Raw genomic sequence first — 57,671 nt, 5'->3', positions numbered from 1 at the left:
TGGCGCTGCCCACGTACGCCTTCGACCACCAGCGGTACTGGGTCGAGCCTCCGGTCCACCGGGCGCAGGACGTCAGCTCCGCCGGCCTCCAGGACGCCGGGCACCCGCTGCTCAGCGCCACGCTGACCTTCCCCGACAGCGAGCGGATGGTCTTCACCGGGCGACTGTCGGTGCGTACCCACCCGTGGCTCGGCGAGCACCGGGTGATGGACAACATCCTGCTGCCCGGCACCGCCTTCGTGGAGCTGGCCACGTACGCCGGCGAGCAGGCCGGCTGCCCGACGGTGGAGGAGCTGACCCTGCTCGCCCCGCTCGTCCTGCCCGAACTCGGCGCGCTCCAGGTGCAGCTGATGGTCGGCGACCGCGACGACGACGGGCGGCGCACCGTCCAGCTCTACTCCCGGCCCTACCGGGACGGCTCCGACGAGATCCTGGCCGACGTGGCCTGGACGTGCCACGCCACCGGTCTGCTCGGCCCGCAGCCGGCCGACGCCGCGCCCGCCTTCGACCTGGGGGTGTGGCCGCCGCCCGGCGCGACGCGCGTCGAGGCCGACGACTTCTACTCCGGCATCGAGGCGACCGTCTTCGGGTACGGCCCGGCGTTCCGTGGCCTGCGCGCCGCGTGGACCCGCGACGACGAGGTCTTCGCCGAGGTCGAACTGCCCGCCGACCACCACGCCGAGGCCGGCCGCTTCGGCGTGCACCCGGCGCTGCTGGACGGCGCGTTGCAGGCCATGTCGATCGGCGGCTTCCTCGGCCGGATGGGCGACGGCGCCGACGCCAGCGTGCCCCGCCTCCCGTTCGCCTGGACCGGGGTCTCCCTGCTCGCCGCCGGGGCCACCGCCCTGCGCGTGCGCGTCGCCGCGGCCGGCGAGGTCGGCGTCTCCTTCCAGGTGGCCGACGCCACCGGCGCTCCGGTGCTGCACGTCGACTCGCTGATCATGCGCCGGGTCTCCGGCGACTCGCTCGGCGCGGCCCGCTCCGGCCGGCACGAGTCGCTGTTCCAGGTGGACTGGCCGGTGCTGCCGGTGCCCACCGGCCCCGTGCCGGCGGCGACCCGCTGGGTGGCGCTCGGCGACGACCTGTCCCTCAGCGCCGCCTGCGAGGCGGCCGGCGCCCGGGTGCGTACCGACGTCGACCTCGACTCGCTCGGCGACCTGCTCGCCGGGGGTGAGCCGACCCCCGAGGCGGTGATCGTCCCGATCGGCGACGCCGGGGACCCGACGGACCCGGCGCTGGCCGGGCAGGCGCGGGCCACGACGCACCGTACCCTCGCCGCGTTGCGGACCTGGCTCGCCGACGACCGGTTCGCCGAGTCCCGGCTCGTGCTGGTCACCCGGAACGCGGTCGCGGCAGGGGAGCAGCAGGTGGTCGACCTGCGCCAGGCCCCGGTCTGGGGCCTGCTGCGCACCGCCCAGCTCGAACACCCGGGCCGGTGCCAGCTCGTCGACCTCGACGACACCCCGGACAGCGCCGCCGCGCTGGCCGCCGCGATCGCCTCCGGCGAGCCGCAGCTCGCCGTGCGGGCCGGGCAGGTCCGCACGCCACGGCTCGGGCGGGTCCCGGCCGGGGTGGAGCCGCTGCCCGGCGGGATCGACCCGGACGGCACCGTGCTGATCACCGGCGGGACGGGCGTGCTGGGCCGCATCCTGGCCCGCCACCTCGCCACCACCCACGGTGTGCGGCACCTGCTGCTGGCCGGGCGACGCGGCGCGGCGGCCGAGGGGATCGGCGACCTGGTCACCGAACTCGCCGGCACCGGTACGGAGGTGACCGTCGCCGCCTGCGACGCCGCCGACCCCGACGCCCTGGCGGCGCTGCTGGCCGGGGTGCCCGCCGAGCACCCGCTCACCGCCGTGGTGCACGCCGCCGGCGTCCTCGACGACGGCGTGCTGGAGTCGATGACCCCCGACCGGGTGGACGCGGTCGCCGTGCCGAAGGTCGACGCGGCGTGGCACCTGCACCGTCTCACGGCCGACGCGGACCTCGCGGCCTTCGTCCTCTTCTCGTCGGCGGCGGCCACCCTGGGCAGCGCCGGCCAGTCCAACTACGCGGCGGCGAACGCCTTCCTCGACGCCCTCGCGGCGCACCGCCGGGCACGCGGACTCGCCGGCATCTCGCTCGCGTGGGGCCTCTGGGACCAGGCCAGCGGCATGACCGGCCACCTCGGCGACGACGACGTGCGACGGATGGCCGAGCAGGGCGCCGCCGGGCTCGCCACCGAGCAGGCGCTGAACCTCTTCGACGCCGCGTGGCGGCTCGACGCGGCGGCCGTCGTGCCGATGCGCCTGGACGTCGGGACGCTGCGGGGCCAGGCGGAGGCCGGCACCCTCGCGCCGATGCTCCGGGCCCTGGTCCGGGTGCCGCTGCGGCGCTCGGTCGACGCCACGGGCGCCCGCTCCGGCGGGGTACAGCTCGGCCAGCGGCTCGCCGGCCTGGCCGGTCCGGAACGGCTCAAGGTGGTGCTCGACGTGGTACGGGCGAACATCGCCGCCGTCCTGGGCCACGCCGGCGCCGACGCCGTCGACCCGAACCGGCTCTTCACCGACCTGGGCTTCGACTCGCTCACCGCGGTCGACCTGCGCAACCGGCTCAACGGCCTGTCCGGGCTGCGGCTGCCGGCGACGTTGGTCTTCGACTACCCGACGCCGACCGCGCTTGCCGAGAAGCTGACCAGCGAGATCGCCGCCGACGCGGCGCCCTCCACGCAACCGCTGTTCCAGGGCATCGACACGGTGGAGAGCCTGCTCAACGCCATCCCGCTCGACCCGGCGGCCCGGGCCCGGTTCACCGCCCGGATGCAGGACCTGCTCGCCAAGGCGTCCGACCTGGCGGCCGGGCCCGCCGCCGAGCCGGACCGGCCCGACCTCGACTCGGCCAGCGACGACGAGATCTTCGACTTCATCAGCAAAGAGTTTGGAATCTCCTGAGATGACCAACCTTCGGATCGAGGCAGGGGCCACCCGATGAGCGACGACAAGCTGCGGTACTTCCTCAAGCGGGTGACCGCCGATCTGCACGACACCAAGCGCAAGCTGCAGACCGTCGAGGCACGCGACCAGGAGCCGCTGGCCATCGTCTCGATGAGCTGCCGCTTCCCCGGTGGCGTCCGGTCGCCGGAGGACCTGTGGGAGCTTGTCGCCGACGGCCGGGACGCCCTCACCGAGTTCCCCGACGACCGGGGTTGGGACCTGGAGGCGCTCTACGACCCCGACCCCAACAAGCCGGGCAAGAGCTACACCCGCATCGGCGGGTTCCTCGACGGCGCCGGTGACTTCGACCCGTCCCTGTTCGGGATCTCCCCGCGTGAGGCCCTCGCGATGGACCCGCAGCAGCGGCTGCTGCTGGAGACGTCCTGGGAGGCCGTCGAGCGGGCCGGCATCGACCCGCTGTCGCTGCGCGGCAGCTCCACCGGCGTCTTCGTCGGGCTGAGCACCTCGAACTACGGCATGGGTCTGCCCAACGTGCCCGAGGGCGTCGACATGTACATCGGCACCGGGAACACCACCAGTGTCGCGTCCGGCCGGATCTCGTTCACCCTCGGCCTCAACGGCCCGGCCGTGACCGTGGACACCGCCTGCTCCTCCTCGCTGGTGGCCCTGCACCTCGCCGTGAACGCGCTGCGCCGCGGCGAGTGCGACCTCGCCATCGCCGGCGGCGTCACCGTGATGGTCACCCCCGGCGTCTTCGTCGTCTTCTCCCGGCAGCGCGGCATGTCCGTCGACGGCCGGTGCAGGGCCTTCGCGGCCGGCGCGGACGGCACCGGATGGGGCGAGGGCGGCGGCGTGCTCGTCGTGGAGCGGCTGGCCGACGCCGAGCGCAACGGCCACCCCGTCCTCGCCGTGATCCGGGGCAGCGCCCTCAACCAGGACGGCGCGTCCAACGGGCTCACCGCCCCGAACGGCCCCTCCCAGCAGCGGGTCATCCGGCAGGCCCTCGCGAACGCCCGGCTCGGCACCGCCGACGTCGACATGGTCGAGGCGCACGGCACCGGCACCACCCTCGGCGACCCCATCGAGGCGCAGGCGCTCATCGCCACGTACGGGCAGGACCGGCCCGCCGACCGGCCGCTCTGGCTGGGCTCGGTGAAGTCGAACATCGGCCACACCCAGAGCGCCGCCGGCGTCGCCGGGCTGGTCAAGATGGTGATGGCGCTGCGCAACGGCGTCATGCCGGAGACCCTGCACGTCGACGAGCCCTCCCCGCACGTGGACTGGACCGCCGGGGCGGTGTCCCTGCTCACCGAGTCCAAGCCGTGGCCGGAGCTGGACCGTCCCCGCCGCGGCGGCGTCTCGTCGTTCGGCGTGAGCGGCACCAACGCGCACGTGATCCTGGAGGAGTACCGGCCGCGCGTCGCCGACCCGGCGGCCGTCGACGGCGAGGAGGCCGTCGAGGTCACCGCCGTCGCGCCCGCGCGACGGCCCGGCCTGGTCGCCTCGGACGTGACCCTCTGGCCGGTGTCGGCCCGGTCGAAGGCCGCCCTCGCCGGCCAGGCCGCCCGGCTCGCGCAGCACGTGCGCGAGCACGGCGACCTCGCCCCGGCGGCGGTGGGCTGGTCCCTGGCGACCACCCGGTCGACGTTCGACCACCGCGCCGCCGTGGTCGGCCTCGGCGCCGAGGAACTGCTCGCCGGGCTGGACGCCCTCGCCGCCGGTCACCCGGCCGGCAACCTCGTCACCGGCACGGTCACCAGCTCCGGCGCGGGCCCCGTCTTCGTCTTCCCCGGTCAGGGTGCGCAGTCGGCGCGGATGGCCGCCGGTCTGGTCGGCCGGACGCCGGTGTTCGACGCGAAGCTGGCCGAGTGCCAGCGGGCCCTGGCCCCGTACCTCGACGTGGACCTGGTGTCGGTGCTGACGGGCGACGACGAGTCGTGGCTGGAGCGGGTCGAGGTCGTGCAGCCCGTCCTGTGGGCCGTCGGCATCGCCCTCGCGGCCGTGTGGCGCGCGGCGGGCGTCGTCCCGGACGCGGTCGTCGGTCACTCGCAGGGCGAGATCGGCGCGGCGTGCGTGGCCGGCATCCTGAGCCTGGAGGACGCCGCGCGGACCGTGGCGCTGCGCTCCCGCGCCCTGGCGGTGCTGCGCGGCACCGGGACGATGGCGTCGGTGGACCTCTCGGCCGACGCGGTCGCTGAGCGGCTGCCGGCCTTCCCGGGCGTCGGGGTGGCGGCGGTCAACGGCCCGTCCACGGTGGTGGTGTCCGGCCCGCCGCAGCCCGTCGCCGACCTGGTGGCGGCGTGCCAGGCCGAGGGCCTGCGCGCCCGGCTCATCCCGGTGGACTACGCCTCGCACTCCGAGGCCGTGCAGCAGGTCGCCGAGCAGCTCCGCGCGGACCTGGCCGACGTCACCCCGCAGGCCGGTCACACCCGCCTGGTCTCCACCCTCACCGGGGACTGGGTCGACCCCGCCTCGATGACCGCGGACTACTGGTACGACAACCTGCGCCGCACCGTGCGGTTCGACGCCGCCGTCCGGGCGGCGATCGCCGCCGGGCACACCACGTTCGTCGAGATCAGCCCCCACCCCGTGCTGACGATGCCGGTGACGGCCATCCTCGACGACAGCGGCGTCACCGGCCACACCCTCGGCAGCCTGCGCCGCGGCGACGACGACGCGACCCGGCTGCTGACCAACCTCGCCACCGCGCACGCCATCGGCCTGCCCGTCGACCTGGCGAACGTCCTCGCCGAGACCGAGGTGGCGCCGCTGCCCACGTACGCCTTCGACCACCAGCGGTTCTGGCTGGACGGCAGCGGCGGCCCCGACCTGGAGAGCCTGCTGGCGGGCGCGGGCGTGGGCGACCCGAGCGACGCGAGCTTCTGGGCCGCCGTGGAGCGCGGGGACGTCACCGCCCTCGCCGAGACCATCGCCACCGAGGACACCCCGGCGGACCAGGTCCTCGACGCGCTGCTCCCGGCCCTGCCGCTGCTCACCTCCTGGCGCCGGCAGCGGCGCCGGCAGTCCGACATCGACAGCTGGCGCTACCAGGACACCTGGAAGCCGCTGACCGGCGTCGCCAACCGCGGGATGACCGGCACCTGGGTCGTGGTCATGCCGACCGGCGACATCATCGAGCCCTGGCAGGACGCCTGCGTCGAGGCGTTCACGGCGGCCGGCGCGACCATCGTCCCGGTGCCCGTCTCCACCCCCGACGTCGACCGCGACCAGTTCGGCAAGCTGCTCCAGGAGGCGCTCGCCGCCGCACCGAGCGGCGTCGACGCCGCCGCCGAGGTGACCGGCGTGGTCTCGCTGCTCGCCTTCGACGAGCTGGCCCACCCGCTGCACCCTTCCGTGCCCGGCGGCTTCGCCGCCACCGTCGCGCTCTTCCAGGCCCTCGGCGACGTCGGCCTGCGCGCCCCGATGTGGAGCGTCACCTCCGGCGCCGCCTCCGTCGGCATGGCCGACCTGCTGCGCTCCCCGGTGCAGTCGCTGGTCTGGGGCTTCGGCCGGGTCGCCGCGCTGGAGCACCCGCAGCGCTGGGGCGGCCTCGTCGACCTGCCCGAGGCCGTCGACGAGCGCTGCGCCGACCTGCTGGTCGCGGCCCTCACCGCCGCCGGCGAGGAGGACCAGATCGCGGTACGCCCCGGCGGCCTGCTCGCCCGCCGGCTCACCCGGGTCCCGCTCGGCGACAGCCAGCCCGCCAACCCGTGGCAGCCGTACGGCACGGCGCTGGTCACCGGCGGCACCGGCGCGCTCGGTGGGCACGCCGCCCGCTGGCTGGCCCGCAGCGGGGTGGAGAACATCGTCGTCGTCAGCCGGCGGGGCATGGCCGCGCCGGGCGCGCAGCAGCTCGTCGACGACCTCACCGAGCTGGGCGCCCAGGCCACCGTGGTCGAGTGCGACGCCTCCGACCGCGACGCGCTGGCCGCCCTGATCGACGCGATCCCCGTCGAGTACCCGCTCACCACGGTCGTGCACGCCTCCGCCGTGCTCGACGACGCGATGATCAACGACATCCGGCCGGAGCAGATCGAGCGGGTGCTCCAGGCCAAGGTCGACGTCGCGTACAACCTGCACGAGCTGACCCTCGACCTCGACCTGTCGGCGTTCATCATGTTCTCGTCCTTCGCCGGCAGCGTGGCCAGCTCCGGCGTCGGCAACTACGCCCCGAGCAACGCGTTCCTCGACGCGCTCGCCCAGCACCGCCGTGGCCTCGGCCTGACCGCCACCTCCATCGCCTGGGGCGCGTGGGCCGGCGGCGGCATGGCGGACGGGCCGCTCGGCGAGCTGCTGCACCGCCACGGCGTACCCGAGATGACCCCCGACGCGGCCATCACCGCGCTGCACCAGGCCGTGGACCACGGCGAGGCGTTCCTCACCATCGCCGACATCGCCTGGGAACGGTTCTCCGTCGCCTTCACCGCCACCCGGCCCGGCCCGCTGATCAGCGACCTGCCGGACGTGCGGCGGCTCGCCACGGCCGAGAAGGTGGCCAGCGTGGAGGCCGGCGACGGCCCGGACTCGTTGCAGGACCGGCTCGCCGGGCTGCCCGCCGCCGACCGGCTCGCCGTGCTGCTCGGCCTGGTGCGCAGCCAGGTCGCCGCCGTGCTCAACTACCCGTCCGCCGAGTCGGTGGACGAGCACCGGGCGTTCCGGGAGCTGGGCTTCGACTCCGTCACCGCTGTCGAGCTGCGCAACCGGCTCGGCTCGGCCACCGGCGTGGCCCTTCCGGTCACCCTGGTCTTCGACTATCCGACCCCGACGACCCTGGCGGAGTACCTCTTCGCCGAGGTCGCCCACGACGACGTGGTCACCCCGACCGCCCTCCTCGACGATCTGGACCGGATCGCCGACAGCCTCGACGTGGTGGCGCGGGACGAGGCGGCCCGGGTGCGGGCCACCGTACGCCTGCAGGCGATGCTCTCCCGGCTCGCCCAGGACAGCGGTGGCGCCGACATCGGCCGGCACCTCGACGACGCCACCGACGACGAACTGTTCGCGATGGTCGACAAGGACCTCGGCATCTCCTGACCTTCCAGCTCCAGCTCTCTCCCGTCCCTTTCGAGGAAGCGGCACTCCGATGGCCAACGAAGACAAGCTCCGCGACTACCTCAAGCGGGTCATGGCTGATCTCCACGACACCCGCCGCCGGCTCAGTGAGGCACAGTCCCAGGAACTGGAGCCGGTGGCGATCGTGGCGATGAGCTGCCGGTTGCCCGGCGGGGTGCGCAACCCCGACGACCTGTGGGAGCTGTTGCGGGACGGCCGGGACGCCGTTGCCCCCTTCCCCGACGACCGGGGCTGGGACCTGGAGCGCCTCTACCACCCCGACCCCGACCACCCGGGCACCTCGTACGCCCGGGAGGGCGGGTTCGTCGACGGGGCCGGGGACTTCGACTCCGCCTTCTTCGGCATCTCGCCCCGCGAGGCGCTGACCATGGACCCCCAGCAGCGGTTGCTGCTGGAGACGTCCTGGGAGGCCGTCGAGTCGGCCGGCATCGACCCCGCCTCGCTGCGCGGCAGCCGGACCGGGGTGTTCGTCGGCACCAACGGGCAGGACTACGGCACCCTGCTGATGGTGTCGCCGGACGGCGACGAGGGGCACTCGATGACCGGGGGCGCGGCGGCCGTCGCGTCGGGCCGGGTGTCGTACGCCCTCGGGCTGGAGGGGCCCGCCGTCTCCATCGACACGGCCTGCTCGTCGTCGCTGGTGGCGCTGCACCTCGCGGTGCAGGCGCTGCGGGCCGGGGAGTGCGACCTGGCGCTGGCCGGCGGGGTGACCGTGATGGCCACCCCGGGCCTCTACATCGGCTCCAGCCGGCAGCGCGCCCTCTCCCCGGACGGGCGGTGCAGGTCGTTCGCCGCCGCCGCCGACGGCGCCGGGTTCTCCGAGGGCGTCGGCTGGCTGCTGGTCGAGCGGCTGTCGGATGCCCGCCGCAACGGCCACCGCGTCCTCGCGGTGGTGCGCGGCTCCGCCGTCAACCAGGACGGCGCGTCGAACGGGCTGACCGCCCCGAACGGGCCGGCGCAGCAGCGGGTGATCAGCCAGGCCCTCGCCTCCGCCAGGCTGTCCACCGCGGACGTCGACGTCGTGGAGGCGCACGGCACCGGCACCAAGCTGGGCGACCCGATCGAGGCGCAGGCGCTCATCGCCACGTACGGGCAGGACCGGGGGGAGGCCCCGCCGTTGCTGCTCGGCTCGGTGAAGTCGAACATCGGCCACGCCCAGGCCGCCGCAGGGGTGGCCGGCGTGATCAAGTTGGTGCTCGCCATCCGGCACGGCGTCGTCCCGGCGACGCTGCACGTCGACGCGCCGTCGCCGCACATCGACTGGACGGCCGGCGCGGTGGAACTGGCCACCGAGGCGCGGCCGTGGCCCGAGACTGGCCGGGTGCGGCGGGGAGCCGTCTCCTCGTTCGGCATCTCCGGCACCAACGCTCACGTGATCATCGAGCAGCCGGACGAGCCGGCCGAGGGCCGCCCGTCCGACTCCGCCCCCGGCCTGGTCGCCGCCGACGCGTTCCTCTGGCCGGTGTCGGCCCGGTCGAAGGCCGCCCTGGCCGGGCAGGCCGCCCGACTCGCGGCGTACCTGCGCAAGCGGGAGGGGACGGACCCGGCGGCGGTGGGCTGGTCCCTGGCGGCCACCCGGTCGACGTTCGACCACCGCGCCGCCGTGGTCGCCTCGACCGCCGAGGAGCTGCTGGCCGGGCTGGACGCGGTCGCCGCCGGCCTGCCGGCCGCGAACGTGGTCACCGGTGTGTCGTCGAGCCCCGGCGCGGGCCCCGTCTTCGTCTTCCCGGGGCAGGGCGCCCAGTCGGCGCGGATGGCCGCCGGTCTGGTCGGCCGGACGCCGGTGTTCGACGCGCGGCTGGCCGAGTGCCAGCGGGCCCTGGCCCCGTACCTGGACGTGGACCTCGTCTCGGTGCTGACGGGCGACGACGAGTCGTGGCTGGAGCGGGTCGAGGTCGTGCAGCCCGTCCTGTGGGCCGTCGGCATCGCCCTCGCAGCGGTGTGGCAGCACGCGGGGGTGACCCCGCAGGCGGTCATCGGCCACTCGCAGGGCGAGATCGGCGCGGCGTGCGTCGCCGGCATCCTGACCTTGGAGGACGCCGCGCGGACCGTGGCGCTGCGCTCCCGCGCCCTGGCGGTGCTGCGCGGCACCGGGACGATGGCGTCGGTGGACCTCTCGGCCGACGCGGTCGCCGAGCGGCTGCCGGCCTTCCCGGGCGTGGGGGTGGCGGCGGTCAACGGCCCGGCCACCGTCGTGGTGTCCGGCCCGCCGCAGCACGTCGCCGACCTGGTGCAGGCGTGCCAGGCCGAGGGGGTCCGGGCGCGGCTGATCCCCGTCGACTACGCGTCGCACTCGCCGGCGGTGCAGGAGGTCGCCGAGCAGCTGCGGGCCGACCTGGCCGACGTGACGCCGCAGGTCGGTCACACCCGCCTGGTCTCCACCCTGACCGGGGACTGGGTCGACCCGATCGCCATGGGCGCGGACTACTGGTACGACAACCTGCGCCGCACGGTGCTCTTCGACGCGGCCGTGCGGGTGGCCGTCGCCGCCGGGCACACCACGTTCGTCGAGATCAGCCCCCACCCCGTGCTGACGATGCCGGTGACGGCCATCCTCGACGACAGCGGCGTCACCGGCCACACCCTCGGCAGCCTGCGCCGCGACGACGACGACGCGACCCGGCTGCTGACCAACCTCGCCACCGCGCACGCCATCGGCCTGCCCGTCGACCTGAGGAAGGTCCTCCCCACCGCGGCCGCCGTCGACCTGCCCACGTACGCCTTCGACCACCACCGGTACTGGCCCGCGCCGCCGGTCTTCCTCGCCGCCCCCGACGGCGCGCCGGACATCGACCGGTGGCGCTACCGGGTCACCTGGCGGGCGGTGCCCGACCTGCCGCTGACCTGGCTCGCCGGCAGCTGGCTCGTCCCGGTGCCCGCGGCGCTGGGCGACGACCCCCTGGTCGCCGACGTGCTGGCGGCGCTCGGCAACTTCGGCGCGGACGTCGTACCCGTGGCGCTGGACGCCACCGACGACCCGGCGGCGCTGGCCGACGCGCTGCGCGCCGCGCTCCCCGGCCCGGACGGACCCGTCGCCGTGCTCTCGCTGCTGGGCCTGGACGAGCGGGCGCACCCGGAGCACCCGGCGACCTCGCTGGCCGTCTCCGGCACGGCCCTGCTGGTGCAGGCGCTCGGGACGCTCGGCGTCGAGGCGCCGCTGTGGTGCGCAACCCGGGGAGCCGTCGCGGCCTGCGCCGACGACCCGGCGCCGAGCCCCGTCGCCGCCTCCGTCTGGGGGCTCGGCCGCGCGGTCGCCCTCGAACACCCCGCCCGCTGGGGCGGCCTGCTCGACCTGCCGGAGACCCTCGACGCGCAGGCCGGCGCCCTGCTCTGCGCGGCGCTCGGCGCCGCCGGCGGCGAGGACCAGTTCGGCGACGGCGACGGTGAGGACCAGTTCGGCGACGGCGAGGACCAGCTCGCCGTGCGCGCGTCGGGGGTCTTCGTCCGCCGACTCGCCCGGATCACCGAACCCGAGCCGGCCACGTCCGACGACACCTGGCGGATGCGCGGCACCGTGCTGATCACCGGCGGCACCGGCGGGCTGGGCGGGCACCTGGCCCGGTGGGCGGCCCGCTCCGGCGCCGCGCACGTCCTGCTGGCCAGCCGCCGCGGCCCGGACGCCCCGGGCGCCGCCGAACTGGAGGCGGAGCTGACCGGCCTCGGCGTACGCGTCACCGTGGCCCGCTGCGACGCCGCCGACCGGGCGCAGGTGGCCGACCTGCTCGCCGCCGTCCCCGCCGACGCCCCGGTGACCGCCGTGCTGCACACCGCCGCCGTCCTCGACGACGGGATCGTGGACACCGCCACCCCGCAGCGCCTGCACACCGTCGCCGCGCCCAAGTGCGCCGCCGCCGCCCACCTGGACGAGCTGACCCGGGACCTCGATCTGGACGCCTTCGTGCTGTTCTCCTCGGTCGCCGGCACCACCGGCAACGCCGGGCAGGGCGCGTACGGGGCGGCGAACGCGTTCCTCGACGCCCTCGCCGAGCGACGCCGGGCCGAGGGCCGGCCCGCCCTCTCGGTGGCCTGGGGCGCGTGGAGCGGGGCAGGCCTGCCCGCCGACAACGAACGCGCCCAGCAGCGGCTGCGCCGGGGCGGCATGGTCGGCATGGACCCGGACCTGGCCGTCGAGGCGCTCACCCGGGCGCTGCGGCGCGGCGAGCCCACGACCCTGATCGCCGACATCGACTGGGCCCGCTTCGCCCCCGCGTTCACCCTGGTCCGGCCCAGCCCGCTGATCGACGACCTCGCCGAGGTGCGCGAGGCGACGCGGCCGGCCCCGCAGGAGGCCGCCGAGGAGGAGCCGGACGTACCGTCGGCCCTGGCACGGCAGCTCGCCGGGCTCGCTGCGGCGGAGCGCGCCGCGACGCTGCTGGAGCTGGTCCGCCAGTGCGCGGCGACAGCGCTCGGCTACGGCGCGGCCGACGACATCCCGGCCACGCTGCCCTTCCGCGACCTCGGCCTGGACTCGCTGACCGCCGTGGACATGCGCAACTTCCTGGCCACCGCCACCGACCTGCGGCTGCCCGCGACGCTCGCCTTCGACTACCCGAACCCGACGGTGCTCGCCGCGCACCTCGACGAACTGCTCACCGGGGCCGCCCCGGACGTGGCCACCCCCGCCCCGGCCGCGCCGGCCGACGACGACGAGCCGATCGCCATCGTGGCGATGAGCTGCCGCCTCCCCGGCGGGGCGGACACCCCGGAGCAGCTGTGGCAGCTGCTCGCCGCCGGCGGCGACGCGATCGGCGAGTTCCCCACCGACCGGGGCTGGGACCTCGACCGGCTCTTCGACTCCGACCCGGAGAAGGAGGGCACCAGCTACGCCCGCGAGGGCGGCTTCGTCGCCGGGGCCGCCGACTTCGACGCCGGCTTCTTCGGCATCAGCCCCCGCGAGGCCCTCGCGATGGACCCGCAGCAGCGGCTCCTGCTGGAGGCGTCCTGGGAGGCGATCGAGCGGGCCGGGATCGACCCGCACGCGTTGCGCGGCAGCCCCACCGGCGTCTTCGTCGGCACCAACTACCAGGACTACCGGAACCTGATGTTCAGCGCCGAGGGCGCCGAGGGGCACCTGATGACCGGCAACGCCGGCAGCGTGCTCTCCGGCCGGGTGTCCTACACCCTCGGGCTTGAGGGGCCCGCCGTCTCGGTGGACACCGCCTGCTCGTCGTCGCTGGTCGCGCTGCACTGGGCCTGCCAGGCGCTGCGCCGCTCGGAGTGCTCCCTCGCCCTCGTCGGCGGCGTCACCGTCATGTCCACCCCCGGGGTGTTCGTCGGCTTCAGCCGGCAGCGGGGCCTCGCCCCGGACAGCCGGGTCAAGGCGTTCGCCTCGGCCGCCGACGGCACCAGCTGGGGCGAGGGCCTCGGTCTGCTGCTCGTCGAGCGGCTCTCCGACGCCCGCCGCAACGGCCACCCCGTGCTCGCGGTGATCCGGGGCAGCGCCGTCAACCAGGACGGCGCCTCCAACGGCCTCACCGCGCCGAACGGGCCGTCGCAGCAGCGGGTGATCCGGCAGGCGCTCGCCAACGCCGGCCTCACCCCGGCGGACGTGGACGCCGTCGAGGCGCACGGCACCGGCACCAAGCTCGGCGACCCCATCGAGGCGCAGGCGCTGCTCGCCACGTACGGCCGGGAGCGGCCCGCCGACCAGCCGCTCTGGCTCGGCTCGATCAAGTCCAACATCGGGCACACCCAGGCCGCCGCCGGGGTCGCCGGGATCATCAAGATGGTGCTGGCGCTGCGGCACGGCTACCTGCCGCAGACCCTGCACGTCGACGAGCCCACCGACCAGGTCGACTGGAGCGTCGGCGCGGTCGAGCTGCTCGGCGAGGGCCGCCCGTGGCCGGTCACCGGCCACCCGCGCCGGGCCGCCGTCTCCTCGTTCGGCATCAGCGGCACCAACGCGCACACCATCCTGGAGCAGGCCCCGGAGCCGTCCGTCGCCGAGCCGCCGACGGGGGACCCGGCCCGGCTGCCGGTGGTGCCGGTGCTGCTGTCGGGACGGACCGCGGTCGCGCTGGCCGCCCAGGCGGACCGCTGGGCCGAGCAGCTCACCGGGCTGGAGGCCCCGCGGACGGTCGACGTCGGCTGGTCGTCGGCGACCTCCCGGGCCACCCTGGAGCACCGGGCCGTCGTCCTCGCCGCCGACCGGGTCGCGCTGGGCGCCGGGCTGCGCGCCCTCGGCGCCGGCGAGGACTCGCCGCTGGTGGTCACCGGCGTGGCCGCGTCCCGGCCGAAGGTGGCGTACCTCTTCTCCGGGCAGGGGGCCCAGCGGGCCGGTATGGGTCGCGAGCTGGCCGAGGCGTTCCCGGTCTTCGCCGCCGCGCTGGACGAGGCCTGCGCCGCCCTCGACGCGCACCTGCCCCGCCCGCTGAAGCCGCTGCTCTTCGCCGAGCCCGACACCGCCGAGGCCGAGGCGCTGGACCGGACCGAGTTCACCCAGCCGGCGCTCTTCGCCGTGGAGGTGGCGCTGTTCCGGCTGCTCGAGGCGTGGGGCGTCCGCCCCGACGCGGTCGCCGGGCACTCCATCGGCGAGTTCGCCGCCGCCCACGCCGCCGGGGTGCTCTCCCTGGCCGACGCCGCCGAGCTGGTCGCCGCCCGGGGCCGGCTGATGCAGGCGCTGCCGGCCGGCGGGGCGATGCTCGCCATCGCCGCCACCGAGGCCGAGGTGACCGCCGCGCTCGGCGAGCGCGCCGACCGGGTCTCCGTCGCCGCCGTCAACGGTCCCGCCGCCGTCGTGGTGTCCGGGGCCGGCGACGCCGTCGAGGAGCTGGCCGCCGAGTGGTCCGCCCGCGGCGTCCGGATCCGGCGGCTGGCGGTCAGCCACGCGTTCCACAGCCCGCTGATGGACCCGGTGCTCGACGACCTCGCCGCCGTCGCCGGACGGCTGCGGTACAAGGCCCCGACCATCCCGATGATCTCCACCGTCACCGGCACGCCCGTCGACGCGACGGAGCTCGGCACGCCGGAGTACTGGGTGCGGCACGCCCGCGACGCCGTGCGCTTCGCCGACGCCGTCGCGGCGCTGCGGGAGCGCAACGTCACCGGCTACGTCGAGATCGGCCCGGACGGGGTGCTCACCGCCCTCGCCCAGGCCGTCCTGGCCGAGGACGCACCGGCCGGCGGCCGGGCCCCCCTGGTCGTGCCCGCCCTGCGTCGGGACCGTGCCGAGCCGACCACCCTGCTGCGGGCGGTCGCCGCGCTGCACGCCCACGGCGTCTCCCCGGACTGGTCCACCCTCTACGAGGGCACCGGCGCGCAGCGGGTCGACCTGCCCACCTACGCCTTCGACCGGCAGCGTTACTGGCCGGAGCCGCCGCCCTGGGCCACCCTGGCGGCCGAGGACGACCGCACCGAGGTCGAGCGCCGCTTCTGGGCGGCGGTCGAGGCCGAGGACCTCGAGTCGCTGACCCGCGATCTCGACGTGCACCGCGACCAGCCGTTCGGGACCGTGCTGCCCGCCCTGTCCGCGTGGCGGCGGCGCGGCCGGGAGCGGGCCCTGGTGGACGGCAGCCGGTACCGGGTCGTCTGGGAGCCCATCGCGCAGGCCCCGGAGGAGCAGGATCCCGGCCGCTGGCTGGTGCTGCTGCCCGCCGACCGCGCGGACGACCCCGACCTGCACTCCTGCACCTGGGCCCTGGGCACCGAGGTGACCATCGTGCCCGTGGACACCGCCGCCGACCCCGACGAGCTGTGCGGCGGGTTCGCCGACGTCCTCACCGAGGCGCTCGGCGTGGCCGACGGGCCACTGTCGATCCTCTCCTTCCTCGGCCTGGACGACACCCCGCACGGCGAGCACCCGGCCCTGCCCCGTGGCCTCGCCGCGACCGTGCACCTGCTCCAGCAGCTCGTCGACCTCGACGCCCCGGCCCGGCTCTGGTGCGTCACCCAGGGCGCCGTCGGCGTCGGCGACGGTGACGCCCCGGCCAACCCCCGGCAGGCGATGCTGTGGGGCCTGGGCCGGGTGGCCGCGCTGGAGCAGCCCGGCCGCTGGGCCGGGCTGGTCGACCTGCCCACCGACCTCGAACCCTGGACGGCGATGCGGCTCGGCGGCATCCTGACCGGCGGCGGCGTGGAGGACCAACTCGCCGTCCGCGAGTCCGGGGTGCTGGTGCGGCGGCTCGTCCCGGCCGTCACCGCCGGGGACCCCGCGCCGTGGCAGCCCCGGGGCACGGTGCTGATCACCGGCGGCACCGGCGCGCTCGGCGGGCACGTGGCCCGCTGGGTGGCCGGCGCCGGCGCGGAACGGGTGGTGCTGACCAGCCGGCGGGGCACCGACACCCCGGGCGCCACCGACCTGCTCGCCGAGCTGACCGGCCTCGGGGTGGACTGCCGGGTCGCCCGGTGCGACGCCGCCGACCGGAACGCGGTGGCCGAGCTCCTGGCCGACCTCGGGCGGGAGGGACCGCCGCTGCGCGCGGTGGTGCACGCCGCGGGGGTCAGCGAGGTGGTGCCGCTGGCCGACACCACCCTGGAGGACCTGGCGTACGTCATCGCCCCGAAGCTGTCCGGCGCCGAGCACCTCGACGAGCTGCTCGACGGCGTCGAACTGGACGCGTTCGTGCTCTTCTCGTCCATCTCGGCGGTGTGGGGCAGCGGCGGGCAGGGCGCGTACGCCGCCGGCAACGCCTACCTCGACGCGCTCGCCGAGCGGCGGCGCGGCCGGGGCCTGCCGGCCACGTCCGTGGCGTGGGGACCGTGGACCGAGTCGGGCATGTTCACCGAGGGCGCGGCGGAGCAGCTGCGCCGCCGTGGCCTGCGGGTGATGCCGCCGGGCGTGGCGATGGCCGGACTGCGGCACGCCCTGGCCGCCGGCGACACCTGCGTCACCGTCGCCGACGTCGACTGGGCGACCTTCGAGCCGCTGTTCACCTCGCTGCGGCCCAGCCCGCTGCTGGCCGACCTGCCGGCCGTACGCGCGCTGGCCGTCACCCCCGCCGACGCGTCGGACGCGCCCGCGTCCGTCGCCCGGGACCTGCTCGCCGGGTTGCGGGCACTGCCCGGTGAGGAGCGCCGGGCCGCGCTGCTGGAGATGGTGCGGGAGGACGCGGCGAAGGTGCTCGGCCACTCCTCCGGCGACGTGATCGAGACCGACCGGGGCTTCCTGGACCTCGGCTTCGACTCGCTCACCGCCGTGGAGCTGCGCAACCTGCTCAGCGCGGCGACCGGGCACGACCTGCCCACCACGGTCGTCTTCGACTACCCGACCCCGGCCGGCCTGGCCGACCACCTCTACGAGGAGCTCTTCGGAGACGGGGACGGGGACGCCGGTGACGGCGGCGACGAGGAGTCGGTCCGCCGGGCCCTCGCCGCGATCCCGCTGGACGAGCTGCGTCAGGCGGGCCTGCTCGACCAGCTGCTCCAGCTGGCCCGTACGAGCGCCGGCTCGCCGGCCGTGGCGCCCGTCGCCCCGGCCGCGCCGCCCGCGCCCGAGGACCAGATCCGCGAACTCGACGTCGCCGGCCTGGTCCGGATGGCCCTGGAAGGCTCCGACTCGTGACCCGGCCTGCCCTGAGGAGCCCCCGATGAGTGTTTCACTGGACGAGGTCGTCGGCGCGCTGCGCGCGTCCCTGCTCGACAACCAGAAGCTCAAGCAGCAGAACCAGCAGCTCACCGCCGCGCTCAGCGAGCCGGTGGCGATCATCGGAATGAGCTGCCGGTTCCCCGGCGGCGTGGGGTCGCCCGAGCAGTTGTGGGACCTGGTGGCCGCCGGCACGGACGCGATGTCGGCGTTCCCCGACGACCGGGGCTGGGACCTGGGCGCGCTCTACGACCCCGACCCCGCCCGCGAGAGCCGGGGCACGTCGTACGTGCGGGAGGGCGGGTTCCTCTACTCCGCCGGGGACTTCGACCCCGCCTTCTTCGGCATCAGTCCCCGCGAGGCCCTCGCCATGGACCCGCAGCAGCGGCTGCTGCTGGAGACCGCCTGGGAGGCGTTCGAGCGGGCCGGCATCGACCCGACCACGCTGCGCGGCGCACCCACCGGCGTGTACGCGGCGACCAGCAGCCAGGGCGACTACGCCGCGCTGCTCACCGGGGTCAGCGGCGGCGTCGAGGGCTACCTCGGCACCGGCAGCGCCGCCGCCGTGGCCAGCGGCCGGATCTCGTACGCCCTCGGGCTGGAGGGGCCGGCGGTCACCGTCGACACGGCCTGCAGCTCGTCCCTGGTCGCGCTGCACCTCGCCTGCCAGGCGCTGCGGCTGGGGGAGTGCACCATGGCGCTGGTCGGCGGGGTGTCGGTGATGGCCACCCCGACCGTCTTCGTGGAGTTCTCCCGGCAGCGTGGGCTGTCCACCGACGGCCGGTGCAAGTCGTTCGCCGCCGCCGCCGACGGCACCGGCTGGTCCGAGGGGGCCGGCATGCTGCTGGTCGAGCGGCTCTCCGACGCCCGCCGCAACGGCCACCCGATCCTCGCCGTGGTGCGCGGCAGCGCCGTCAACCAGGACGGGGCGAGCAGCGGGCTGACCGCCCCGAACGGCCCGTCCCAGCGCCGGGTGATCCGGCAGGCCCTGGCCAACGCGGGGCTGACCGCCGACCAGGTGGACGCCGTCGAGGCGCACGGCACGGGCACCACGCTCGGCGACCCGATCGAGGCGCAGGCGCTGCTGGCCACGTACGGCAAGGAGCGCCGGGCCGACCGGCCGTTGTGGCTGGGGTCGGTCAAGTCGAACATCGGGCACACCCAGGCGGCGGCGGGCGTCGCCGGCGTGATGAAGATGGTGCTCGCGATGCGGCACGGGGTGCTGCCGCCCACCCTGCACGTGGACGAGCCCACCCCGCACGTCGACTGGTCGGCCGGGGCGGTGTCCCTGCTGACCGGGGCGGAGCCCTGGCCGGAGACCGGGCAGCCGCGCCGGGCGGGGATCTCCGCGTTCGGGATCAGCGGCACCAACGCGCACGTGATCATCGAGCAGGCCGCCGAGGCGGACACCGCCGGCGCCCGGCCGGCCGGCACGCCCGCCCCGCCGGCCCCCTGGATCGTCTCCGCCCGGTCGGCGCCGGCCCTGGCCGGGCAGGCCCGGCGGCTGCTGGACCACCTGGCCGCCCACCCCGACCTGCCCCCGGCCGACGTCGCGTACTCGCTGGTCACCACCCGGGCGGCGCTGCCGCACCGGGCCGCGGTGATCGGCGACGACTCCGACGGGCTGCTGGCCGGCCTGCGCGCGGTCGCCGAGGACCGCAACGCCTCCGGCGTGGTACGCGGGGTGGCCCGCCCGGCCGGCAAGGTCGCGTTCCTCTTCACCGGCCAGGGCGCCCAGCGCCTCGGCATGGGCGCCGAGCTCTGCCGCCGGTTCCCGGTGTTCGCCGCCGCCTTCGACGAGGTGGCCGGGGAGCTGGACCGGCACCTGGGGCGACCGCTGCGGGAGGTGGTCTTCGCGGACCCCGACTCGCCCGAGGCGGCGCTGCTGGACCGGACCGAGTTCACCCAGCCGGCACTGTTCGCCTACGAGGTCGCCGCCTTCCGGCTGGTCACCGCGTGGGGGCTGCGCCCGCAGCACCTGCTCGGCCACTCGGTCGGCGAGCTGGCCGCGGCGCACGTCGCCGGTGTGCTGTCGCTGGCCGACGCGGCGAGCCTGGTGGCCGCCCGGGGCCGGCTGATGCAGCAACTGCCGGCCGGCGGGGCGATGCTGGCGGTGCGGGCGTCCGAAGCGGAGGTGATGCCGCTGCTCGACGAGCGGGTGTCGCTGGCCGCCGTGAACGGTCCCCGGTCGGTGGTGCTCTCCGGCGACGAGGAGGCCGTGCTCGCGGCCGGCGCACGGCTCGCCGCCCAGGGCCGGCGGTCCCGCCGGCTGCGCGTCAGCCACGCCTTCCACTCGGCCCGGATGGACGGCATGCTTGCCGACTTCCGGGTCGTCGCGGAGAAGGTCACCTGGCACCCGCCGACCCTGCTGGTCGTCTCCGACCGCACCGGCGAGCCGCTCACCGCCGCCCAGGCCACCGATCCGGGCTACTGGGTCGACCACGTCCGGGACACCGTCCGCTTCCACGACGGGATCGCCACCCTGGCCGCCGCCGGCGTGGCGACCTTCCTGGAGCTCGGCCCCGACGGCGCCCTGACCGCGCTGGCCCGCGAGTGCCTGCCCGACGTCGAGCCGGCGGCCTTCGCGTCGCTCGGCCGCCGGGACCAGCCGGAGCCGGCCACCCTGCTCGCCGCGCTCGCCGCCGTCGACCTGCGCGGAGCCGGGGTGGACTGGCCGGCTCTCTTCGCCGGCAGCGACGCCGCCCGGATCGAGCTGCCCACCTACGCGTTCCACCACGAGCGGTACTGGCCGGACCCGCCCGCCGTCGACCTCGGTCAGCCCGCCGCACCCGGCGACGACGAGGAGTTCTGGGCCGCCGTGGCGGAGGACCAGCCGGCCGCGCTGGCCGCCGCGCTCGGCCTCGGCGCGGACCGGCACGAGGCGCTCGCCGAACTGCTGCCCGCCCTGGCGTCCTACCGGGACCGGCGGCGTCGCGGCTCCGAGCTGGACGGCCTGCGGTACCGCGCCGAGTGGGTCCGCGTCGCCGCACCCTCCGCCGGCACCGCGCCGACCGGCGCATGCCTGGTGGTGGCCGGGGCGGCGACCGACGCCACGGCCGTGCTGGCCGCACTGCGCGCCGAGGGCCTGGCCCCGGTGCTCGTGGCGGTGACCGACGACCCGGACGAGATCGCCCGGGCCCTGCCCGCCGGCGGCGCCCCGTCCGTCGTGCTCTCGCTGCTGGCGGCGGGGGAGCCGGCCGGGGCGACCGGGACGGCCGCGCTGGCCGCGACCGCCGCGCTCGTGCGGGCCCTCGGCGCCGCCGGCAGCAGCGCGCCGGTGTGGACCGTGACCCGGGGCGCGGTGGCCGTCGGCGCGCACGACCCCGCGCCCGGCGTCGCCGGCGCGTACCTCTGGGGTCTGGGCCGGGTGCTGGCGCTGGAACAGCCGCGGCTCTGGGGCGGGCTGGTCGACCTGCCGGCGGAGCCGGACGACGCCGCGCTCGCCGCGCTCGCCCGGCTCGTCGCGGCCGGCGGCGACGAGGACCAACTGGCGGTGCGCTCCGGCGGGCTGTACGCGCGGCGGCTCTCCCGCGCCCCGGCCGGCGTCGCCGCCGACGCGGACTGGCGGCCCCGGGGCGCGGTCCTGGTGCACGGGGCCGCGGCGGTGCGCACCCCGCACCTGCTGCGGTGGCTCGCCGACCGCGGCGCGACCCACCTCGTCCTCGTCGGCCCCGTGGCGTCCGCCGGCGCGACAGGCCGGGACGTCGCCGTCACCGCCGTCGACGACCTCGACGCGCTGCCCGGGGCGCTGGACCGGCTGGCCGCCGCCGGCACCGGCGTCCGCACCGTGCTGCACGTCGCCGACTCCGACGGGGCCGGCGACCCGGTCGCGATGCTGGACCCGCGCGACCTGGCCCACGCCGTGGCCGCCCGCACCGCCGAGGTGGAACTGCTCGACCGGATCTGCGCCGACCGGCCGATCGACGAGTTCGTCGTCTTCACCTCCACCGCCGCCGTCTGGGGCAGCGGGGGAGCGGCGCTCGCCGCGGCCGCCGGTGCCGGGCTGGAGGCGCTGGCCGCCGGCCGGCGCGCCGCCGGACGTCCGGCCACCGTCGTCGCGTGGGTGCCCTGGGCGGACGAGGTCACCGACCCGGCGCAGCTGCGCCGCCGGGGGGTCCGTCCGCTCCCCACCGCACTGGCCGTGTCCGCGCTGCAGCAGGCCGTGGGGCGCGGCGACGACCAGCTCGCGGTCGCCGACCTCGACTGGCCCGCGTTCGTGCCGGCCTTCACCGCCGTACGGCCCAGTCCGCTGCTGCGCGGCGTGCCCGAGGCGGCGGCCGCCGCGGACCGCGACACCGGGCCCGGTGGCGAAGCGAGCGACCCGGCCCGGGTGCTGCGGGACCGGCTGGCCGGCGTCCCGGCCGGCGATCGGCACCGGATCCTGCTGGACCTGGTCCGGGCGCGCGTGGCCACGGTGCTCGGGCACGCCTCGCCCGGGGCGGTCGAGGAGGACCGGGACTTCCTGGAACTCGGCTTCGACTCGCTGACCGCGCTGGAGCTGCGGGACGCGCTGCGCCAGGAGACCGGGGCGGAGCTTTCGGCGACCCTGCTCTTCGACCACCCCACCCCTACGGCGCTGGCCCGCCACCTGCTCGGTCAGCTCGTCGGCGCGGACGAGGCCGGGGACACCCCGGACGCCGCCGGGGGACCCGCCCCGCAGAGTGCCGGTGGCGGCCTGCTCGGTGGGCTGTTCAACCAGCCGAAGGCGCGCGAGGACCCCGCCGGGTACGCCGAACTCCTGGTCAAGCTCGCCCAGTTCCGGCCCAGCTTCAGCGAACCGGCGCAGCTCACCCGCCCGGCCGGCATCCTCCGGTTGGCCGAGGGGGGCGCCGAGGCGCAGTTGGTGTGCTGCTGCACCATGTCCCTGCTCTCCGGGGCCCACGAGTACGCCCGGCTCGCCTCCGGCTTCCGGGGGCTGCGGAACGTCTGGGCCCTGCCCAACCCCGGCTTCGGCGTGGGCGAGGAGCTGCCCGCCGACCTCGACGCCCTGCTGGGGGTGCACGCCGACACGGTGCTGCGCGTCGTCGGCGCCGGCCCGTTCGTGCTGGCCGGCCACTCGGGCGGCGCGATGGTGGCCAACCTGCTCGCCGGCGAGCTGGAGCGTCAGGGCCGGACGCCGGACGCGGTGGTGCTGATGGACACCTACCCGGCGAACAGCGAGGTGCTCGGCGGGTGGGTGCCGCAGCTGCTCGACGGGATGATCGACCGGGACAGCGCGTACACGCCGATGGACGACTGGCGGACGACCGCGTGGGCCGGCTACCTGCCCCTGTTCCTGGACTGGCAGCCGGCCGAGATGGCGGCGCCGACCCTGCTGGTGCGCGCCAGTGAGCCGTTGGGGGAGTGGGACGGCGAGGAGGACGGCTGGCGGTCCCGCTGGCCGTACCCGCACGAGGTGGCGGACGCGGCCGGCGACCACTTCAGCATGGTCGCCGACCGGGGGCCGGAACTCGCCGGCACGGTGCAGCGGTGGCTGACCGCGCGGGGCCTGTGACGTTGCCGCCCCTGGTGTGCCCCTAGCGCCCCCTATCGGCACACGTACATCTATCGGACCGATGTTTCAGGACGGAGCATGACGACGTGGACGAGGCAGTGGTGGTCACGGAGCTGGTCAAGCGGTACCAGCCCAACATGCCACCGGCGGTGGACGGGCTGAGTTTCTCCGTCGCCGCCGGTGAGGTCTTCGGCCTGCTCGGGCCGAACGGCGCGGGCAAGACGACGACGATCGGGGTGCTGACCACACGGGTGCGGGCCACCTCGGGCCGCGCCCGGGTGTGCGGCGCGGACGTGATCGGCGCGCCCGCCGTCGCCCGGCAGTTGCTGGCGGTCGTACCGCAGCGGGTGAACCTGGACCGGGCGCTGACCGTCCGGCAGAACCTGCTGTTCCACGCGGCGTACCACCGGGTGCCCCGGGCGCAGCGCATCCGTCGCGCGGACGAGCTGCTGGACCAGATGGGGCTCAAGGACTTCGCGAACCACCGCACCGACTTCCTGTCGGGCGGCCTCGCCCAGCGCACGATGATCGCCCGCGCGCTGATGCACTCGCCCCGGGTGCTCTTCCTCGACGAGCCGTCCGCGGGCCTCGACCCGCAGTCCCGGCTCTTCGTGCACGACCGGATCGCCGAGCTGAAGCGGGCCGGGGTGACCGTGGTGGTCACCACGCACGACATGGACGAGGCGGAGAAGCTCTGCGACCGCGTCGGCATCGTCGACCACGGCAAGCTGCTGACCATGGACACTCCGTCCGCGCTGACCCGTACGCTGCCGGGCAGCAGCACCCTGACCCTCGTGGTGACCCCCGGCGCCCCCGCCGAGGAGGTGCGGGCCGCGCTCGACGCGATCCCGGACGTGGAGCAGGTGGAACACTTCAAGGTGACCGCCCCGGCGCCCGCCGCCGCGCCGGCGTTCCCCGGCATGCCGGCGATGCCGATGCCCGCGCCGGCCCCCGACGCGCCTGTCGATCCGGACGCCCCGCTCTCCTTCCGGGTCTACACCAGCGGCCAGCCGGCCAACGCCATCCCGATGGCGATGAAGATCCTCGCCGACCTGGGCTGCGAGGTCCGTGACCTGAACATCGGCCAGCCCAGCCTGGAAGATGTCTTCATCCACCTGACCGGAAGGGAACTTCGGTGAGCGTCGCCGCCCCCGCCACCCCGTCCGCGCCCTCGACGGCCGCGGCGCCGCCGCCGGTGCGCGCGCTGGACCAGTTCGCCACGTTCCGCGCGGTGCTCTCGCGGGATCTGTTCGTCACCGGCCGGGAGCTGGTCGGCTTCCTGCTCCAGGTCTTCATCCAGCCGCTGTTCATGCTGCTGATCTTCGGCAAGGTGCTCAGCGACCTGGGCTACGCCAGCAACGACTTCAGCAACGTGCTGCTGCCCGGCGTCATCGCGCTGAACGCCTTCCTGATCGGGCTGGAGAACACCGCGCTGCCGATGATGATGGACTTCTCCTTCACCCGGGAGATCGAGGACCGCCTCCTGTCGCCCATGGCGATCCCGCTGGTGGCCCTGGAGAAGATCGTCTTCGGCGGCATCCGCGGGACGATCGCCGGCGTGGTGCTGATCCCGGTCGGCATGCTCATGCTCGGTGTCACCTGGCCCTGGGCGGTCGTGCTCAAGGTGATCGGCGTGCTGGTGGTCGGCGCGCTGGTCGGTGCGGCGGTCGGCCTCGCCTTCGGCACGCTGGTGCCGACGCAGCACATCCAGATCATGTTCACCGTGGTGATGACCCCGCTGATGTTCACCGGCGCGACCCAGTTCCCGCTGCTCGGCCTGGACTCGCTGCGCTGGTACCAGGTGATCTGCTCGCTCAACCCGCTCACCTACATCAGCGAGGCGACCCGGTCGCTCGTCGGCCCGCCCGGGGTCGAGTCGCTGCCGCTCTGGCTGTGCATGTGCGTCCTCGCCGGGGTCTTCGTGGTGTTCTCGATGATCGGCATGCGTGGCTTCATGCGCCGCGCCATGGACTGACGGAACAGCAGCTGAACCCGACCAACTGAACAGACCTCGACACGCCGATGGCCCGAGCCGCTCCCGCGGCCCGGGCCATCGGCGTCGTCGTGCCGGGTGACCGATCCGTCCGCCCAGCGCTGGTTCCGCCGGCGGGTGGCGCCGACCGAGCCGGGCCCGTCCGGTGATGCCGGTGGTGGACAGTCGCGCCAGCTGGGCGATGGACGCCGCGCAGACCCGGCAGCCGCCCTTCGTGGTCGGCATCTCGCTGCCGCCGTCAACTTCCGCCAGGAGCAGTTGCCGTCGCTGTCCGTCGCGCGTGCCGACTCGCCGAACGTCGAGGACGTGCTCGCCAAGCTGGAGTGACTGCTGGGCGAGGAGACGTTCCGCGCGCGGGCGGAGCTGTGGAGCCGGCGGATGCGGCAGGCCGGCGGGGTCACCGCCGCCGACCTCGTGCTGCGGCAACGCGACGAGGCGGCGGCCCGTCGTACCGTCGGCTGATCTCGCGGCTGTCGTACGCGCGAAGGGGCGCGGTGGGCCTCACCCACCGCGCCCCTTCGGCGTTGCGTCAGGACGCGGCGCCCTGGGTCTCGTCGGCCAGCGCCTCCGCGTACGCGACGAGCCGTGACGGCAGGTCCGTGCGCCGCTTCACGTCCAGCTTGCGGTACACCCGGGTCAGGTGCTGCTCGACCGTGCTCACGGTGATGAAGAGCTTGCTGGAGATCTGTCGGTTGGTGTGCCCCTGGGCGGCCAGCGCGGCGACCCGGCGTTCGGCGTCGCTCAGCCCGTCGTCGGGCTCCTGCAACTCGGCGGCGGCCGGGTACGCCGGCAGCCCGCTGCCCGGCTCCCGGCGGATCAGCCGCTGGGCCAGCACCGACGCCCCGCAGTCCTGGGCGAGCTGGTAGGCCCGGCGGACGAGCAGTCGGGCGCGGGCCGAGTCCCCGGCACGTTGCAGCGTCTGACCGGTGTCGCCGAGGGCCCGGACGAGCTCCAGCCGGTCGCCGCTGGACTGGAGCAGGTTGACCGCCTCGGAGAGCAGCTTGCGCCGGTGGTCCTGGGCGGCGGTGGTGGCGAGCAGCCGGAGCGTCCGACCCCGGGTCCGGTCGTCGACCCCGTGCGGCACCCGCAGCTGCTCCTGGAGAAGCTGCGTGGCCTGAGCCTTGTTGCCGACGCTGAGCTGGACCCGGGCCAGCTCCAGCCGCCACGGCACCAGCCCGGCCGCGTCGATGCCCCAGGCGCGCATCAGCTCGCCGCACCGCCGCAGGTCGGTGGTGGCGGCGTGTGGCCGACGCACGGCCAGGTGGTGCCGGGCCCGGGCGGCCAGGTAGTGCAGGCCCAGCGGGGTGCGGAACATGCCGGGCGGGACCGGGTGGGCGAGCCACCGGTCGGCCTCGGAGAACCGGCCCGACTCGGTCGCGCAGGCGACCAGCGTGGCCAGCGGGCCGGCGACCGCCACTCCCCAGGCCGGGGCGGGCATGTCCTCCAGCGCCGCCCGGGCGTGGTGCTCGGCACCGGGCAGGTCGCCGACGCGCAACGCCGCCTCCGCCCGGACCGCCCGGATGACGGCCCGCCACACCGGGGCGTGCTGGGCCACCGGCCGGCCGAGCAGCACGTCCCCCCAGACCGCGACCCGGTCGGACCGACCGGCCCAGAGCAGCGCCAGCAGGGGAGCGGTCAGCAGACCCAGCGCGCCGTCGTCCGTGTGGTGGCGCTGGAGCAGTTGCTCGGCGGTGGCCACGGTGTCGTTGTCCGCGGCTGGCGTCAGCGCGGTGCCGAGCACCGTCACCGCCTGGAGCAGCGGGCTGATCGTGGTCGGCGCGTTCGCCGCCCGGCTCCAGGTGCTCGGGGTCTCCCGCACGGTGTTCAGGTGGTCCGGGTGGGAGAGGGAGACCAGCAGCTGCATCATCCGCAGGCGACCGGCCAGGCCGGCCGAGCCCTGCTCCTCGTCCGAGGAGAAGGCGCTGACCGCCTCGGTGGCCTCGTCCACCCGGCCCTGCCAGAGCAGGTAGGGCACGGCGGACAGGCCCGCTCCGGTGGACCACCCGGCGGCCCGCGCCTTCTCCACCAGCTCGGTCAGCTGCCCGTTCACGGTCAGCGGGTTGATCTGCCAGCGGGCATTCACCAGCATCTCGGTGGTGGTGGTCCGCTGCTGCTCGTCCACCGGCGCGCGGAAGACCAGGCGCAGGCACGCGGCGGCCACGTCGGGCCGGCCCGACGCCAACGCGTGCCCGGCGGCGTCCTGGAGCACCGGCACCATCCAGGGCGCGCTCGTCGAGCCGGCGGCCACCAGATGCTCGGCGACCACGCTCGGCTCGGCGCCGTGGTCGTGCAGCACCTCGGCGGCCCGCTGGTGCAGGCTCCGTCGTTCGTCGGCCGACATGTCGCCCAGGATCGAGCGCAGGATGCGCGGGTGGCGCAGCTGGTCGGCCTCCATCAGGCCCGAGGTGCGCAGCACCCGTACCGCCGGGGCCGTGGACTCGGGCACCACGTCGAGAAGGTGGCCGAGCAGCTCGGCCGGCGCGGGCCGGTTGAGTACCGCCAGTGCCTGCGCCACCCGGCGCACCCCCGGCTCGTGCCGGTAGAGGCAACCGAGCACGGCCTGGTCGAACGCGTCGCCGACGACCGGGCCGTAGTCGTCGCTCATCTCTCCGTCGGCCCGTTCCTCCAGCAGCGCCCGGGTGAGCAGCGGATTGCCGCCGGTCATGCGCACGCAGAGTTCGGCCGTCCTCCGGGCGTCGGCGTTGTCGGCTCCGCCGTCGACCAGCCGGGCGATGGCGTCGACGGTCAGCGGTGGCAGGCCGATCCGGGAGAAGTGCGGCTGGCTGAGCAGTTCGGCCCGGAACAGTGGGTGCGGCGGGCGCAGCGTCGACGCCTCGGCGAGCACGACCATGATCCGGGTGTGGCGCAGCCGGCGGGTCACGTAGAGAAGGCAGTGCAGCGAGGCCGGGTCCGCGTGGTGCACGTCGTCGACGGCGAGGACCAGGGGCCCGGCGTTGGTCAGGTCGAGCAGGGTGGCGAAGAGGCCGTGCAGCAGGGGTGCCCAGGCCCGGTCGCCGTCGGCCGCCTCACCGCCGGGCTCGGGCAGTGGTACGGCGAAGGTGGCGTCCCGCATCAGCTTCTCGACCCGCGCCGTCGCCTCCGGCGTGAGCCGTGCGCTGTGGAACAGTTGCCCGATCACTCCCAGGTGGAGTCCGCGTTCGGCCCGGGAGCCGGCGGCGCTCATCACCTGCCCGCCGGCGCCCGCCGCCCACTCGCTGAACGACTCCAGCAGGCTGGTCTTGCCGCTCCCCACGGCGCCGGTGACCAGCGCGACGTGTCCGCGCTGCTGGTCCTCGCACGCGCGAAACGCGCGCCGGAGACGGGTTGTCTGTTCCTCTTGCTGCACCAACACCAGCGTGTCAGCCCTTCTCGTACGCGGCGCGGGAACCGGGAACCCCGGTGTGACCGACGCCGCCTCCCCCTTGCCGGACAGCCGCCCCTCCACCCGCGTCTACCGGGTAGGGGTGGAGCGCACCGGGCCGCCGTGCCGGGTGGACCTGGAAAACTTCCGCCGGACCGGGGTTGTCGCCGTACGGTCCGCGTGTTGAGGCGAGTCTGGCACCGGCGCGGGTGTGCGACAACGGGCGTGAGACCCCATCGTTTCGCGCACAAAACCTGCGGCCCTGGACCGCATTTAGGGGTTGCGCGAATCGCGGTGAGGGGTATCGGGCTCGGCCTGGCGGGGGAGATGGCGACACGATGTGTGGCTGGTGTCGGGTGTGTGGCTCGATGGTGTCACATCGGGCTTCGCGGCGCATGCCCGCCGGCACGGAAAGTGGCCGCGAGCGGACTCCCGGCGACGGCCGGCGGAGGCGGCAGCCCGGCGGCGACCGGCCGGACACCGAGGGGCCCTGCGGCGGAGAGGCCGACGACGAACGGCGGACGCGGAGAGGTAGGACCGCGACGATCAGCGCAGGCGCAGGCGAGGTCCGCGTGGACGGCCGGCGGCGGTCGGCGGAGGCGGAGAGGGGGGTTGCGGTGAACGGTCGGCGGCGGTCAGCGCCGCCGGGGCCCGGGAGGCCAGCGGCCCGGGTCGCCGGGGCCTCGCGACGGCGGTTCCAGGACCGTCGCGCCGGGTCGGTTCAGGCGCAGCCGGGCGGCCAGTTCGCTGCGCGAGTTGACGTCGAGCTTGCGGTAGATCCGGGTCAACCGCTGCTCGATCGCACTGACGGTCAGGAAGAGCTTCTCGGCGATCTCGCGGTTGGTGTGCCCCTGGGCGGCGAGGGTGGCCACACTGCACTCCGCGTCGGTCAGCCCGTGGACCACGACCGTGGTGTCGGGGCGGCCCTCGGCGGCACCGTTCCTGGCGGTGGGGGCGCTGGGCCGCAGCATCGGGATGCCGCACTCCTCGGCGAGCAGCCGGGCCGACCGCGACGCGACGCGGGCCTGCCGCCGGTCGCCGACCTGCTGGTAGGCGTGCCCGAGGTCGGCCAGGTTGTGCGCCAGCTCCATCCGGTCGCCGCACTGCCGCAGCAGCCGGACGGCGCTGCGCAGGTGCGGGATCCGGTCCGGCCCGTCCTCCGTGGCGGCCAGGACCCGCAGGGCGGCGGCCCGGTACCGGACGTGGACGGGGCGCAGCCGGGCCAGCTCGTCGCGGACCAACCTGCCGGCCTGCTGGCGGCGGCCCATCCGGAGCAACGCCCGCGCCGACTCGGTCCGCCACGGGACGAGGCCCGAGAAGTCCAGCCGCCAGCGGCCCATCAGCTGTCCGCAGAGCTGGAAGTCGGCCAGTGCGGCCTCCGGGCTCCCGGCCGCGAGGGCGTGCATCCCACGGGCCTGGAGGTAGTGCAGCCCGATCGGGGTCTCGAACATCGCCGGGGGCACCGGCATCTGGATGCAGGTCGCCGCCGCGTCGAGCTGGTCCATGAAGGTGAGGGCCCGGATCCGGACGGAGAGCGGTATCCCGATCACCACCCCCCAGCCCTTCGGTGAGAGCTGACCCAGCGCCTCGTCCGCCAGCTTCTCGGCCCGGGGCAGGTCACCGAGCCGTCCGGCGACGCTCGCCCGGAGGGCCGTGAGCATCGCCGACGGGGTGGGGTAGCGCGGCGTCGCGGGGTCGCGGCCCAGCCGGTCGCACCAGTCGCCGGCCAGGTCCAACCGGTCGGCGTAGATCATGGCGATGAGGGCGCATACGGCGGTCCACATGTTCGGTTCGCCGTCCAGCCCGGTGGTCGACAGCGCCCGCTCGGCCTGCTCGACCGCGCTGGCGTCGCCGCGGTCGAGCACGGCGGACAGCAGGGTGGCACCCTCGATCCCGCGCTTGACCTTGGCCAGCGTGAGCGGGTCCCGGGCGGCCACGGTGGGCGCGGGCCGGTCGACCATCACCCCGGGGTAGAGGGTCGACATCCAGCTCGTGGTGACGAGCAGCTCGGCAGCGGACCTCGGATCGGCGCTGTCCGCCCGTTCGCTCAGGTGGCTGACGAGTTCGACGGCCTTGTCGATCTCACCGTGCCAGAGCAGGTACTGGATGGGACCGGCGGCCTGCTGGCTGCCGAGGTGCCCGGCGCGGATGGCGGTGACGACGCCGACCAGGTGGGGAATCGCGGCCTGCGGGTCGAGGCGCCACTCGGCGCGGACCAGCGCGGAACGGATCCGTGCCCGCAGGCCCTCGCCGGCGCAGCCCCGGTGCGCGCGGCGCAGGTATCGCAGCGCGGTCTCCACCTCGCCGTCGAGCAACGCCTGCTCCCCGGCGTCCAGCAGGGTCTGCGCCATCCAGGGCTCGGCGAGCTCGTCGATCCCGACCAGATGGGGCGCGATCCGGGCCGGGGCCGCTCCGTCGTCGTGCAGCAGGCAGGCCGCCTCCATGTGCAGCCGTGCGCGTTCCTCGGCGGTCGTTCCGTCGATCACGGCCTGGCGCACCGCCGGATGGCGCAGCCCCTGCGCGGTGATCAACCCCGCGCTGGTCGAGTCGTCGATCGCGCCCAGCGCGGCCCGGGACCGTACGTCGACGAGCTGGGGCAGCAGGTTGCCGTGCAGCGGCTCGCCGGTCACGGCCAGCACCCGGGCGGCATTGAGCACCAGGTGGTCGCAGCGGTACAGGCAGCTCAGCACCGCCTCCCGGAAGGACTCCCCGGCCACCGGGCGGGTGGCGGGCCGGGGCGCGTCGGCCTGGTCCTCGGCGAGCGCCTGCACCAGCAGCGGGTTGCCACCGCTGATCCGGTGGCTCTCCTCGGCGATGGTCCGGGCGACCGGAACACCGAGTCGCTGGGCGAGCAGTTGGAACGTCCCCTCGGCGGTGAGCAGTGGCAGCCGGATGCGCTGCAGCCTCGCCGGTTGCAGCAGTTCGGCGTGCACGTCGGGACGCCACGGCCGGGTGCGCGGCGCCTCCGTCAGGATGATCAGCACGGGCAGAGCGGAGATCCGTCGGGCCACGTAGTCGAGGCACCGCAGCGACGGCACGTCGGCGTGGTGGACGTCGTCGACCGCGATGACCAGTGGCCCCTGCGTGGTCATCTCCAGCAGCGCGCCACCGATCGCGGCGGTGGCCAGGGCCGTCTCCTCGCGGTCCGTGTCGTCGGCGTCGGTCCAGGTGAGGGCACCCGCGTCCAGTAGCCGCCCGAGGCGGGCCAGGGTGTCCGGACTGCCGGCTCCACTCAACGGCGCCGCCCGGACGATTTGCCGGATGACCTCGAGCGGGACGGTACGTTCGGCGCGGGAGGCACTCGCGCCGAGGACACGCGCTCCGGAGCCGCCGGCCCGCCGGGCGAAGGCCTGCAACAGCGTGGTCTTGCCGGAGCCGACCGGACCGGTCAGCACGGTCACCGTGCGGTCGGTCGGGGAGGCGTCGTTTCGCGACAGGTCCGCCAGCCGGCTTTCCAGCAGGCTGAGCTGGCACGACCGCTCGATCAGCTCCATCGGCGTGGCCCCTGAGGGAGGGTGCGGTGCGCGGTCACCCGACGAGCCGTCCGCCCTGCACGGCCCTGGAGCTCGACGAAATCGGAGACCGGCAATTCTTGACCCATTCCATTATTAGCAAATATAGACGACCATCGAACGTAGTCGGCGAAACATCGACCAACTTGATCAGCTGGCGACTCGGGGTCGCCCCCTGCCAGCGTCGGCGATAATTCCCCGCCCCTCCGGGTCGGTCTCCCCCTATCGACCACTGTGATGGTGGGAGTATGGCAGTCCGGCAATTGGGCGGCAAGCCGAGGTTTGTAAAGGATGGGCAAACATCCGGCCTGTGTCGCCGCCGGCTCTGCCGGGCCTTCGGTGCGTGTTTGACAGCGGAAGGTCGTCGGGCGATCTCGTAACGTGACAGGGTGCCTTTGCGGCCCATTGGTCCCGCCCCATTCTGGCCCGCTCGACGATTGGCGGGCGCGATCTTGCGTGGTAGGGGCCCGGTTCGCGTCTCCGCCCCCGCCCGCGACGGGGCTCCGGTCCGCCCGTCCGCCGGTGCCGGACCGTCCCCTGTCGCCGGTCCCACGGGCGTCCCGCCGGGCGTGGGACGAAAGTCCGGAGGCCGTTCGGGTAAGCGCTGCTCAACTCAGTGTCAACATGGCCGACCCGTGCCCGGAGGCCGCGTGTGCCGCCGCGGCTCGCGACCGGACCCCGCGCCCGGGGTCGACGGCGCGACCGGCCCGCCGGCCCGGGTTCCGGGGGCCGGTCCGCCCCCGGTGGGCGGCTCGACAATTAGAAGGATTCCCGATTGTTGCGGGGTGAGACATCGCGTGCCCGAAGTGCGACTGCGGGCCGCCGAAGCCGGGCGGGGATCGGGACTCGGCGCCCGTCGTCCGGCCCGCCACCGATTCGGACCTTTAGGAAATTAAACGATTATGTTGTTAAAAAAGAATTATGCGCCCAGGGCCTGGGGATAGCCGTTGGCGCCGTTGTGTGACCGGCGGAATTAGATTCTGGAAAAAGGTGGCCAGTGCCAATGTCCCTACGGTTCCTCCGTGCTGGTCGATAATTCGACCGGCAAAAGCCACCTCCAATGTCCGGCAGTCCCGCGGAGCAGTTGTCCATCCTGTGTGTCCGCCATGGGAAGGGCGGTCGGGCCTGCTGTCGCCGGAGGAGGACCGGAATCCTGTCCTACCTGGCCTGTCAGCGCAGGCAGGGGACCCGGCCCGGGCAGCTAGGGGTTGTGCCGGGCCGATAGCCCGGCCTAATTTCGGGGCACCCGTTTCCAACGTCGGGATAGCCGGATATTGGGCCATGCGGGCCCATGACCTGAAGGGTTCTGTGGCCGTCGTGATGTCCCAGCTGCCGCCGCGACTCGTCGACGCCCTGTGCAGGGGATAGCACAGATGACACTGCTGCCGGCGCTGCGGGGATTTGGCGCGGACCGGGCCGATGCGGTCAGGGTGGCCGGCGGCACGCTCTCCAGCGAGGCCCTGCTCGGCTGCGTCACCGCGGTCGCCGACCGGATCAGGGGCGCGGGCGTGGTCGCGGTCGACGGCACGCCGACCCTGGAGACGGTGGTCGGAATGCTCGGCGCGGTCCACGCGGGTGTCCCGCTCGTGCCACTGCCCCCCGACGCCGACGAGTGCGAACGCGGCCGCATCCTGCGGCAGTCCGGGGCGACGGTGCTCCTCGGCCGGAGCCCCTCCGGTACCCACCGGCTGCCCACCGTCCCGGTCGACCTGCGCCAGCGCTCCTCGACGCCGCACCCCGAGCCGGCGCCCGGCGCCGACGCGGTCATTCTCTACACGGGTGGCGCGGGCGGGCCGCCGCGCGGAGTACGCATCTCGCGGCGCGCCATCGCCGCCGACCTCGACCTGCTCGCCGACGCGTGGCGCTGGAGCGAGGAGGACGTCGTGGTCCAGGGCGCGCCGCTGTTCCGGGCGTACGGCCTGGTCGTCGGCCTGCTCGGCGCGTTGCGGGTCGGCAGCCGCTTCGTCCACCTCGACCGGAACGCCGCCGCCGGGCCGATCGGCACCATGTACCTGGCGTTGCCCGAACAGTGGTCCAGGATCGCGCTGAACGCCCGGTGGGCCCGGTCGCTGTCCGCGGCGCGGATGCTGGTCTCCGCGGACGCCCCACTGGCCCGCGCCGTGGCCGAACGTCTCCGGCTGCTCACCTCGCACTCACCGGTGCAGGCGTACGCCACCACCGAGACGCTCATCGCGCTGACCGGGCGGGCCGACGACCGCACGGTCGCCGGTGCCGTCGGCACCCCCCTGCCCGGCGTGGAGACCCGGGTGCTGGACCGCGAGGCCCGGCCGGTGCCGGCCGACGGCGAATCGGTCGGCGAGCTGAGCATCTGCGGGCCGACGCTGTTCAGCGGCTACGTCGGGGGCGGGCGAAGCTTCGCCGCCGGGCGTTGGCACGCCACCGGCGACCTGGCCACGGTCGCCGAGGACGGCTCGTATCGGATCATCGGGCGGCGCGGACTCGACGTGGTGCACAGCCGGGGACGGCGGATGCACGCCGGGCAGATCGAGGAGGCCCTGCTGAGTCACCCCGGCGTCCGGGACGCCGCCGTCGTCGGCACGCCGCACCACGCGCTCGGTGAGCAGGTCACCGCGTACGTCGTCGCCGAGGGGTTGACCGCGCAGGTGCTCATCGACCACGTGGGCCGGTACCTCTCGGCTGGTCAACGCCCCCGGCGGGTGCACTTCGTCGACGAGCTGCCGCGCAGCGCGCTCGGCCGGATCAGGAAGTCCCTGCTGGTCGCCGCCGGTTGAGCCGGCCCGCCCACCGACTCCTGCGCCGCGCGGTCAGCCTTCCACCCAGCCGTGCCGTCGGGCCAGGTCCAGCATCCGGGCGCGAACCGCCACGATCTGCGCCCCCGTCAGGTCCGACACGGAGGTCACCAGCGCCTCGGTGGTCTCCGCGCAGAAGGCCCGCTCGGAGAGCACGTCGCACAGGCCCTCGTCGTCCTCCGCGCCGCCCGTGGCCTGCCCGCCGTCCCGGCTGCGCCCGCCGGTGACCGTCGCACCGGCCCGGGCCGGCGCGACGGGGCCGGACGCCCCGTTCCGCTCCGCTCCGGCGGCAGCGCCGACCACCCGCACCAGCACGGCCTTGGGGCCGCGGTCGGTCTCCACCGCGTCGTACTCCACCGGGACACCGGGCGTCAACGCCCACTTGTCACCGTCCAGCATGTTCGCGTGCACGAACACGTCGTCGCTGCCGTCGTCCGGGGCGATGAACCCGTAGCCCCGCACCTCGTCGAACCGCACCACCTTGCCAGTGAGCATCCGCTTCCCGCATCCATCCGACCCAAGATCCGCGTGCCCCGCCCGTGGGATCGGGGCCCACCCCCAGACTGGCAGCCGTGCGCGTGGCCCGGCACCCGTAGCCGACCCCTATGGTGCACGGTACCGGCAGCCCCGGGGCGGCGAGGGTCGCCGCAGCGCCTAGCATCGGCGAACGTGATCGAGCAGATCCTGCCCTCCGCCGTTGCGGTGGCCGAGTCCTTCACCGACCCCACCGGCCTGACCCTGTTCCCCGAGGAAGAGGCGCTCGTGGCCCGGTCGGTGGAGAAGCGGCGCCGGGAGTTCACCACCGTGCGGCACTGTGCCCGCCTGGCCCTCGGCGAGCTGGGCCTCGCCCCGGCGCCGATCGTCTCCGGCGTGCGGGGCGCCCCGGTCTGGCCCGCCGGGGTGGTCGGCAGCATGACGCACTGCGAGGGTTACCGGGCGGCGGTCCTCGGCCGTACGACGGCGTTCGCCACCCTCGGGGTGGACGCCGAGCCGCACGCGCCGCTGCCCGACGGGGTGCTCGACGCGATCGCCCTGCCGGCGGAGCGGACGCGCACCGCCACGCTGAGCGCGGCCCGCCCCGCTGTCTGCTGGGACCGCCTGCTGTTCAGCGCGAAGGAGTCGGTGTACAAGGCGTGGTTCCCGCTCACCGGCCGGTGGCTGGACTTCTCCGAGGCCGACATCGTGATCGATCCGGCCGGCACGTTCGAGGCCCGGCTGCTGGTGCCCGGCCCGGTCCTCGGCGGGGCAAGGGTGACGGCCTTCGCCGGCAGGTTCCTGGTCGACCGGGGACTGGTGGCCACCGCGATCAGCATCCCGGCCGTCCAGCCCTAGTCCGCGGTCAGCCTGGTCTTCTGCACCTTGCCGAGGGCGTTGCGGGGCAGCGCGTCGACCAGGCGTACCTCGCGCGGCCGCTTGTGCGCCGACAGGTGCCGGGCCACGAAGTCGATCAGTTCGGCCCCGTCCACCCCGTCGCCCACCACGTACGCGGTGACCTGCTGGCCGAGGTCGGGGTGCGGGGTCCCCACCACGGCGGCCTCGCGCACCCCCGGGTGCGCCAGCAGGGCGTCCTCCACCTCCCCGGCGCCGATCCGGTAGCCGCCGCTCTTGATCAGGTCGGTGGAGGCCCGGCCGACGATGCGGTGCCAGCCGTCCGGGTCGACGGTGGCGACGTCCCCGGTGCGGAACCAGCCGTCCGGGGTGCGGCTCGCCGCGTCGGCGTCCGGACGGTTGAGGTACCCGTCGAACAGGGTGGGGCCGCTGACCTGGAGCTCGCCCATCGCCGCCCCGTCGGCGAGGAGTGTCGCGCCGTTCTCGTCGACCAGCCGCGTACGCACCCCGGGCAGTGGCAGCCCGACGGTGCCCGGCCGACGCGGGCCGTCCGCCCGGGCGCTCACCGTGATCAGGGTCTCGGTCATCCCGTACCGCTCGACGGCCCGGTGACCGGTGAGGGTGGCGAGGTCCGCGAAGACCGCCGCCGGCAGTGCCGCGCTGCCCGAGACGAGCAGCCGCGCCGGACGCAACGCCCGTGCCGCGTCCGGGTCGGCGGCGATCCGGGACCACACGGTCGGCACGCCGAAGTACATCGAGCCGTTCGCGGCCGCGTACCGCTCGGGACGCGGCCGGCCCACGTGGTGCAGCCGGCTGCCCAGCCGCAGCGGCCCGAGCACGCCGAGCACCAGCCCGTGCACGTGGAACAGCGGCAGGCCGTGCACCAGGAGGTCGTCCGGCGTCCACGCCCAGGCGTCGGCCAGCCCGTCCAGGCAGGCGGCGACCGCCCGGCGGGAGATCACGGCGCCCTTCGGGGCGCCGGTGGTGCCGCTGGTGTAGAGGATGACCGCGGTGCGGGCCGGGTCGGGCTCGGGGTGGACGGTGTCCGACCTCCGGGTCAGGTCGACGGGCACGACGGTCCGGCCCGCGCCGTCGGCGGTGCGGGCCGCGCCGGCCGGGGCCAGCAGCGCCGTCGCCCCCGAGTCGCGCAGGATGTGGTCGCGCTCCATCGGCCCGGCGTCCGGTGGGACCGGCACGACCGCCGCTCCGGCGGTCAGCGCGCCGACCACGCCGACCACCGTCTCCAGGGTCGCGTTGGCCTCGATCGCCACCCGGTCGACCCCGTGCAGCTCGTCGGCCACCGCCGCGGCCAGGCGACGCAGCTCCACCCAGGACACCGCCCGGTCGTCGACCCGGATCGCGTCCGGACGTTCGTCGGCGCCCTGCGAGAGCCAGCTCAGCAGCGGCATGGTGCGACCCCTCTCCAGCGGCTCGGACCCGGGCCGACCCGGCCGGGCGCGCCGGCACCGGGCGACGGGCACCCGGGCCGCCGGTATGGTCGGTGGGGCGCCGGCGGATCCCGGCGGGTGGGCGCGTTGCGCCGCGCCGGCGGGCCCGGGACGACGGTCCTGACCGTAGTCGGGGGGCCCCGGGGCCTGCCACCCCTACCGGCGGGCGTGGGCCGGGTCGGACGGGCGGGAGGTGGCCTCGGTGGACGCGGACGCGACGGCGTGGACGGCGGCACCCGACGGTGTCCGGGCGGTGGTGCTCGACCTGGACGGGGTGCTGGTCGACAGCCTTGCCGTGGCCAGGGAGGCGTTCGCCCTCGCGTACGCCGAGGTGGTCGGCGGCGGCCTGGCCCCGGTGGAGGAGTACTGCCGCCACCCGGGCCGGTACCTGCCGGAGGTGCTGGAGCTGATGGGCCTGCCGGCGGCGCTGGCCGGGCCGTTCGTCCGGGAGAGCAACCGCCTCGCGCACCGGGTCACCCCGGTCGACGGGGCGCCGGAGCTGCTCGGCACGCTGCGCCGGCGGGGGATCGGGCTGGCCGTCGCCACCGGCCGCAGCGGGGTCCGCGCCCGGGACCTGCTCGGCCGGCTCGACCTGCTGCCGCTCGTCGACCACGTGGTGGGCTCGGACGAGGTTCCCCGGCCGAAGCCCGCCCCCGACATCGTGCGGCGGGCGCTGCGCCTGCTCGGGGTCGGGCCGGGGGAGGCGCTGATGGTCGGCGACGCGCCCAGCGACCTGGCCAGCGCGCGGGCGGCCGGGGTGGTGGCGGTGGCCGCGCTGTGGGGCGAGTCCGACGAGGAGACCCTGCGCGCCGCCGGCCCGGACGTCGTCCTACGCCGGCTCGACGAACTGCTGTCGCTCTGCCCGGCCCGGCGGTGACCGTGCCCGGCCCGGCGGTGACCGTGCCGCGTCGACGGACACCTGCGGTGACCGGTCGGCACCCCTGCCCCTGAGCCGCGTTTCCGGCCGGCACCCCTGTCCCGGGTCGATTTCCGGTTCGATACCCCCGATTTGTCAGCTGATCAGTTGATCGGCGCATCGGTTGGCCGGATGATGTCGGGCGTCGGTCGGCCTGGCTCCGGCCGGCACCGGCCCGTTCCCGTAAGCCGACGCCGCGATCAGCCGAGGGGTCCCGCCCTTCTCGACGGCAACCCGCACGTGAAGGAGGACCATCCCCCATGCCGGTCATCGAAGTCGATCATCTGCAGAAACGGTACGGCGAGAAGATCGCGGTCGACGACGTCTCCTTCACGGTGGAACAGGGCGAGATCTTCGGCGTGCTCGGCCCGAACGGGGCCGGCAAGACGACCACCGTCGAGTGTGTGCAGGGGCTGCGCCGCGCCGACGGCGGCACGATCCGGGTGCTCGGGCTCGACCCGATCCGCGACCGCACCGAGGTGCGGCAGCGCGTCGGTGCCCAGCTCCAGGAGAGCCAGCTGCCGGACAAGGTGCGGGTGTGGGAGGCGCTGGACCTGTACCGGTCCTTCTACCGCAACCGCGCCGACATCGACGAGCTGCTGACCGACCTCGGCCTGGCCGAGCAGCGCAACACCTACTTCCAGAAGCTCTCCGGCGGGCAGAAGCAGCGGTTGTCGGTGGCCCTGGCGCTGGTCGGCAGGCCGGAGGTCGCCATCCTCGACGAGCTGACCACCGGCCTCGACCCGCAGGGTCGCCGGGACACCTGGGACCTGGTCGAGCGGATCCGCGACCGGGGCGTCACCGTCGTGCTGGTCACCCACTTCATGGAGGAGGCGCAACGCCTCTGCGACCGGCTCGCGATCATCGACAAGGGGCGGGTGGTGGCCATCGACAGCCCCGCCGGCCTGCTCACCCGGGTCGGCAGCGAGCACCGGGTGTACTTCCGTCCCGCCCAGCCGGTCGAGGACGCCCTGCTGCTCGCGGCGCCCGACGTGACGGGGGTGTCCCGCCACGGCGACGAGGTGACGGTGACCGGCACGAAGGACGTGCTCCAGTCGGTCATGTCCGTGCTCAACGGGCGCGGGATCGACTACACGGCGCTCCGCGTCGAGCAGCCCACCCTCGACGACGCGTTCGTCTCCCTCACCGGCCGTTCGGGCCGGACCGCCGCGCAGTCCCCGACCGACGGGAGGTCGTCGTGAGCGCCCTGTCCAAGCTCATCGCCGTCGAGACGAAGCTGTTCCTCCGGGAGCCGGTGTCGTTGTTCTTCGTCTTCGCCCTGCCGATCGGCCTGATGCTCGTCTTCGGGTTGCCGCAGCGCGCCGGTACGGCCGCCGACACCGGGCAGCACGCCGAGCAGACCTTCCTGCCGTCCCTGGCGCTGGCCCTCACCATCGGCATGCTCGCGCTCTTCACCCTGCCGATGGCGCTGGGCATCTACCGGGAACGCCGGGTGCTGCGCCGCCTGGCGACCACCCCGGTGCAGCCCGGCCTCCTGCTGGTGGCCCAGGTGGTGGTCAACCTCGTGATGGGCGTCCTCGGCGCGGTGGTCACCGCGACCGCCGTACGGTTCCTGCTGGACCAGCCGGCACCGGCCAACGTCCCCGGGTTCGTGCTGGCCTTCCTGCTCGGGGTGGCGTGCCTCTTCGCCGTCGGCCTGCTGATCGCGGCGCTGGCGCCGTCCGCCAGGGCGGCGCAGTCGATCGGCCCCGCGCTGTTCTTCCCGCTGCTCTTCCTGGCCGGCGCCTGGTTGCCGCGCGACCGGATGCCGGCCGCCCTGGCCGCCATCGCCGAGTACTCGCCGCTGGGCGCCACGGTGGACACGCTCGGTGCGGCGTGGGCGGGCGCCAACCCCGAGCTGCCGCAGCTGATCGCCCTGGCCGTGACGGCCGTCGTCGGCTCCGTGGCGGCCACCCGGTTCTTCCGATGGGAGTGACCCTCCCCACGTACGTGGTCGGTGCGGGGGGCGTCGTGGCTGCCCAGGGCCGTTCCTAGGGGTGCCCTAAGGGTGTCGGCCGGATGTGATCTGAATTACGTTCGGAGCAGAACGGGCGGCCGGTCACCGACAAGGACGTTCGACCGCGCGGCGTCCGTTCACCCGGCAACGGGTGTCGTCAGACCTGTGTGGACGCGTCCGCCGCTCCGCGGCGGCTCGTCCGAGGTGTGCGGAATGCGACGGAGGTCGTGTCATGAAGGACGTTTCGCAAGCTGATCTGGTCACCCGGGACGCAGTCGGCGTCATCGACGTCGTCCTGGAGGGCGGCCCGGTCGATCTGCCGGCCGACCTGCGCAGCCGCCGGGTGGCGCAGGCGGAGGAGAAGATCAAGGTCCTGCACTACGGCGGGTACGAGCACTTCGAACGGGGCGCCACCCCGGGGGCGGTCGACCTCCCGGTGGTCTTCCGCTGGACCGGTCGGACCCGGATCGCCGAGTAGGGGAAGGGCGGCACCAGTCTCATGAGGGCACAGAACCACCGGCCGGGGCACTACCTGACGGTCAGCGACACGAACGAGGCCATCGCCTTCTACACGGACGTCTTCGACGCCGTCGCGATCGAACGGGAGTGCCTGCTCGACGGGCACGTCCTGCACGCGGAACTGGCCGTCGGCGGCCACCGCCTGACCGTGAGCGAGTGGTACGAGGCGGGCGCGACGTCGGCGGCCGAGGGCGGGGACGACGTGTTGACCATCGAGCGGACGGACCCCGAGTCGGTGCTGCGGCGGGCGGTGGCCGCCGGTGCCCGTGTCGAGACGCCGGCGGACCCGTCGCGTCACGTGACGCTGCGCGATCCCGCCGGCCTGTGCTGGGCCGTCGTCGGCCCGCAGCGGGCGGCGTAGGCGAGCCCCGCGCCCACCGCTGCGTCGGGCCGGATCACGTGGGAAGGGCCCGCGCTCACCGAGCGCGGGCCCTTCGCCACGGTGCCGCCGCCCGGACCAGCCGAGGAGCCGCCGGCTCCAGCCGGTCTCCGGCGTCACCGCCCTGACGCACCGCCGTCGCCCTGCCCGACGGTCAGCCCTCCGCCCGGGCCCGGTGGGCGTTGCGGGTGCGTACGGCGAAGAAGAGCGCCGCGGCCCGGCGGACGTCTCCCGGCCGCCCCGGATCCGTGGCGATCTCGTGCAGCAGGTCCCGGTCGGCCCGGTCCGCCGCCAGCGTCGTCAACAGCGAGAAGCACTCCCGCGCGGCGTCCCGGCCGGCCGGGCCGTCCGGGCCGCCGGACCAGTGGGTGAGCAGCGCCGCCAGCACGTCCGCCCGGAACGACGGCGTGCCGGCCCCGGTCGTGCCCCGGCCGGCGAGCAGGTGACCGGCGGCGACCGCCCCGTCCGGCTCCGCCAGCCGGGCGCGCAGGAAGGCCGGCGCGACGGCGGCCCGGCTGATCGCCTGCAACGCGACGAACCGCGCCGAGCTGGTGTTCATCAGCGTCACCCACTCGTCCGGCCGCCAGTCGCGGGCGAGCGGCCCCGCCGCCAGGTACTCCACCAGGCTGGGCCAGACCGAGGCCAGGGTGTGCCGGTCGGCCCGGAAGAGGTCGGTGGCGAGCAGGATCTGCCGTACGTGCGCGGGCCAGTCGGGCAGCACCGCCGCCGGGGGAGCCGGGGCGTGGGCCGCCGACCAGTCGACGACCGCCGCCACCGGGTCGCCGCCGGCGACGGCGGCGGTCGCCGCCACCTCGACGAGGTCCGTGTGCCGGGTGTCGAGCCAGGCGGCGACGGACCCGCCGTCGGGCGGGCGGCGCCGCAGCGCCTCGCAGGCGGTGTCGAGGCTGGCGCGGCCGCCGCGCAGCAGGGCGCGGACGAACTCGTCGAGCAGGGCGGCCGGGCCGGGCCCCGTGGCCGCTTCCGCCTGCCCGCCCTCCCAGACCAGCACCGCGACGGTGGCGGTGAGCGGATTGTGCACCGGCTCGGTGATGCGCTGCGCGTGGGTCCAGTCCAGGAACCGGCGGGCGGTGGCGCCGTCGGGGAACCAGCGGGCCGCCAGCAGCGCCACGTCCGCGTCGGTGAAGTGCGCCAGGTGGTACGCCGGGTAGCCGTCGCCCAGCACGGCCACCTCGTCCTCCGCCAGGTGCCGCGTGGTCACCAGGACCCGCCAGGGCCTCGGCGTGCCGCCCGGGCCGGGGGAGCGGGCCAGCTCCGCGAGGCGGTTGAGGACGACGGCCCGCTCGTCCGGGTCGGCGACGGCGTCGAGCGCGTCGACGCAGACCAGCCACCGCCGGCCGGGGGCGGGGGCCTGCTCGACGTCGAGCGGGGCGCCCTCGCCCGGGTACGCCTCGGCGAGCGCGGCGGGCAGCGGCTGGTGCACCAGGGCGGCGGCCGGCAGGCTCACCAGCACCGGCCCGGGCGGGGAGCGCCGGCGCCGGCCGCGCCCGGCGAGCCACCGCCGCGCCGACCGGGCGCTCTCGTAGCGCACGAGCGCCGTCTTCCCGCTGCCCGGCTCCCCGATCAGCAGCACGTTGCCGGTGCCGGTGAGCAGGTCCGCCACGTCGACGCCGTCGCCGGACGGGGCGAGTCGCGGCACCGCGCGGCGCGGCACGTACACCTCGGACAGCGGCTTGACGTAGCCCCCGAAGCGGCGCGGGTGGACGATGCCGGCATCCGCCTCCCGCCGCCAGACGGGGCGCAGCGAGGTCCACCAGCCGCGCCGGCCCCGGGTGTGGCGGCGGACGGCGACGACCGCGGTGGCGAGGGCCAGCGTGCCGCTGACGACGCTGGCGACCTTGTCCGAGACGTCCAGGTCCATCGGCGGTCAGGACCGGTCGGCGCCGGGCCGGTCCGCCGACAGGTGGTGGGCCCCGCACCCCTCGCAGTACGCGCCGCCCTGCTCCTCGCCGCAGTGCCGCCACGGCGCGGTCGGCCCGGCCGGCGCGGCCCGCTGTGCCGGCGGCTCCTGCGGACCCCACCGGGACGTGTGGTGGGCCACGACCAGGGAGGACTGCGTGAGCCGCGCGTCGACGTCGGGCTTGAGGCGGACCCGGCCGCCGGCGGCGTCCAGGACGTCCACGACGCGGGCGAGCAGGGCGACGTCGTCGTCGCGGCCCGTGGCGTGGGCGAGCGCCACCGCGTGCCCGAGGTGCTCCTCCGCCTCGGCGACCCGCCCCGCCCGGGCGGCCGCCAGCCCCCGCTGGACGGCCGCCGCGTAGTCCTGCTGGCGGGTGTAGTACGCGACGCTCTCGTTGATCTCCGAGTACCGCAGGGCGTCCTCGGTCCACTCCACGGTGAGCGGCGCCTCGACCGGCGCGGCGTCCGCCCCGGCGTGCACGCTCAGCCAGCCGATGCGCCGCCGCGCCCCGGGCGCCATCGCCTCGACCTCCAGGGCGACGTGGTAGTCCCGCTGGTCGTGCGGGCTCCACGCGCCGACCGGGTAGTCGGTGGCCAGCTCGCCGGCCGGCTCGCCGCGCCCGCTCAGGTCGGCGAGCGCCGGGTGCACCTGCTTGACGAAGCGGACCCGGGCCAGGCCGGTGGTGCGCACCCGGAGCCGGACGTCGGGGACCCGCCGGGACATCGCACGGGTCAGCACCGTCCGGAACTCGTCGGCGAGCCCGGTGAGGTCCTCGACCGGCACGACGGGGTTGGCGCCCAACGCCTCCGCGATGCCGAGCAGCTCCGCCGCGTCCCAGTCGTGCACGCCGTCGGAGGAGCCGATGGCGCGGCAGTCGACGGTGAACCGCCCCACGCAGTCGTCCACCGCCGCCCGCAGGTCGGCGGGGCGTTGGGACTCGTTGCGCCCGTCGGTGAGCAGGATGACGTGCCCGATCGCGTCCGGTCGCGTGGCCAGCAGGTGGCGGGCCAGCAGCAGCCAGGCGCCGATGGCCGTGCCGCCGTGCGGCGTCACGTGCCGCAGGGCGTTTCGGGCGGCGGCACGGGTGGTCTCGTCGGCGACCGCCAGGCGCCGGTCGCCCGGGTAGACCATCGTGGCGTGGGCGGTGCCGGACACCACCGCGAACGCGACCCCGTCGGGCAGGGCGTCGATGGCTGCGGCGGTGGCCAGGCGGGCGGCGCGCATCTTGGCCTGGGGCGCCCCCATCGAGCCCGACGAGTCGAGCAGGATCACCTCCGCGAGGTCGTCGTGCCGGACGTCCGCGTGGGCCGGTTCCTCGCCCCGGACGGTGGCGACCACGTCGAGGACCGCCCCGTCGGCGGAGACGCACTCGGTGTGGTGCACGCTGAGCCGCAGCGGCAGATCGTTGGCGGGGGACACGGGTGACCTCTTTCCGTCGGGGCCGGCGGCCGGGATCACCACCACGTCACCGGCCGGTACGCGTTGGCCAGCTCGACGAGCGCGATCCGCTCGCGCCGGTCGGCGGTGCGCCGGGCGCGGGACCGGCACCGGCGCTCGAACGCGCGGCGCAGGGCGTCCTCGTCGAGCCGGTGACCGAACAGTCGCCGGCCGTCGTGGCGCCCCTCGGCCAGGTCGCAGTCGAGCGCGATCCGCAGGATGTGCGCCTCCACCTCCTCGCGTTCGCCGAACGGGGGCAGCTTGTCGACGATCGCGGCGGCGTCGAGCGCCGCGTCGAGCCGGTGCCCGTCGTCCGGCGCGTCGAGCAGGATCCGCACCGCGCAGGTCACCGCCACCGTCGAGGCGCGGGAGGACTCCGGCACCCTCAGCAGGGCGTCCGCCGCGCTGCGCGCGTCGGCCGTCGCCAGCAGGCAGCGGGCCAGCCCGAACGCGGCGGCCACCACGCCCGGGTCGGCGTCCCACACCCCCCGGTAGTGGTCGGCCGCCGTCCGCGGGTCGCCGTCGAGTTCGCAGGCCACCGCGTATGCCAGCCGCGTGGAGACCTCGCCGGGCAGCCAGCCGTAGACCTGTTCGAAGTGGCGTCGGGCGGTGGCGGCGTCCCGGGCCACCAGGGCCACCAGGGCGCGGTGCCACCACAGCGACCAGTCCCGCAGTTCCTCGGGGAAGTCGGCGAGCAGCGGGCCCGCCTCGTCCACCCGCCCGGCGGCGAGGTGGGCCCGGACTGCGCGGTAGGTCACCTGCGCGGTGCGCTGCGGAGCGGTCCGCAGCAGCTCGATGAGCTCGGCCGGGTCGGCGGGGCCGAGTGAGGCGAGGAACCCGGCGGCCGGGTCGGCGCCGTCGACCAGGGGCACGGGCAGGCCGAGCATGATCTCCACGACGTCGAGGGCGTCGCGGTCGGTGTGCAGGGCGAAGGCGCACGCGGAGGGACTGAACAGGGTGGAGCGGGTCGGCCGGGGCACGCCGTCGGCCGCCGAGCCGACCTGCCGTCGTACCCCTCGGACCTGTTCGCGCATCTCGGCCGCGGAGGCGAACCGGTCCTCCGGTTCGGCGGCGGTGGCGCGGGCGAGCAGCCGCAGGAACGGGTCGAGCCGGGCCGGCACGGGCAGCCGCAGCACGTCCTGCCCGGGCGGGATCCGGGTCACCTCGGTGGACCGGGGCACCAGGGTCAGCGCGGCGAGGGTCCGGCCGACGGTGTAGAGGTCCGACCGCACGCTCGGACCGGCGGGCCCGAGCCGCTCCACCTCCGGCGCGGTGTAGCCCATGGTGCCCCACGCCGGGCTCACCTTGTTGTCGATCCGGCGGGCCGCGCCGAAGTCGACCAGTTTGATGGGATCGTTGGTCCCCTGGCCGCCGACCCGCATCACGTTCTCCGGCTTCAGGTCGCAGTACAGCCAGCCCTGGTCGTGCAGGTACTCGAAGGCGTCGAGGATCTGCACGGCGTACCCCAGCGCCTGCGCCACGTCCACGGCGCAGGACCCGCCGCCCGGGCCGGCCGCGCTGCGGGCCTCCTCCAGGGTGCCGCCGTTGACGTACTCCATCACCAGGTAGCCGGCGTCCCGGTCGGACTCGGGCCGCAGGGCGTGGGTGATGGTGACGATCCTCGGGTGGTTCAGCGCGATCAGCGCCTGCCGTTCGGCGACGAACGCCGCGATGGCCTCCCGGTCCTCGGGGTTGCGTTGCCCCTTCAGCACCCGCCAGGCGCCGTCCATGTCCTCGTCCCGGGCGAGGAACACCCAGCCGACCCCGCCGTTGCCCAGGCAGCCCTCGATCCGGTAGCGCCCGGCGCGCAGGTCGCCGTCGGCCAGGGGCGGGGTGAAGGAGTACCGGGTGCCGCAGTCCGGGCAGAACCCGGCGACCCGGGGCAGCCGGGGGCCGCGGTGGCGGTGGCACCTCGTGTTGCCGCAGTAGCGGGAGTGTTCGGGAACGACCGGCTGCGACACCACCGCCGTCAGGGGATCGTGCGGCCGTGCGGTCGGCAGCACGGCCGGTCGCTCCCACGGCCGGGACGTCGTCCGCAGCGGCCGCGGGTCGGGGTCCGCAGCCCGGGCCGGTCCGGCAGCCACGTCCGGCCCGGCGCCCGCGCCGACCCCGACGCACTCGTGCCCCCACAGCCGGCAGAACCCGTCCTGGTCGACGGTGCCGGGGCAGTTGCGTTCCGCGCAGCCGCGGCTCGCCGTCATCGCGTACCCCCGTTCACGGCCTGCTGGTAGGCCCGCACCGCCCGGCTCGCGGCGGTCACGGCGAAGGCGTCGGGGCGCAGCGCGGCCAGCGCCTCCCGGTAGGCCCGCTCGACCGCCGGGTGCTCGGCCCGGCCCTCGTCGGCGGCCTTCTGCCGGTACGCCTCCAGCCGCCCGGTGAGCTCCACGTGGCAGCTTCGGCGCAGCCGGCGTCGCGCGGTGTCGGTCCGCTCGACCGCCCGGTCCACGGTGGCCCCCAGGGACCCGTCGTCGCGTTCCGGCCCGACGTCGCCCCGCCACCACTGCCCACGGCCCGCCGCCTCGGCGGTGGCGAGCCGGTCCAGCAGCCCGTCGACCGCGAGCGCCGCCAGCGGATCCGTCCCGTCGCCCAGCCCCTCGCCGGCGGCCTCCGCCGCGAGCCGCCGGAGCCGCTCGACCGAGGAACGCAGCCGCTGCGCCCGGACCGCCAGCCGGTCCCGGCCGTACGCCTCCACGATCCGGCGGATCCGGGCCACGTGCTCGCGGGCCGCGGCCAGGATCTCCTGGACGCTCATCGCCTCCACGTGCACCGGCTCGCCGGTGGCCGCGGTGAACCGGACCTGGCACGGGTCGGCCAGCAGCCGGCCCAGGGCCTCCTCGCCCGTGCCCGTGGACCGGTCGATGCCGTCGAGGTCGTCGACCAGCCGGTCGAGGGCCAGCGACAGGCAGCCGAGGCGGTGCAGCAGGTCCCGCGCCTCCCGCGCGGGCGCCGCGGCCGGGCCGTCGGGCTGCCGGAAGGCGTCCGTGACCAGCTGCTGCACGTCGAGCAGGTGCTCGCAGACCCAGGTGTGCGCGGCCAGGGTGGCGTCGAGGCGTTCCCGCACGGCCATTCACCCACCGCCCATCAGTCGGCCGGCCGGGGGGTGGCCGGCACGGGGTCGGGGGGCGGCCACACGGTCGTGACCGGTCCCGGTGACGGCATGCCCCGGTCCCGGTGCCCGGCGAGCCACCGGTCGTGGGCCTGCTGCCACACCGTCGCGGTACGCGGCTGCGCCAGCACGTGGTTGACGAACGCGACCAGCTCCCGGCCGTCGGTCAGGCGGAACGCGAAGGCGTGCGGCTCGTCGGTGAACCAGGTGCAGTTCTCGTCCCGGTGGTGGTCGCAGGAGCGCCGCTCCGGCCGGGGCGCCTCGGTCACCAGCGTCGTGTCCGGGGCCATCCGGGCGAAGCCCAGCAGGATGTTGTCGTCGGTGCTGACCCCGTCGACCTGGCCCTGACGCAGCATGACCAGGCAGTCGATCGGGTGGGGGGCGTGCACCGGGACCGGCCGCAGGCCTCCCGTGGTGCGGTAGCCGGCGATCATCGCCAGCGAGGTGGTGTTCGCGGCGGCGCAGACCCGCCGGCCGCCGAGCTGTTCCATGCCCGCGTACTCGGGCGTGCCGTCGGTGCGTCTGCGCACCAGCACCGTCTGCCCGGAGTCGAGGTAGTCGTTGGAGAACAGCACCCGCCGGGCCCGCTCGCAGGACGCCGTCAGCGAGGTGGCGACGACGTCGATCTCGCCGTTCTCCAGCATGGTGAAGGCGCCCTGGCCGGGCGGCACCGCCTTGAAGGTGAGCCGGCCGCGCGGGTCGTCGGCGGGCCAGAGGGCACGGGCCACCGCCAGCATCAGCTCGATGTTGAAGCCCTCGAACCGCTGGGTGCGGGCGTCCCAGTGGCTCATCGTGGCGTCCGACGGGTCCACGCCCGCGACCAGTTCGCCCCGGTCGAGGATCCGGCGCGGGGGTGTGGGGTCCGGTGGGAGGCTGCGGCGCACCGGGCAGACCCCGCCCGTCGCGTCGGTGGTCGGCGCCGTCGCCACCCCCGGTGGCCGCGCCGGGGGCGCGGGAGCGGGTGGTGCGGGCGCGGCGCACCCGCCCAGACCCGCCAGGAGCGCGGCGAGCGCAGCGGCCCGCCGTCGGGTCCGCGTCGAGGCACGCCGGGGTGCGGTCACTGGTACTCCAGGTAACGCTGGCGCAGCCCGGCGACCACGCCGGCGGCGGCGAGCAGGGTGACCCAGGCGGATGCGCCACCCAGGTGGCGGCGCGCCTCGGGCAGGTCGGCGACCATCCGGGAGACCTCCTCGTTGCGGGTGGTCAGTTCGGTCAGCAGGTGCCCCTCGGCGGCGACGAAGGCCCGGCCCGCCGACCCCTCGGCGAGCACGGTGTCCACCGCGTTGCGGAAGGCGTTCGGCGTCTTGCTCTGCCGGGCAGGCCAGACCGTCTTCTCCAGGGCGGTGCAGTCGATCCGGTCCCCGGGCGGCGCCGGCGCTGCGGCCGGGGCGAGGCAGAGGTCCCGGCCGTCGAAGTCCGCCTTGTGCCCGGCCGGGTCGACGCTCGCGCCGAGCCCCAGGTAGACGTCGGCCCGGCCGGCGAGCAGGGCGCCGAGCCGCTGCTGGGTGGCGCTCTGCGCGTCGATCGCCCGTTCCAGCTCCGGGAACCGCCGGTCGGCGTCGGGCCAGTGGAACCACGACGAGACCAGCATGGCCAGTACGGCCGCGGTGCCCACCGAGGCCAGCAGCAGGCCCGCGTTCAGCCGCCGCCGGGTCCGCCGGCGCAGCCACACCTGCACGACCACCAGGGCGGCGAGGGTGCCCAGCGGCACCAGGACGGACGTGGCCAGCCAGGGCCGGGCGTCGGCGCGGGCGTCGAGCAGCAGCCTGGTGTCGTAGTTCCACAGGCCCTGGGCCGCGGTGAGGAGCTCGGTGGACATGTAGTGCGACGCCTCCCGGGCGTAGGCCGAGGCGAGCACCGCGCGGGCCGCCGGGCTGCCCGTCGCGGCCTGCTCCGCCGCCCCCGCCGGCGGGCAGGGCTGCCGGTTCCCGGCGGCCGCCGCCGGGAGTGGACCGGCCACCCGCAGGGCGGCGCACACCACGTCGCGGTAGACCTTCAGCCGGGCGGCGATCGTCGCGAGCCGGGTGAGGCGGTCCGGGTCGCCGGCGGCGTTGCCCATCGAGTCGGTCAGCGTGCGCTCCACCTCGTGGACGGACGCGTCGTAGGCGGCCACCAGCGACGCCCGCCGGTCCTCGGCCGGCGGGAGCAGGAAGACGGCGCTGGCGGCGACGTCCGCGTCGGCGAGACCCTGGTAGATCTCCCGGGCGGTCGTGCTGGTGGCCACGGCGGTCGCCGCGGAGCGCTCGCCCAGCGTGGTGGCCGGCGTGCGGGACTGCACGGCGACGGCGGCGGTGGCGGCCAGCGCGGCCACCAGCACGGCGCCGCTGAGCACGATCAGCGCCGGGGTCGTCCGGAGCGCGTCGCGGAGCCGACCGGTGTGACCGAGGCGCGCCGGCCCGGTGGCCGGAGCCGGCCGGTCGGCCCCGGGCTCGTCCCCCGTGTGCGACGCCATGCCCGTCCTTCCGCTCGCCGGGGCCCGTCCGGCGGCCCCCTGGCGGAAGGCGTCGCGGTACCGGAGGCGGCCCCGTCGCCCCGCCGGGCGACCCACCGCTGGCCTGCGGCGGAGGCCGGCAGCCGGGCGATGATCGCGGGCGGGGAGGACCAGGGTGGCACTTCCCGTGCACGGCCGGCACCCGTATGTCCGGTATCTGACCTCGGCGGGTCGCCGTCCGACCACGGCGGGAGACGGCCGGTCCGGTCAGGGCGGCGGGTCGTCGGCCCCACTCCGGGGCGGGAAGGCCAGGGCGAGGGTGAGGTCGAGGACGGTCGCCGGGTCGGTCAGGCGCTCCCCGTACAGCTCGCGGAGCTTGCCCATCCGGTAGCGGACGGTCTGCGCGTGCACGAAGAGGTCGGCGGCGACGTGGTCGCGTCGGCCCTGGTGCAGCAGCCAGGAGCGCAGGGTCTCGGCGAGCCGGTCGGCGGTGCCGGGCGGCAGCGACGCGAGCGGCGCCAGGACCCGGGCGCGCAGGTCGGCGAGCCCTTCCGGATCGGTGCTCAGCACCAGCTCGGCGAGGTGCTCCTCGGTGTCGAGCGCCGGCCCGTCGTCGGCCGGGCGGAGGCCGAGGGACAGGGCCCGGACGGCGCGCTGGTAGGAGGAGGCGACCCGGGTCCAGGGCCGGGCGGGGCCGAGCACGGCGCGGCGTCCGTGCAGCACCCGGGCGAGCTGCCGCCGCCGCTCGCCGTGCGTGTCGGGCACCAGCAGCACCGCCAGGTCCTCGCCCGCGCCGCCCGCCGGCGGGTCGTCGCCGCTCTCCAGGGTGTGCGGGTGCAGCCGCGCGAGGGCGGCCCGGAGGTTGGCCCGGGGCAGCAGGACGACGGTGAGGGTCTGCGGTGGCGGCCAGTCGGCCCGCTCGGCGCTGCGCAGCAGCGCCTCCTCGGGCTCCCCGGCGAGCAGCCGCTGGGTGAGCCGCTCCAGGCTGCGTCGCCGGGCCCGCCCGGCGCTGGCCAGCTCGTCGGCGTGGCCGGCCACGCTGGCGGCGGAGAGCTCGTCGATGTACGCGAACATCAGCTCCGCGAACTCGGCGACGGTGCCGGCGGACGACCCGCCCTGCACGGTGGTGGTGGACATCTCCCGCCAGGAGACCCGGGCGCCGACGCGGTACGCGGCGAGCAGGGCGTCCATGCTCCGGCCGGAGCGCGCCTCGCCGCTGCCGAGGGCGTAGGCGGCCTCCAGCGCGCCGACGAGCGGGGTGCTCGGGTCGCTGCCCTCGGAGCGCCCGATGAGCTGGAGGAACGTGCCGAGCGCGATCTGCACCGCCGTCTCGATCTTCTCGCGCATCTGGCCGGTCAGGGTGCCGGAGTAGCTGGGCACCTCGGCGGTGATGGCGGTGATGGTGCGCTCGGCGAGCAGGGGCAGCCGGTCGTGCAGCGCGCCGGCCACCCGGGCGTCCAGCTCGAGGCGGGCCGCGCGCCGCGTGGCCTCCGAACGCTCGGACACGTTTGTTCCCTCCGCACAAAAAGGCTCGTTCGGTTCACCTTCGCAGGTCAAGATTTTATGCCATCCTGCCGCGACGATCGAATCATGACCACCACCGTCCCGAACCCCTCCGGGAAGGCGGCCCTGCGGGGCCGGATCCTTCGGCTGGCCGCGTCGGTCACCACCCCGCTGCTGCCCGACGACTACCTCGACATGGTCGCCCCGCTGCGCTCCGGCGCCGACCTGCGCGGCCGGATCCTCGCCGTACGCCCCGAGACGGCCGACGCGGCGACGCTGGTGATCCGGCCCGGCCGCGACTGGCGCGGGCACACCCCCGGGCAGTACGTCCGCCTCGGCGTCGACGTCGACGGCGTACGCCAGTGGCGGGCCTACTCGGTCACCTCCGCCCCGGCCCGCCGGGGCGCGCCGATCTCGGTCACCGTGAAGGCCATCCCCGACGGGGTCGTCAGCAACCACCTCGTGCGCCGGACCCGGCCCGGGACGCTGGTCCAGCTCGACCAGGCCCAGGGCGACTTCGTGCTGCCGGGCCGGCCGCCGGCCCGGGTGCTCTTCGTGACCGCGGGCAGCGGCGTCACCCCCGTGATGGGGATGCTGCGCGCCGGCGTGCCGGGCGACGCCGACATCGTCGTGGTGCACTCGGCGCCCACCCCCGCCGACGTGATCTTCGGCGCCGAGCTGCGGGACCTGGCCGCGCGGGGCGCGATCCGGCTGGTGGAGCGGCACACCGGAACCGACGGGCTGCTCACCGTGGCCGACCTCGACCGCCTCGTGCCCGACCACCTCGACCGGGAGACCTGGGCCTGCGGCCCGCTCGGCCTGCTCGACGCCCTCGAGGCGCACTGGACGGCCGCGGGGCACGGCGACCGGCTGCACACCGAGCGGTTCCGGCCGACCGTCATCTCGCCCGGCGAGGGCGGCACCGTCACCTTCGCCCGCTCGGGCGTCACCGTCGACGCCGATGGGGCCACCCCGCTGCTCGACGCCGGCGAGAACGCCGGGGTGCTGATGCCCTCGGGCTGCCGGATGGGCATCTGCTTCGGCTGCGTCCTGCCGCTGCGCCAGGGCGCGGTTCGGGACCTGCGCAACGGGGAACTGACCACGGCGGTGCCCGGCGACGGCGTCCGCATCCAGACGTGCGTGTCGGCCGCGGCCGGCCCCTGCGACATCGACCACTGACCGGAGTACCTGACGTGACCGTGATCCAGAACAAGCCCGACAACCCGATCGCCCACCTCAGCGCCGAGGACATCGAGACCATCGGCAGGGAACTCGACGCGATCCGCGACCGGGTGGTCGCCGACCGGGGCGAGCGGGACGCCGCGTACATCCGCCGGGTCATCTCCACGCAGCGCAAGCTGGAACTGGGCAGCCGGGTCGTGCTGCTGTTCTCCCTCTTCCCGCCCGCCTGGATCGTGGGCACGGCCGGCCTGACGGTGGCGAAGATCCTGGAGAACATGGAGGTCGGCCACAACGTCCTGCACGGCCAGTGGGACTGGATGCGCGACCCGAAGATCCACTCCACCACCTGGGAGTGGGACCACGTCTCGCCCGCCGACCAGTGGAAGCACTCGCACAACGAGCTGCACCACACGTACACGAACGTCCTCGGCAAGGACAACGACCTCGGCTACGGCATCATGCGCGTCGACGAGGACCAGCGGTGGCACCCGTTCCACCTCGGCCAGCCGCTGTGGAACTTCATCAACGCCTGCTTCTTCGAGTACGGCATCGCCGCGTACGACCTGGAGCTGGGGCGCAACCTGCGCAAGGGCCGGCACAAGAAGCCGGAGTTCCGGGCCCGGGCCCGGGCGGTGGGCCGCAAGATCCGCCGGCAGGTGCTCAAGGACTACGTGGTGCACCCGCTGCTGTCGGGGCCCTCGTTCCTGCACACGCTGGCCGCCACCTTCACCGCCAACCTTCTGCGCAACCTGTGGAGCCACTCGGTGATCATGTGCGGGCACTTCCCGGAGGGCGTGGAGACCTTCTCCAGGCGCTCGATCGAGGGCGAGACCCGCGGCGAGTGGTACCTGCGGCAGATGCTCGGCTCGGCCAACATCAGCGGTAGCCGGCTGATGCACATCATGACCGGCAACCTGTCGTTCCAGATCGAGCACCACCTCTTCCCGGACCTGCCCAGCAACCGCTACCAGGAGATCGCCCCCGAGGTGCGGGCCCTGTTCGACCGGTACGGGCTGAAGTACACCACCGGCTCGCTGCCCCGGCAGGTCTTCTCCGCCTGGAAGAAGGTCGTCCGGCTGTCGCTGCCGAACCGGAAGGCGCCCCGCCGGGTCGACGACCGCCCCGCGCCGGCCCTCGCCGCGTCCGGGGTCTGACCCGCCGCCGGCGCCGCCGCCCGCCGCGAAACGCGCTGGGCGGCGGCGCCGGCCTCCGCGTACAGTCGGGGCATGGAGATCAGGCACCCCTTCGCCGCCGCGGCCGAGCGAGCTTCGCGCTCGTCGGTCGCCGCCGCCTGACCTCACCAACACCCGCCGGCGACCGGAAACGGTCCGCCGGCTTCTTCGTATCCGTCGGCCCGCCGGTCCCCGGCGGCGGACCCTTTCCGGTCGTCTGACCCGGAAAGGCCACCGCCATGACGTACGACCCGATCAGCCGCACCTTCCTCGACTTCTTCCGCGAGCGCGGCCACGAACTCGTGCCCGACGGCTCCCTGATCCCGCCGCCGGGCGACCCGGTGCTCTTCACCACCTCCGGGATGCACCCGTTGACCCCCTACCTGGAGGGTTTGCCCCACCCGCTGGGCCGGCGGCTGGTGAACGTGCAGCGCTGCCTGCGCACCACCGACCTGGACGAGGTGGGCGACCCGACCCACCTGACCCTGTTCTCGATGCTGGGCTCCTGGTCGCTCGGCGACTACGACCTGCCGCGCAGCTTGCAGTGGGGCTACGAGCTGCTGCGCGACGGCTTCGGCGTGCCGCACGACCGGATGTACGTGACGGTCTTCGGCGGCGACGACCAGGTCGGCCCGGACGAGCCTTCGCTGCGTACGTGGGGGGAGCTGGGCCTGCCCGTGGAGCTGACCGGGGAGGAGAACTGGTGGTCCAACGGGCCGACCGGGCCGTGCGGGCCCGACACGGAGATCTTCCTCTGGACCGGCGACGGCCCGCCCCACGGCACCCCCGGCACCGACGACCGGTGGATGGAGGTCTGGAACCACGTGGGGATGCGCTACCACCGCCACCCCGACGGTCGACTGTCGCCGCTGCGGCAGCCCAACGTGGACACCGGGATGGGCCTGGAACGCCTGGAGATGGCGTTGCGGGGCCACCGCTCGGTCTTCGAGGGCGAGGGACTCGTGCCGTGGGTCCGCGCCGTCGGCGACGTGTGGGGTCTCCGGGACGAGCCGCTGCGCGTGGTGGGCGACCACCTGCGGTCGAGCGTGGTGGTGGTCGGCGACGGAGTGCGGCCGTCGAACACCGGCCGCGGCTACGTGCTGCGTCGGCTGCTGCGCCGGGCGCTCACCACACTGTGGCGCGACGAGCCGTCCCGGAGCCTGTCCGACCTGCCCGCTGAGCCGGCGCGGCACACCCTCGACGGGTTCCGCCAGCGCGTCACCGTCGACGAGGTGCGCGAGGTGCTCGACGGCGAGGATCGGCGGTTCCGGGAGCTGCTGCGGCGGGGACGTCCGGTGGTGCTGCGGCGCCGGCAGCGGGGGCCGCTGACCGACGAGGACTACCGCGACCTGCACGACACCCACGGGCTGCCGCGCGACCTGGTCGCTGGCCTGCTCGCCGGGGTCGGGTGAGGCATTGGCCGCCGTTCCCGCGTCGTGGCGCACGGTTCCGGCAGCCGGCGCACTCCAGGCGCGGCTGCCGGGTCCGCGGTGGGCTTCCCACCGGCTCCACCTAGCGAAGACGGCATCCGCGCGTCAATAGACCTACGTGCATGAAAATGAAGGCGAACGCCGTTTCGGCGGTTACCCTCGATGATGGTCGTGACACGTCATGTGGTGCCAGGATGGTTCGCGTAACAAGCGTTAACGCGCTGTTACGTGCCCCTGCCGCCGCGCGACCTGGAGAGCCACTGTCGTGACCCGACCCTGCGGGGAGCCATGACCGCCACCGCCCGTGCCGGTCAGCACCGCCCCACCTCCGTCCCCGCCGAGGTGCTGCGCAGCGCCCGGACGTACCCGGAGCGACCGGCCGTCGTCGACAGCCACCGCACGCTGCGCTACCGCGAGCTCGTCACCGCCGCCACGGCGCTCGCCGGAGCACTGGCCCCGGCGCTGGGCGCGAACGGTCCCGGGGAGCGGACCGTCGCGGTCCTGCGGCCCCGCACCGTCGACGCGGTCGTCGGGCAGCTCGCCGCCTGGTTCTGCGGCGCCGCGTTCCTGCCCCTGGACCCGGCGCTGCCGCCGGCCCGGATCGCCGGCATCCTCGCCGACGCCGGCTGCCGGGTCGCCGTCGCCGCCGAGGAGCACGGCGACCGTCTGCCCGCCGGGGTCACGGCGGTGCGCGCGGGCGGGGAGAAGCACCTGCAACTGCCCGACGTCGACGACCTGGCGTACCTCATCTCCACCTCCGGCTCCACCGGCCGGCCCAAGCAGGTCGAGGTCGCCCACCGCAGCCTGTGGACGGTCCTCGACTGGTACGCGACCTTCTTCCGTCTCGCCCCGGGCGTGCGGACCGCCGCCTTCGCCGGGCTGGCGTTCGACGCCGCGCTGCTGGACCTCTGGGCGCCGCTGATGCGCGGCGCGACGGTGCTGCTGGCCGACGAGTCGGTGGCCCGCGACCCGGAGCGGGTGGCGACGACGGTGCGCGAGGTGGACCACTGCTTCCTCACCACCCCGCTCGCCGAGCACCTGCTGCGCGCCGGCGCCGGCACCGGGCGGCTACGCAGCCTGGCCACGGGCGGCGACCGGCTGCGCACCTGGCCGCCCGCCGACTTCGGTGCCGCCGTGCACAACCTGTACGGCCCCACCGAGGCGACGATCCTGGTCACCGCCACGTCGGACCTGCGTCGGCACACCGACCGGTCCGGCCCGCCGCCGATCGGGCGGCCGGTGGCCGGCGCCCGGCTGACCCTGGTCCCGACCGCCCCGGAGGACGGCGGGCAGCGGGGCGAGCTGGTCGTCGCGGGGCCGGTGCTGGCCCGTGGCTACCGGTCCGCGCCCGCCGAGACCGCCGCCGCCTACGGCGCCACCGGCGGGGAGCGGCACTACCGCACCGGGGACCTCTGCCGGCGCGACCCGGACGGCGAGCTGCACTTCATCGGGCGCACGGACAACCAGGTCAAGGTCCGCGGCCACCGCATCGAGCTGCGGGAGGTCGAGTTCGCCCTGCTCGCCATGCCCGAGGTCGGCCAGGCCGCCGCCGGCACGCTGGACCGGGACGGGCAGACGCTGCTGGTGGCCTGGGTGGTCGGCACGGTCGACGCCGACGCCGTGCGGAACTGGCTGCGTGAGCGGCTGCCCGCCGCGATGGTGCCACACCTCGTGGAACGGTGCGACGCGCTGCCGCTGACCACCAACGGCAAGCTCGACCGGGCCGCGCTGCGCGCCGCCACCGCCCGGCGGCTGGCCGGCGAGCGCCGTCACGACGCGCCGGGGGATCGGCCCGCCCCGCCGGAGGAGGCCGACGCGCCGGGGGAGGCCGAGGCGGCCGTGGCCGAGGCGTGGCGGGCCGTGCTGGGGACGCCACCCCGACCCGACGACGACTTCTTCACCGTCGGCGGCGACTCGCTGCTCGCGGTGCGGCTGACCGCCCAGGTCCGGCAGGGCCTGCGGGTCGACGTGCGCGCCACGTTGCTCTACGAGCACCGGCGCTTCGCCGACTACCTCGCGGCCGTCGAGGCGCTGCGGGCCGGCGGGCCGGTCGCGCCGGACGGGGTCGGGGCGGCCCGGTGACCGGCACCCTGCTGACCCACCTGCTCGCCGCCGCCGACCGGAGACCGGACGCGGTCGCCGTGCACGCCGAGGACGCCGTCGTCACCTGGGCCGGGCTGCGTGAGCTGGCGGGCCGCTACGCCGCCGGGTACGCCGCGCGCGGCGTCGGCGCCGGCGACCGGGTCGCGGTGCTGCTGGAGCCGGGCGCGCACGCGCTCGCCGCCGC

General features: G+C 75.5%; 30 protein-coding genes (1 of these 30 running past the window's edge). 19 read left to right on the top strand and 11 right to left on the bottom strand.

Annotated elements, in window-relative coordinates; translation table 11 throughout:
* The 7 genes from AB0G13_RS13745 to AB0G13_RS13715 all read left to right on the top strand — a co-directional run.
* Positions 1-2,930: part of an SDR family NAD(P)-dependent oxidoreductase coding region (locus tag AB0G13_RS13745; protein WP_357873400.1), annotated on the top strand (this coding region is incomplete at its 5' end). The annotated region extends 538 nt beyond the left edge of the window; the window shows 2,930 of its 3,468 annotated nt.
* 36 nt (positions 2,931-2,966) lie between these two features.
* On the top strand, positions 2,967-7,967 hold the full coding sequence (locus AB0G13_RS13740; protein WP_357873398.1) for a type I polyketide synthase: 5,001 nt from the start codon (positions 2,967-2,969) through the stop codon (positions 7,965-7,967).
* Between the two features lie 49 nt (positions 7,968-8,016).
* Positions 8,017-17,505, top strand: a complete 9,489-nt coding sequence (locus AB0G13_RS13735) for a type I polyketide synthase (protein WP_357873397.1) — start codon at positions 8,017-8,019, stop codon at positions 17,503-17,505.
* Between the two features lie 25 nt (positions 17,506-17,530).
* On the top strand, positions 17,531-23,020 hold the full coding sequence (locus AB0G13_RS13730) for a type I polyketide synthase (protein ID WP_357873394.1): 5,490 nt from the start codon (positions 17,531-17,533) through the stop codon (positions 23,018-23,020).
* Between the two features lie 86 nt (positions 23,021-23,106).
* Entirely contained in the window at positions 23,107-24,159 is a 1,053-nt protein-coding gene (locus AB0G13_RS13725) for an ABC transporter ATP-binding protein (RefSeq protein WP_357873391.1), read from the top strand.
* Complete coding sequence (locus AB0G13_RS13720) at positions 24,156-24,995, top strand: ABC transporter permease (RefSeq protein WP_357873389.1); 840 nt, start codon at positions 24,156-24,158, stop codon at positions 24,993-24,995. The genes AB0G13_RS13725 and AB0G13_RS13720 overlap by 4 nt, the downstream gene beginning before the upstream one ends.
* A gap of 96 nt (positions 24,996-25,091) precedes the next feature.
* Positions 25,092-25,340: a hypothetical protein gene (locus tag AB0G13_RS13715; RefSeq protein ID WP_357873386.1), complete on the top strand. Its 249-nt coding sequence runs from the start codon at positions 25,092-25,094 to the stop codon at positions 25,338-25,340.
* A gap of 202 nt (positions 25,341-25,542) precedes the next feature.
* Here the strand turns inward: AB0G13_RS13715 and AB0G13_RS13710 are convergent, their stop codons facing one another.
* Together AB0G13_RS13710 and AB0G13_RS13705 are read right to left on the bottom strand one after the other, a co-directional pair.
* Complete coding sequence (locus AB0G13_RS13710) at positions 25,543-28,359, bottom strand: AAA family ATPase (RefSeq protein WP_357873385.1); 2,817 nt, start codon at positions 28,357-28,359, stop codon at positions 25,543-25,545.
* Between the two features lie 650 nt (positions 28,360-29,009).
* Positions 29,010-31,868: an AAA family ATPase gene (locus tag AB0G13_RS13705; RefSeq protein ID WP_357873382.1), complete on the bottom strand. Its 2,859-nt coding sequence runs from the start codon at positions 31,866-31,868 to the stop codon at positions 29,010-29,012.
* 1,391 nt (positions 31,869-33,259) lie between these two features.
* Between AB0G13_RS13705 and AB0G13_RS13700 the strand changes: the two genes are divergently transcribed.
* Entirely contained in the window at positions 33,260-34,639 is a 1,380-nt protein-coding gene (locus AB0G13_RS13700; protein ID WP_357873379.1) for an AMP-binding protein, read from the top strand.
* A 33-nt stretch (positions 34,640-34,672) separates the two neighbouring features.
* Here AB0G13_RS13700 and AB0G13_RS13695 read toward each other — a convergent pair whose 3' ends face one another.
* A complete protein-coding gene (locus AB0G13_RS13695; RefSeq protein WP_357873375.1) occupies positions 34,673-35,152 on the bottom strand; it encodes a cold shock domain-containing protein in 480 nt (159 codons plus the stop codon).
* 174 nt (positions 35,153-35,326) lie between these two features.
* Here AB0G13_RS13695 and AB0G13_RS13690 point away from each other — a divergent pair, with 174 nt between their 5' ends.
* Positions 35,327-35,989: a 4'-phosphopantetheinyl transferase superfamily protein gene (locus tag AB0G13_RS13690; protein ID WP_357873373.1), complete on the top strand. Its 663-nt coding sequence runs from the start codon at positions 35,327-35,329 to the stop codon at positions 35,987-35,989.
* Here the strand turns inward: AB0G13_RS13690 and AB0G13_RS13685 are convergent.
* Entirely contained in the window at positions 35,986-37,395 is a 1,410-nt protein-coding gene (locus AB0G13_RS13685; RefSeq protein ID WP_357873370.1) for an acyl-CoA synthetase, read from the bottom strand. The two genes, AB0G13_RS13690 and AB0G13_RS13685, sit on opposite strands and share 4 nt — an antisense overlap.
* A gap of 232 nt (positions 37,396-37,627) precedes the next feature.
* On the opposite strand from AB0G13_RS13685, the gene AB0G13_RS13680 reads away from it, so the two are divergent.
* The 5 genes from AB0G13_RS13680 to AB0G13_RS13660 all read left to right on the top strand — a co-directional run bounded on the left by AB0G13_RS13680 (position 37,628) and on the right by AB0G13_RS13660 (position 41,187).
* Positions 37,628-38,311, top strand: a complete 684-nt coding sequence (locus tag AB0G13_RS13680) for an HAD-IA family hydrolase (protein WP_357873367.1) — start codon at positions 37,628-37,630, stop codon at positions 38,309-38,311.
* A gap of 299 nt (positions 38,312-38,610) precedes the next feature.
* On the top strand, positions 38,611-39,552 hold the full coding sequence (locus AB0G13_RS13675) for an ABC transporter ATP-binding protein (protein WP_357873364.1): 942 nt from the start codon (positions 38,611-38,613) through the stop codon (positions 39,550-39,552).
* Positions 39,549-40,286, top strand: coding sequence for an ABC transporter permease (locus AB0G13_RS13670; RefSeq protein WP_357873362.1), 738 nt, complete (start codon positions 39,549-39,551; stop codon positions 40,284-40,286). The genes AB0G13_RS13675 and AB0G13_RS13670 overlap by 4 nt, the downstream gene beginning before the upstream one ends.
* A 253-nt stretch (positions 40,287-40,539) precedes the next feature.
* Entirely contained in the window at positions 40,540-40,785 is a 246-nt protein-coding gene (locus tag AB0G13_RS13665; RefSeq protein ID WP_357873360.1) for a DUF5988 family protein, read from the top strand.
* A 21-nt stretch (positions 40,786-40,806) separates the two neighbouring features.
* Positions 40,807-41,187, top strand: a complete 381-nt coding sequence (locus AB0G13_RS13660) for a VOC family protein (protein WP_357873357.1) — start codon at positions 40,807-40,809, stop codon at positions 41,185-41,187.
* A 172-nt stretch (positions 41,188-41,359) separates the two neighbouring features.
* Here the strand turns inward: AB0G13_RS13660 and AB0G13_RS13655 are convergent, their stop codons facing one another.
* The 7 genes from AB0G13_RS13655 to AB0G13_RS13625 form a co-directional block, all read right to left on the bottom strand.
* The gene (locus tag AB0G13_RS13655; RefSeq protein ID WP_357873354.1) at positions 41,360-43,084 is read right to left on the bottom strand and encodes a hypothetical protein; all 1,725 of its coding nucleotides are present in this window, start codon (positions 43,082-43,084) and stop codon (positions 41,360-41,362) included.
* 6 nt (positions 43,085-43,090) lie between these two features.
* The gene (locus AB0G13_RS13650) at positions 43,091-44,542 is read right to left on the bottom strand and encodes a VWA domain-containing protein (RefSeq protein WP_357873351.1); all 1,452 of its coding nucleotides are present in this window, start codon (positions 44,540-44,542) and stop codon (positions 43,091-43,093) included.
* Positions 44,543-44,577: 35 nt separating this feature from the next.
* Positions 44,578-46,761, bottom strand: a complete 2,184-nt coding sequence (locus tag AB0G13_RS13645) for a tetratricopeptide repeat protein (protein WP_357873348.1) — start codon at positions 46,759-46,761, stop codon at positions 44,578-44,580.
* Entirely contained in the window at positions 46,758-47,627 is an 870-nt protein-coding gene (locus AB0G13_RS13640; RefSeq protein ID WP_357873346.1) for a hypothetical protein, read from the bottom strand. Before AB0G13_RS13640 ends, AB0G13_RS13645 begins: the two co-directional genes overlap by 4 nt.
* A 14-nt stretch (positions 47,628-47,641) precedes the next feature.
* The gene (locus tag AB0G13_RS13635) at positions 47,642-48,727 is read right to left on the bottom strand and encodes a transporter substrate-binding domain-containing protein (protein WP_357873344.1); all 1,086 of its coding nucleotides are present in this window, start codon (positions 48,725-48,727) and stop codon (positions 47,642-47,644) included.
* Entirely contained in the window at positions 48,724-50,118 is a 1,395-nt protein-coding gene (locus tag AB0G13_RS13630; protein ID WP_357873341.1) for a hypothetical protein, read from the bottom strand. The genes AB0G13_RS13635 and AB0G13_RS13630 overlap by 4 nt, the downstream gene beginning before the upstream one ends.
* A 246-nt stretch (positions 50,119-50,364) precedes the next feature.
* The gene (locus AB0G13_RS13625) at positions 50,365-51,603 is read right to left on the bottom strand and encodes a helix-turn-helix domain-containing protein (RefSeq protein WP_357873340.1); all 1,239 of its coding nucleotides are present in this window, start codon (positions 51,601-51,603) and stop codon (positions 50,365-50,367) included.
* 84 nt (positions 51,604-51,687) lie between these two features.
* Here AB0G13_RS13625 and AB0G13_RS13620 point away from each other — a divergent pair, with 84 nt between their 5' ends.
* From AB0G13_RS13620 to AB0G13_RS13600, 5 genes are all read left to right on the top strand, one after another.
* Positions 51,688-52,779 carry a ferredoxin reductase gene (locus tag AB0G13_RS13620; RefSeq protein WP_357873337.1) on the top strand — a complete coding sequence of 364 codons (1,092 nt, stop codon included), beginning with the start codon at positions 51,688-51,690 and terminating at the stop codon, positions 52,777-52,779.
* Between the two features lie 14 nt (positions 52,780-52,793).
* Positions 52,794-53,936 carry an acyl-CoA desaturase gene (locus AB0G13_RS13615; protein ID WP_357873334.1) on the top strand — a complete coding sequence of 381 codons (1,143 nt, stop codon included), beginning with the start codon at positions 52,794-52,796 and terminating at the stop codon, positions 53,934-53,936.
* A 257-nt stretch (positions 53,937-54,193) separates the two neighbouring features.
* Positions 54,194-55,366 carry an alanine--tRNA ligase-related protein gene (locus tag AB0G13_RS13610; RefSeq protein WP_357873331.1) on the top strand — a complete coding sequence of 391 codons (1,173 nt, stop codon included), beginning with the start codon at positions 54,194-54,196 and terminating at the stop codon, positions 55,364-55,366.
* A 306-nt stretch (positions 55,367-55,672) separates the two neighbouring features.
* On the top strand, positions 55,673-57,466 hold the full coding sequence (locus tag AB0G13_RS13605; protein ID WP_357873329.1) for a non-ribosomal peptide synthetase: 1,794 nt from the start codon (positions 55,673-55,675) through the stop codon (positions 57,464-57,466).
* A partial coding sequence (locus AB0G13_RS13600) for an AMP-binding protein (RefSeq protein WP_357873326.1) occupies positions 57,463-57,671 on the top strand: 209 nt, incomplete at its 3' end. The genes AB0G13_RS13605 and AB0G13_RS13600, both read left to right, overlap by 4 nt.

The organism is Micromonospora sp. NPDC023633 (assembly GCF_040640035.1).
Lineage (GTDB): Bacteria > Actinomycetota > Actinomycetes > Mycobacteriales > Micromonosporaceae > Micromonospora.
The sequence above is the reverse complement of the archived record's forward strand: the minus strand, read 5'-3'. Positions and strand labels throughout refer to the sequence as shown.

Coding starts and splice junctions, on each gene's coding strand:
- AB0G13_RS13740 (WP_357873398.1), top strand. CDS start 2,967: ATGAGCGACGACAAGCTGCGGTACTTCCTCAAGCGGGTGACCGCCGAT.
- AB0G13_RS13735 (WP_357873397.1), top strand. CDS start 8,017: ATGGCCAACGAAGACAAGCTCCGCGACTACCTCAAGCGGGTCATGGCT.
- AB0G13_RS13730 (WP_357873394.1), top strand. CDS start 17,531: ATGAGTGTTTCACTGGACGAGGTCGTCGGCGCGCTGCGCGCGTCCCTG.
- AB0G13_RS13705 (WP_357873382.1), bottom strand. CDS start 31,868: ATGGAGCTGATCGAGCGGTCGTGCCAGCTCAGCCTGCTGGAAAGCCGG.
- AB0G13_RS13700 (WP_357873379.1), top strand. CDS start 33,260: ATGACACTGCTGCCGGCGCTGCGGGGATTTGGCGCGGACCGGGCCGAT.
- AB0G13_RS13695 (WP_357873375.1), bottom strand. CDS start 35,152: ATGCTCACTGGCAAGGTGGTGCGGTTCGACGAGGTGCGGGGCTACGGG.
- AB0G13_RS13685 (WP_357873370.1), bottom strand. CDS start 37,395: ATGCCGCTGCTGAGCTGGCTCTCGCAGGGCGCCGACGAACGTCCGGAC.
- AB0G13_RS13675 (WP_357873364.1), top strand. CDS start 38,611: ATGCCGGTCATCGAAGTCGATCATCTGCAGAAACGGTACGGCGAGAAG.
- AB0G13_RS13665 (WP_357873360.1), top strand. CDS start 40,540: ATGAAGGACGTTTCGCAAGCTGATCTGGTCACCCGGGACGCAGTCGGC.
- AB0G13_RS13660 (WP_357873357.1), top strand. CDS start 40,807: ATGAGGGCACAGAACCACCGGCCGGGGCACTACCTGACGGTCAGCGAC.
- AB0G13_RS13655 (WP_357873354.1), bottom strand. CDS start 43,084: ATGGACCTGGACGTCTCGGACAAGGTCGCCAGCGTCGTCAGCGGCACG.
- AB0G13_RS13645 (WP_357873348.1), bottom strand. CDS start 46,761: ATGACGGCGAGCCGCGGCTGCGCGGAACGCAACTGCCCCGGCACCGTC.
- AB0G13_RS13640 (WP_357873346.1), bottom strand. CDS start 47,627: ATGGCCGTGCGGGAACGCCTCGACGCCACCCTGGCCGCGCACACCTGG.
- AB0G13_RS13630 (WP_357873341.1), bottom strand. CDS start 50,118: ATGGCGTCGCACACGGGGGACGAGCCCGGGGCCGACCGGCCGGCTCCG.
- AB0G13_RS13620 (WP_357873337.1), top strand. CDS start 51,688: ATGACCACCACCGTCCCGAACCCCTCCGGGAAGGCGGCCCTGCGGGGC.
- AB0G13_RS13610 (WP_357873331.1), top strand. CDS start 54,194: ATGACGTACGACCCGATCAGCCGCACCTTCCTCGACTTCTTCCGCGAG.
- AB0G13_RS13605 (WP_357873329.1), top strand. CDS start 55,673: ATGACCGCCACCGCCCGTGCCGGTCAGCACCGCCCCACCTCCGTCCCC.